The organism is Prevotella amnii DSM 23384 = JCM 14753 (genome assembly GCF_000378745.1).
Lineage (GTDB): Bacteria > Bacteroidota > Bacteroidia > Bacteroidales > Bacteroidaceae > Prevotella > Prevotella amnii.
The window spans coordinates 1-57,671 of the sequence record NZ_KB905270.1 but is presented as its reverse complement, the minus strand read 5'-3'; the positions used below and the strand labels follow the sequence as shown (position 1 = coordinate 57,671).

Sequence of the window (57,671 nt, the reverse complement as noted above, 5' to 3'; positions counted from 1 at the left end):
TGTTTACCGTCATCTATTAAAGCCTTTACTTCTGCCTCTGAAAGGGTAAGAGAATTGCGCATCTTTCCACGAGTATGTGCATCATACTGGAAATTTTCTATCTCAGCACGCTTTGCCTCTAACTCCTCTGGAGTATCAAAAGCTATATACGCTTTACCATTAGAGAGCAATTCATCAACATATTTTTTATATATATCACGACGCTCGCTCTGACGATAAGGGCCTTTATCTCCTCCAAAACTAACGCCCTCATCAAACTGTATTCCAAGCCATTTAAACGACTCTATAATATATTCTTCTGCACCATTTACAAAACGATGTGAATCAGTATCTTCTATACGGAACACTAACTTTCCGCCATTTTGTTTTGCAAAAAGATAATTAAACAAAGCTGTACGCACACCACCAATGTGCAAAGCACCTGTTGGACTAGGTGCAAAACGTACTCTTACTTTTCTTTCAGACATTGTTTTTCTATTAATAGTTTGTGCAAAATTAGTGTTTTTTTTCGATGATACACTATTTTTTTCGTATTTTCGCATATTATTAGAATAACAGCAAACACAAAAATATATGATTCAATTCAACTATAAAAAGAATAACTATTGGCGTAACCTAATTGTAATGATACTACTAATCATAGTAGTTACTGCTATTATTTCTTTCTTTTTACCTAAAAATAAAGGCAAGTTCTTTCACTACGAAGAGGGAAAACCATGGCTTTATGGGCAATTAATAGCTAAATTCGACTTTCCTATCTTTAAAACAGAAGAAACTATAAAACAGGAACGCGACTCTATCTTAAACAATTTTCAGCCTTATTATCATAAACAAAAAAATGTAGAAACAAAAAATATAAAGGCTTTTGAAGATGCCTACAAAGCTGGTATTCCTGGTCTACCTACCTATTATAATAATATTATTATAAAACGTTTTCATAAGATTTACTCCGTAGGCATAATAGATCCGCAGCAATATAATAATATTGCAAAAGATACAAATGCACTTATCAGAATAGTAACAGATAAACAAGCTGTAAGCACACCTTTGAAAAATGTATACTCAACAGCTGCGGCTTATGAACAGATTTTCATGGATCCACAGCTATCTCCTTACAGGGCAACACTACAACAATGTAACCTAAATGACTATATAGAGCCAAATCTTATATACGATAAAGACAGAAGTGATGCAGAAGCAAATGATATGTTAAGCCTTTTACCACAAGCTTCGGGCATGGTTTTAGAGGGACAAAGCATAATAGACAGAGGTGATATTATAGATGCCAAAACTTATAGAATACTTAATTCCTTTGAACAAGCTATGGAAAAACGTAATGCTTCACAAAATGAAGTATTATCAACCATTATAGGACAAACACTTTATGTATTCATTTTAATGGTACTTTTCACTTTTTATCTAAACCTTTTTAGGAAAGATTACCTTAAAAAACCTCGTACTTTAGGACTGCTTTATGCTACTATTGCCCTTTTTTCTATCATTACCTCAATAATGATAGAGCATGCAATGCTTAGTATATATATAATACCTTTTGCTATGGCAGCAATATTTACGCGCGTTTTTACCGATTCACGTACAGCCTTTATCACCTACGTTACTATGATATTAATATCTGCTGCTGCCGTAAAATATCAATACGAATTTATTGCTCTACAGCTTACAGCTGGGTTAATAGCCATTTACTCTTTGCGCGAATTGGCTAAGAGAAGTCAGATTTTTGTTACTGCTATAGTCGTTACTCTCGGTTCTGGGGCTATGTATTTAGCACTACAACTTACACAAATAAGCAACTTCTCTCAACTCAATCATTCCATTTATCTTTACCTTATCATAAATGGTATTTTCCTTTTGTTTACATATCCATTAATGTTAATTATAGAAAAAACTTTCGGCTTCATATCCACCGTTACAATGTTTGAGCTTTCTAACACTAACAACCAGCTTCTTAGACAGCTTAGCGAGACAGCTCCGGGCACCTTTCAGCATTCTATTACTGTAGGAAACCTTGCAGTAGAAATAGCTAATAAAATAGGTGCTAAAGCACAGCTATTACGTACTGGTGCTTTATATCATGACATTGGAAAAATGATAAATCCTGTGTTCTTTACAGAAAATCAAGCAGGCGTTAATCCACACGACAAGCTAACAGACATTGAAAGTGCACGTATCATTATAAGTCATGTTACATATGGATTAAAACTTGCAGAACAAAACAGACTACCCTCTATGATAAAAGATTTTATATCTACACATCACGGAGCAGGAATAGTTAAATATTTCTATATTCATTATCAAAATGAACACCCTGATGAAGAGGTTGATGTTACACCTTTTCGCTATCCTGGACCTAACCCTTTTACACGTGAACAAGCTATTTTGATGATGAGCGATAGTGTAGAAGCTGCCTCTCATTCGCTAACAGAATACTCTGAAGAGTCTATAAGTAACCTTGTTAATAGGATTATAGATGAACAAGTAGAACAAGGAAGTTTTAACGACGCGCCTATAACCTTTCTTGATATTACTACAGCAAAAAGTGTTTTAATAGAGCGATTAAAAGCTATTTATCATACACGAATACAATATCCTAAACTTAAAAGTGAAATTTTACAAAGCAAGTAAATATAAAAAACGGTCTTTTTAATTATTTATAAATAAGTTGTTTATAAAGGTTTTAAGAGAAAAAGAAATAATATCTTAATAAAGAAAACGTTATAAAACAATAGAAAAGTTTGGATATTTAGGACAAACAGAATACCTTTGCACCTGTATTTTAGGTAACAACTTAATTAAAAAAGTTAAAAAAATTATGAAGACTAAAGTTTTTGCAACGATTGGTTTATTAGCAACAACGCTTACAGCTAATGCCGGTGGGCTTCTAACAAATACCAATCAAAGCATTCCTTACTTACGTTCTTTGGCAAGAACTGGTGCTATTGGTGTAGATGGAGTTTATTTTAATCCTGCTGGTGTAGCATTTTTATCCGATGGATTTCATCTTAGTTTAGGTGTTCAGAATATATACCAAACTCGTACAGTACTATCAGGTATAAATATAAAAGGCTTAGAAAACACTCCTTTTTATCAGCCTTTCAAACTTAATGGTGGAGATAAAAATGGTGCAAAAGAATATATTGCCAAGGCTTCTGTACCTATTTTCCCAACTATTCAGGCTGCTTATAATAAAGGAAAATGGAGCTTCCAAATGGGCTTTGGCTTAACCGGTGGAGGCGGAAAAGCTACATTTAATAATGGCTTAGGTAGCTTTGAGCGCACTATATCATTGCTACCAATATATCTTAAAAGTAAGGGGTTAGGCTCAAAGACCCCAAGATATAATGCCGATTTGTTTATGCAAGGGCAGCAATATGTCTTTGGTTTACAATTAGGAACATCTTATAAGATAAACAATAAGTTAGCTGTTTACGGTGGTACACGTTTTAATTATATCTACAATGAGTACCAAGGTCACATCAAAAATATCACAGCTAACATCAATGGCACTGATGAAAATCTTCATAATTATTTTAAAGCACAAGCAGATGAATATAGCAACAAAGCTGCACAGCTTAACGGTTTATCTGCTACAGCTACAGAGCCTGCTAAAAAGAAGACATATACCGAAATGGCAAAAAAGGCAGAAATAGCATCTGCTACTTTCAGAAAAGGTCAGGAAATGGTATCTGATAAACAACTTGACTGCACTCAGCGTGGATGGGGTATAACTCCTATTATTGGCATTGACTTCAAATCTGGGAAATGGAATCTTGCTGCACGCTATGAGCTTCCTACCAAAATAAATTTAGAAAACGAAACAAAAGTAGACGATACAGGAAAGTTTAAAAATGGAGTAAACACACCTAACGATCTTCCTGGTTTGCTTTCTGCAGGAGCACAATTTGAAGCAACAAAGAAAGTTCGTTTATTAGGAAGTGTAAATTACTACTTTGATAAGGACGCTAAAATGGATAAGGACAAGCAGAAACTACTTGCAGGTAATACCTTTGAGCTTCTTGGTGGTACTGAATGGGATATAACAAAGGCTGTTACAGTTAGTGCTGGAGCACAATTTACCCACTACTCTCTTGGCAATGGTGAGTATCTACAAGATATGAGTTTTGTAACAAGTAGTGTAAGCTTTGGGTTTGGTGCTAAGATAAAAGTAGCTAAAAATGCCAGTTTAAACATAGCTTACTTCCTAACAAAATACAGTCATTTTAAAAAGAACTCAGAAGAAACTATCAATGTAGGCGAACAAAAAGTACAGGTGAATAATACTGACGACTTTACTCGTTCTAATAAAGTATTCGGTTTAGGGTTAGATATTAACTTTTAATCAAACAAATAATTAATAAAAATATTTATACATTTCTTATAAACAAGTATGCGACTTACACTGCTGTGAAGCAGATAAAGTCGCTTTCTTTTTGTTTTATATATCTTTAATCTATATCTCTACTATTACAAATAAAGCCTAATAATATTATTTCCATTTACTTTTTACTGAGGATCTACATCATAATATATTATCAAAGCACCATAACGTTTATCATGTAACATAGAAGTTTGCACTTCCCTAAGTGCTTGCTTCACTCTAATAAAGTCTATTCTATTTTCAAGTTTAAGCACTATTTTACGAATACTAAGCGTTTTTATGCGTGATACTGTTGGTTTATCCGGACCTAAAACACGATCTCCAAAAATTTCTCGTAAGCGTGCTCCAAGCTCATATCCTGCTGTTTCTACAATACTTTCTTCACGATGCTTTAAGTAAACATAAATTAAACGATAAAAAGGAGGGTAATGGAAAGCTCTTCTCTCTTCTAAGACATCACGATAAAAACTTTTATAATCGTTATGCACCACTTGCTGAATAACACTTAAATCTTCACTTCCTGTTTGTAAAATAACCAATCCTTGCTTACCTTTTCGCCCCGCGCGTCCACTTACTTGACACATCATCGTAAAAGCTTCTTCATAGGCTCTGAAGTCAGGATAGTTTAACATAGAGTCGGCGTCTAATATCCCTACAACGGAAACATTGTCAAAGTCGAGTCCTTTTGTCACCATCTGCGTACCAATAAGCAAATTAGTCTTACCTAAAGAGAAATCGGTAATAATACGATCATATGCATTATGTGTTCGCGTAGTATCTAAATCCATTCGTGCTATCTTAGCTTTAGGTAATATTTTACTAATTTCATCTTCTACTTTCTCTGTACCATACCCACGACTACGAATATCTTTTGCATGACAACATGGACACTCTACTGGAATTTTATTAGCATATCCACAATAATGGCAAGTAAGTATATTCATTTTCTTATGTAGTGTTAGCGATACATCGCAATTTGGACACTTTGGTATCCAACCACACTCCCTACACTCTAACATAGGTGCAAATCCACGACGATTCTGAAAAAGAATAACCTGCTCGCCTCTTTCTAATGAGTCTTGCACTACTCTAAGTAATCGAGGAGAGAAAGGTCCACATAACATTTTACGTCTGCGCAAATCTTTTATATTAACTATTTCCACTTGAGGAAGCTGTATATCCTTATATCTTCGTGACAATTCTACAAAACCAAACTTCCCTTTTTGCGCATTATAATAAGTTTCTATTGATGGAGTAGCTGTCCCTAAAAGTACTTTTGCCTTATGTATACTGGCTAAAATAATAGCTGCTGAACGTGCATGATAACGAGGAGAAGGGTCTTGCTGCTTAAAGCTTTGCTCATGCTCTTCATCTACAATTACTAATCCTAATTGCTGAAATGGTAAAAATATAGCACTCCTCACTCCTAATATCACGCTATATGGACTATTAGAAAGCTGCTTTTTCCATATTTCTACACGCTCTGCATCACTGTATTTGCTATGATAAATACCTAATCTATTTCCAAAAACAGTCTGCAGTCTGCTCGTCATTTGCACCGTCAAAGCTATCTCTGGTACTAAATAGAGTACCTGCTTATGTTCCTCTATAGCTTTCTGAATAAGGTGTATATATATTTCTGTCTTTCCAGAAGAGGTAACTCCATGTAATAAAGTTACCCTATGCGTCATCATCTGAAGTAAAATATTATTATACGCATTACTTTGTGCTTCATTTAATGTTTTTATCTTTTCATAGTGTGTAGCAAGACCGCTCTGCAAACGCCCCACCTCTTTTTCATATGTACATAACACCTTTCGCTCTACAAGAGCATGAATAATAGATATATTACAATGGCTTTCATTAAGAAGCTCTTCACGCGTAACCTCTTTTAATAATGTATTCGCAGATAGATGCTTTACCTTATCTACTTCGGCTAACTGCAAATATTTTAACAATACTACCTCTTGCTTCTTTGCTCTTCCAAAATTATGTAGCAATTCGCTTAAAGCATTATTATCTTTATAATAATCAGTAAGAGTTATATAAAGCTCTACTCGTGGTTTATACTTATCTTCCGTTTTTAAGCCTAAAGGGAAAGCTGCCTTATATACATCACCTATTGGAGCCATATAATAACTGCCTATCCATTGCCATAACTCAAGTTGGGTAGGCAAAACAACTGGAGTTGGTTCAAATATAGATAATATTTCTTTAAAAGATATTTTATCACCCTTCTTGTCAGTAATTTCATTAGGAGCAGGGGCAGGAAACAAACTTACAATTCCTATGTATGTCTTTGTTTTACCAAAGGGTACCAATACACGCATTCCTACTGCAATCTTTTCAGAAAGAGATTCTGGAACAATATAAGAAAACTGTGTCTCTAAAGGCACTGGAAGAATAATATTAGCATATAGCATTAGATACTTTCCTTTTTTTATGCTTGTGTTATTATGACCTATTAAAAAATAAAACTATACCTATCTGCCACGAGTTATTATTTTTCTTTGCCTTGATTATATTGTTAGTTATATTTTCAAAAGTAACATCTCTCGACTTACCACAAGCTATATTGTAACTGCCTCTTATCTGAAAATTACTAAAGACATTTATTCCTAAACCTACATTTATACTAAAAGTACTATTATTAAGTAAATAACTTTTAATTTTATTCCACTCAAACTCATTACTTATTATATTAATATTCCACTGTGGACCTGCAAAAAAAGATATACTTGCTATATCACCTAAACCCACTGAATAGTTTAAATTTATAGGAATAGCTATCTGTTGATACTTTATTGTCATATTTTCGCCAATAGTGTTTTTTATATTTACAGAATGGCAGTCATACAATGTAGAAATATCAACACCAAGACCTGTTGGCAGTAAAGAGAACTTCGCTGTAGGACCTACAAACCAGCCCTTATAGCTTTTCTCTTCTATAATATTGCTACTAAAGCTAATCTCACTAACATCTAAACCTGCTCTCACTCCAAATTGTACCTTTTGAGCATTTATATTATCTGAATATAATATAGATAAAACGGTGAAAACTAAATATAACAACTTTCTCATAAAAGTAAATTATTGAAAAAGGTTGCTCGCATGAAATGCAAACAACCCCTAATATTATTTTAAATTTTACTTTATCTTATAGAATTAATACTCATCTTCATTCCATAAGAAATCATCTTTTGATGGGTAATCTGGCCAAATGTCTTCTATACTATCATAGACATCGCCTTCATCTTCTATTTCCTGTAAATTTTCTAGTACCTCTAAAGGGGCTCCAGAACGCATAGCATAGTCTATCAACTCATCTTTGGTAGCAGGCCATGGTGCATCTTCTAATTTAGAGGCTAACTCTAATGTCCAATACATAATATTATAAGTTAAATAATTATTTTATAGCTGCAAAAGTAATATTTTTATTTCTATTTACAAGTTATTTGCCACTTTTTTTATATACTTTTTCTATTATTTATATAACTATCTTTCTTACAGAAAAAGTAATTATTACTAACTTTAGAATTTCAGATAAAATCAAGGTTTTTACTTTCACAAATAATCTTATATCTTCTTTTTAACTTTACGATTAAAAGTTGATAATATAATTTTGCTTATACATTTTTGTATTCAGAAAAAGCACACCACAGTAATAAAGATCGAACGATACTCCTATCCTACTGTCTGCTATAATCTGTTCCCAGTAATGTGTAGTATATTTATCTTTATGAATATGCTCAAGTATAATTACAGAAGTTGCTGATAAACTGGATAAAATATTATTTATAAACTCTTCATAATAACCCTCTAAAGTAATACGCACAAGAACTGTTTTGGCTGTTAGCTCTTTTATAAATAAGTGGAGCTGCTCCTTACTTGTTCGGTTACTTACTAATAAATAAGGTTTTTTATGAGAACTTGCCATAAAATAAGCCTTATAAGCTGTACTATCTGGATAAAAATCTATTATATGGTTTGGGTTAATAAACCTTGCCATTCTATAATAAAATCTACACAACTTGCGTTTACGCTTATCTAAACCAAATACTTGTTGCTTCAATGTGTCATATTTGTTGTAGTGTGTATGATTATTGATTACCTCACGAACAAACTTATATGCCCATGGAGATTGCACCCCAAAGCCACGTGAGTAACGCATACGGCGTAACCAAACAAAACATCGCTTTAATATATAAAACATAATAAATATAGATTATAAGAATGCAAATATACTATTTTTTGATATTATACATACATTTTATATCTATTTTTTTATGTTTGCTTTGTTTTTAAATATAATTTCTATTATCATTATACCTTTATTCTTATGTTATATCTTTCACATAACATTAACCTGCTACAAATTTTTATTTTAACCTCACCATAAATACACCTTCATTTTAGCTATGTTGTTACAGTCTTTAAAGATCTTATCCTATACTTTTAAATATTAAAACACTTGTACTAAAAGCACCTAAAAAAAAAACACCAAAGCTCTCTATCGAGTTTTGGCGTTTTGCGTATGTTTAATACTTTAAAAGTTCTTTTTTAAAAAGGGAGCCTCACGGTTGCCTTTGTTATTCCTGAACAATCTATTAAACATTTACCTAAATAAAATAACTAAAAACCTAAATTTATTATTACTAACCTAAACAATCTATTAACCTTTTGATGATGCAAAGGTATGCAGAACTTTATAGTACAACAAAGAAATTACAAAGTTTTTTATCAAAAAGCCATACTTTCTTGACACAAGTCAAACACCTTTGTGTGCGAAAACACTAAACAGTTACACTCTCATACCCCAACTCTATATTATATTAAACATATAATATTAATAAGCTAATTCCATTTTCTATAAAATTCTTTTTATACTATAACTCTTAAAATAAAATACCAACAACCTTTATCTATAAAAAAGAAATTGCATAGAAACAATTATCTCTATGCAATTACTTTATTTCTGTTATGTTTTTACTAAATACAACACACTTAGTTCCTTTTCTTTATAAATCTACTCATATTACCACCAGTTGTTTACACGATAAATCACCTTAGGCTGATTCTTTGCCCATGCCGTACCAATAGCTCTTATAGCAGAGATACGATACTTTTCTAATGCATATTCATTACGCTGTTCTTGCAAGGTATATTTCCATTCTCTTGCGTCAATGGCAGCTATCCTTTTCTTTATAGAAGCAAAAAGTATTTTAGCTTTTTCATACGCAGCCGATTGAGGATTAATTTGAGAAAGTAGTTCTCCAGCTTGCATAGCAGCTTCTTTGTCTTGAGAAGCATTCCATATTGCAGTTGCTTTTGCCAACATTCTTTCACCTTCTTGATTCAGCATCTTTTTATATATACTCTGCATAAGATTATTAGCTTGCGTATATAAATCTTCACATACTGAAGGAATAGTTTCTAATTCGCATATTGCAGCTTCAAATTCTTGTCTATCAGCCAGCATTTTAGCATGTTGCAATATAGACGCACCATTTAATTGATAGTACAATAAAATCTTAGCTTTAGCTTTCTCAACAAAATCTTTCAGCTCTGCATTGCGACCATTTAGCATACTAAAAGCCTGCATAAAAGCTTTACTTTTTGATACTCCAACACCTTTAACCTCTACATTTTTAGATGAAAAAAGTGTGCCAGCAACTCCATCACCAATACACAAATTGATATTTAAAGTATAAGCAAACATCACTGGAGCCGTATCAGTTATATCCTCTGTTACTACACTTACTTTTGGAACAAGTACAAAACGCTGGTTGAATGCATTTGCAAAGCCGCAGGACGTAATTATACTTCCCAACCTACTATACACTACACTTTCAACAGAGTTTGGTATACCACTTGCTTCATCTATATATGGAGATATACTTATCTGCTGCGTATTCTGTGCATGACTTGTTAAAGTAAATACGCCAAGTATCATTAACCCAACACCTTTTATTATATTCATGACTTCCCTCCTAAAATGATATTTATCTCACCTAATCCTACTACGTCAATTTTACACTTTACACCAGTAATTCCTTCTATGTATTTTTTTAACTCCGTACCAAACCAATCTGCAGTAGAACCTCTTGTTTGACCTGTATTAGTAGTATAAATCATTGGTATACGAACCTCATCAAAGAAGACTTCGTTCTCGGTTTTATTATCTATATTGTAATTTCCTTTCATGGCATGCGCTGCAACCCAATCTTCTATCAGTTTGCTAAGTTCCTTATCTTGATATTCCTTCTCATAATTAATATCGCAATTGTTGGCTAATGTCAAACGCACAACAATATGCCTACCAGACTCAAACAATCTTTGATAATAGCTATCCATATCAGCAATAAACTTGTCTTTAAAGCTCAATACAGCTTCTTCTAACTGATTAACAAGCTCTGTGCTATTAGCAGAAGTACCTCTACCTATATTACCTTGCGATATAGGTTCACCACTATAAGCATCTGTGGCACCTACATTAAACTCTACATATTTATATGGACCATCTTTCTTAATAGTATAATATAGCTCTACATTGATATCAGCTTTTGCTGTTTTATTGAGCAAATCAAGAGCTGACTGTTGCAAGCCACCACCAGCAGTAGTCATGTTGTCGCGTGCTGATCGAGACTTTATCTTTGCTAATATAGTCTTTAAATCCGCAACCTTATAATTCTCTTTAATCATAAAGTCTTGCATAGCACTGATCACCATACTAATGTCAGGATTCTCATCAAATGCCTTTTGAAAGTCTGGCTCTGTTATTTGCTGTCCTTCAAAATTAGTGTAAGTCTTCATAAATTTATTCTGAGTACACCATGATCTTGAAGGTATAATCATTAGTTTAGGCTTTTTAGCTTGACCATAGCTTATTATAGAAACAAAGCACATTAAAAATAAAACATAATACTTTTTCATTATTACTTAATAATTATTTTATTAACACCTATATTTATATATAAAAAGAAAAAGCAACCTACCGCAACTTTCGTATGCGATAGATTGCTTTATATGAAAGAATATTAATAAGAGAATCCTGAAGAGCCTTGCTTTAAAATGCCATCTCTTTTCATTTTTTCTCTTAGATTATCGTACATTACTTGCACATACAGCCCTACCTTATATCCTTTTTTTACTTCTCTACGATCTTGCCCTGAAGGAACACCATCTGTAGTAATATTGATAAAAGACAAATACTCTTTCGCATCCTCAAAGAAATTGTAGAAATACTCAAAGTTATCTATCGCTACCTGTCCGTTACCTTGGTTTGAGAATATTGCAGGAGTAGCCCGAGCATTAGCTGAACCGGGTATTCCTCTGAACAAACAAGCATGCACCGCATTCTTCTTGGCTTGCTCTATTGCCTTGTCGACATTCTTGCCAAATCCCCACACCTTGAGGTGCTTGGTGCCATTCTGTCCCACTGCAACAGTAGAAACCTCATAGTTTGCCCATTCTACAAGATATTTTTTCTTATCTATTTTTTTACATCTCCCTTCTATAGGTATAAATAGTAATGCTACAAGAGAGAGTAATAATATTTTTTTTACTTTACTCATCTACGTTTATAAATTAACCTTAACACCTGCACCTATAGACAATTTTCCAAATCGGTTAGGCGTGTCAATATACCATTCACCTTGGCTAAACTTGTATGAATAGTCAGCACGCACGAACAACTGTACAGGATAGAACACCTGCAAGCCTACTTTCACGCCACCATGTGCGAAATATGCTATACGCTTACTATAAGAATTGTCATTGTCTGACTTTGTGTCGCCCAACAATCTGCAATAATCGCCACCTATACCAACATTAGGCATAATCTCAAGAATACGAATTGGGTGAATAGCCACAGCACCATTCAATGAGAACGGAATGTAATGAGGACGCAACAACTCATCAGCTGTTTTAGAACCTGTTTCTACAATCTTTTTTCCCATATGGTAACCTATAGATATACCTGTAAAATACATCATGCCAAGTGTATTCTTAGTTTTTAAAAGATAGTCTATATCCACTTGAGCATAGTTATATCCTCCAAGCACACCTGACACGCTGACAGAGAGTTTCAAGTCTTTCTTCTCTTTCAAGAACATACCCTCTTTCATCGTCTTGCCAGATATCTTATAAAACTTACTGCAATCGGTCTCGCCCATAGCGTCGGTTCTGTTATCAAAGACTTCAGTAGCACGTACGAAACCTACCTTCTTATATTCTAAGTTACCATTCTCGTCCTCAACTACCTTAAACACACGGTAACGGTCAGAGTTGCGCAAACCTTCCTTATATCCTATTTTTGCCGCAACAGGATTAACCTCAAATATAGTACTGGTTACCTGCCACTTGTCTATCTTACGCTCCAAAGCATCTAATGCACTGTTCAATGTAGCCACTGGGTCTATGTCATCAGGAGAAACTTCCTTGTTTCCTTTAGAGAACAAACCTTTAAGCTTAGTGGCTTTATTGTCATTCTTTGATTCGTATGCGTTGTTTACAGCATACACAAACTCTAAATCCACCTTTAGGTTATCATAAAAGCTCTTATTTGCGGCAGAAGCATCTTTATCGAGCCAGTTATTCCATACCTCTGTTAAAACAGTGTCATTAAGAACAGCCTTAAACACATATGTATCTACACTTTTACCATCAGCATTATCACTCAAAACGACAACATAAGAGTTGCCTATCAGTTTTTTGTCTGCTGCATTTAAGGTATTTACCTTATCTACGTTAGCATTCAACACATCAGCGTCTGTTTTGTTGTAACGTGTACGCTTTGCGAGCAAAGATGAATTGAACACGTTGCCATCGTATTGCAACCAATAATCCAACACTTGCTTACCCACATTCTTTGCCAACAGCTCTTTACGTATCTCTTCTGCTTTTTCTTTAAGCACCTGCTTCTTCTTGCCAACAATCTCATTACCTACCACGCCGATTTGCGTACATGGTATTTTGTTAATGTCGAATTTGCCCGACATAAACTCACAGCTGTCAATACCTTGTGTAAAAGCTCCACCACCCATAGAGATTACAGAGATGGCACAACGGTTATAGTCAAATGTTTCCTGTGTAGGCACCTTTGACACTTCTTGTGCATAAGAAACAACACTTCCAAAAAGAAGTGCTACAAAAAGTAACTTTTTTCTCATTTTTACAGAAATTTGATTAATACTATTATATTTAAAATATTTGATTTTCTTTAAGATATTTAGCTAATGCAACTCTATCTACCATAACATTCATAATAACCCCGCGTCGCGCTTGTGGCTTAAACTTGTCTTTTTCTAACCGTAGTTCGTGTACAAATTTCAGATAATCGCCACCAGTAGAGAAAAAAGCATCAAAAAAGTCAGAATACTGCTGCTCTATCAATGGATTAGAAATAATGGGGTGTATCATTTTATGTTCACCATAAGAGCTGCTGACGTTCTTGAAAATGACGTCGTACACAGCCTTGCGTACAGCATCAACCTTAGCTTGATGATATGTTTGCCCAACACCTTGCACACGTAAAACATACTTTCCCATTCCCTTATTAGCTATCGCAGTAGTGGAAAACGTACTATAATAAATATTTTTGGGTGTACAGGCATTAAAAAATACTACAAAAAGTATCAAAAATAAAATATCCTTTACTCTCATTACTCTATGGTTTTATTAAGTAATATTTAAATAAATTTGTTTCTTTTGCAAATTTAAAACAACCAATATAAAGAAAACATTTTTATAGTATTGTTTTTTTTTTTTAACCATATTCGTTGTTTTGAAAACAGTTATTAACGTTTTTAAAAGCTTTTTGCCCTATGCTGCCTCTTTTTTATGATTATTATCTTTAAACATTGTAAGCACTACCTCCTCTATTCTTTCTAAAAATTAAGATAAACAGCCTAACAAAAATGTCTTTTTTTACATTAAACACATATAATAACTTTGTTAGGTTCGCTCTTTTTATGTAAGTTTGCACCTAATTATAATAACATATTAACAGGCAATAGCTACATCAATTAAAACTATATAGCATTATGCGCATTCTTATTGTAAACACAAGCGAACAAACAGGTGGTGCCGCTGTAGCATCTAACCGCCTTCTCAAAGCCTTAAACAAGATGGGTGTGGAAGCAAAAATGCTTGTAAGAGAAAAAGAAACCGATAATGCAAACGTGATAAAACTTCACAAACACTACCTACAAAAAATCTACTTTCTTTTTGAACGACTTTGTATTTTCTTTAACCTACATTTTAGAAAAAAACATCTTTTCGAAATAGATATAGCCAATTCAGGTAATGATATTACTTCCCTTTCTGTATTTAAAAAATCCGATGTAATACACTTAGCTTGGATAAATCAGGGAATGTTATCGCTAAATAGCATAAAAAAAATCATAACTTCGGATAAAGCTGTCGTATGGACAATGCACGACCTCTGGCCTGCTACCTCTATTTGCCACTACCCTAAGAGGTGTAAACGCTACGAAAGTAGCTGCCAACATTGCCCTATACTGCCAGCTAACGGGTCGGAAAAGGATCTTTCTGCAAAGATTTGGGCAAAAAAAAACAAAGTGTACAATTCAGGGCACATATACTTTGTAACCTGTAGCAAGTGGCTATGTAAAGAGGCTAAGCATAGCAGTCTGCTAAAAGAACATACTATACAAAGCATACCTAACCCCATTGACACCCATTTTTTCAAACCATTAGATAAGCATGAAGCTCGAAAGAAACTAAACCTGCCTAACGACAAAAATATTATTCTATTTGTATCACAACGTGTTACTGATAACAGAAAAGGCATGGATCTTTTTATAGAAGCTATAAACCACATAGCTAAAGAGTATCCGGAAATTAAAAAAAACAGCTGCATAGCTATACTCGGTGGACACGCTGAAGAGATAGCCAACCAACTTAGCTTGCCAACATATCCGCTTGGGTATGTATCAGACAAAGAAAATATTAGAGACGTTTACAATGCTGCAAATGTCTTTGTGCTACCTACACGGGAAGACAACCTGCCTAACACTATCATGGAAGCTATGGCGTGTGGTGTGCCATGTGTAAGCTTTAAAGTGGGTGGAATACCTGAAATGATAGACCATTTACATAATGGTTATGTAGCAAAGGAACACAACCCTCAAGATCTTGCACAAGGCATTAAGTGGGTGCTTAACAATGCTAATTACACACAGCTCTCTACTGCTGCAATAGAAAAGGTTATACATACCTATTCGGAACGTAATGTAGCAGAACAGTATATCAACCTATATTATGAAGCTTTAGCTTATAAAAACTATAAATTATGATAACATTCTCTGTTGTAACCATAACATATAATGCTGAGAAAGTTTTGCAACCTACTTTAGACAGTATTCTTATGCAAAACTATTCACACATAGAACATATCATCATAGATGGTGCTTCTAAGGACAACACCTTACAAATAGCACTCAACTATCAGAAGCTCTCTAACAAAGCCGACAATGGACACACCATAATCATACAGAGCGAACCAGATAAAGGACTTTATGATGCTATGAATAAAGGACTGCAAAAAGCTACAGGCGATTATATCATATTCCTAAACGCTGGCGATAGATTTCCTAAAGTGGAGACACTTAAAAAAGTGGCTATAATTGCTGAGCCGGGAGATGGTGAAGAGATGCCTGCAGTATTATATGGCAATACGGACATCATTGATAAAGATGGCATCTTTCTGTATCATCGTCAGAAAGAACCACCTGAAGACCTTACATGGAAATCGTTTAAAGAAGGTATGCTTGTTTGTCATCAAGCCTTTTATGCACGAACAGATATTGCCAAAGCCCTGCCTTATAATACTAAATATCATTATTCTGCAGATATTGATTGGTGTATTAATGTTATGAAAGAAGGAGAGCGCCGCGGCTTATTGATAAAAAACGTACATACTGTGGTAGCTAATTATCTAAAAGAAGGACAAACAACATTACACCATAGAGCATCATTAATAGAACGATATAAAATAATGTGCAAACACTATGGCACTTTTAAAACATCATTACACCATCTTAGATTCTTAATACATCATTTTATAAAATAAAGAAAAACAAATAGATACACATAAATATAAAAAATATACACAATAAAATAATAAAAAAAACATGAACATATTAAAGACTTCTTTCATCATGGCTCTAACTACCATAAGTATGTATACTTATGCACAAAGCCAAAACAATAGTACTAAAAGCAATGCCACACAAATAGCAAAAAACAATAACAGTACTACAAAATCTGCAAAAAAAGTAACAAATACAGCAACTACTACATACAAAACAGTATGCACAAAAAGATTATCTACACCAAAGCCGGCAAAAACTGATAAGTATAAAGATATTAATACAGGAAAGCAACAAATAAAACGCGGACTAAAAGAGTTTGGAAAAGGTATAGGTAAAATAGCTAAAAGCGAGTGGAAAGATGCCAGCAAAGCTGGGAAAGAAATAAAAAAAGGAGGGAAAATGTTCTTTAAAAAATTAGGAAAAAGCATTTCCGACTCCTTTAAGGAAGATAGTATCAAAACTAAATAAAATATTTTACTATCACTATCAACTAAAATTAAAATAGAGAAAACACCTTGTGGGATAGCCTTTAAAACAGGTTATCCCACATTTTTTTTATTATAAATGACACCAAACTTAACGAAAACAATACAATTGTTAGTAACCTATTTACACAAATAAGAATAATCTTCTATACTATAAAAAGCACACTACACTATATAAAAACATAATATTTTAGGTGAAAATATATAGTGCAAACATACTAAAAATAACTTATTTTTGATACAAAAATAGATTAAAAAAGGACTAAAAATAAATTATTTTTAGTCCTTATGTCTTATCTTTTACTAAACAAAATACCTTCTTCTAACAATAAAAAGCTATACTTTTAAATTCTTACCAACTACTATTACAGGCTATATTAAAAAAGTATCACTAAATGAAGAGTGGGTAAATAGTATAACAAAAAGCTTTACACACTATATCTCTTATATAAATAAGGCTTCTTATTTACTAATCTTTAGCAACTCACCTACAGCGATATGAGTAAACTTTTTCAAACCATTAGCACGACGAATCTGCTCTACTGAAACTCCATGTAGCTCAGCTATAGAAGCTAAAGTTTCTCCCTCTGCTACCTTGTGATAAAACAAGCGCTCACTTGCGTTGCTATAAGTAGCTTGCGGGGTTCTGCTGGCATAATCTGTATTATACTCCTCTGCTTTCGTTTTGGCATAAGCCTTTGGACGAGTGCGGTAATTGCCATTGCCTTGAATGTTCTGTCTGCTATAAGGTAAGCTGGAATTAGTACCACGTAAAGCAGTGGCACGAGCAGACTCACTTGACATGTTGCCACGACGGAACACATAATAATCTCCCGTTACATCTTGATTTGCAAAATCGAAAAACAAAGCAGGATTTAAAGCTACACCACAAAGACGTGTTTCAAAGTGTAAATGAGAACCTGTGGAACGCCCCGTATTCCCTCCTAATCCAATAGGCTGACCAGCTTGCACATACTGATTTTCACGTACCAACTGGCGTGAAAGATGCCCATAAATAGTTTCTAAACCATTATTATGACGAATAACTACATACTTACCATAACCATTAGCATCATATTTTACCATACGAATACGCCCTGAAAAAGCAGAACGGATAGTATCGCCAATATATACCTTTATATCTAAACCTCTATGATTACGACCCCATCGACGACCAAAGTTACTTGTAATAACACGGCTTGGAGTAGGCATTACAAAACCTCTAAGATCTATCTTATATACTTCAGGCAGAGTAGTAGGACGATGTGCATAGGTATTATCCCAACTATCATAAAGTTCAGAAGCTGGTGCTTCAAATTCTTCTGTTTCCTTTAAACGGTTTATAACAAGTGTGTCAAGTGGGTTTACACGACGATCTATAGGTGCTTGCATTGCTAATTTATCTTGTGCCTTTATCGATTGGCTCGAAAAAACCAATAAAAAGCACAAGGATGTGGACTTGATAATATTCTTTATCTTCATAAAAATTGCTTCGTTAAAATACTATTTTTATTTATCAAAGGGTACTGATCATTCAGTAAAGTTATAAGGTTAATATAAAAAACACACCTATATAAGACATTACCTTGTAAAAGTCAGCTTTGCAAAGATAAAAAAAAATGAGTGGATTCTCTTACAGCTTAACAGTTTTTATGATGCTTTTAACACACTACCAACACATTATAAACATCTTAAAAACATATACAAACATAGGTATTAAAAGCATTTCACAAGAAAAGAACCTATATTTACTAAGATATTGCAGCCCAGTTGATATTATTTTTCCTTAACATTTTTAATCTATCCCACAACATCTTATACTCTTCTTTAGAGCATTCAGGGTCTGATTCTATTATTTTCTGCGCCTCATCACGTGCCAGCTGCACAAGCTGTCCATCACGAGCAATGTCAGCTATTTTGAGATCAAAGGCAATGCCACTTTGCTGAGTACCTTCCAAATCGCCAGGACCTCTGAGCTTCAAGTCGGCTTCAGATATAGCAAACCCATCATTAGTATCGCAAATAACATTAATGCGCTTCTTGGTTTCCTTGGTCAGCTTACGATTAGTAACAAGAACACAATAGCTTTGATCGGCACCACGCCCTACTCTTCCACGCAACTGATGTAACTGTGAAAGCCCAAAACGCTGCGCATCAAGGATTATCATAACACTTGCATTAGGCACATTTACGCCCACTTCTATCACGGTAGTTGCTACAAGAATCTGAGTTTGCCCAAGAATAAACTTCTGCATTTCCTCCTCCTTCTCTTTATCTTTCATCTTGCCATGTATCTTGCTTAGGTGGTAATCAGGAAACACTTCAAGCAAAGTATTAAAGCCTTCTTCTAAGTTTTTAAGATCGCTCTTCTCACTTTCCTTAATAAGAGGAAACACTATATACACCTGCCTGCCTTTACTAACCTGCTGCCTTATGCCATGATAAAGACTTGTCATTTGGTCATCATATCTATGAATAGTTTCTATAGGTTTACGTCCAGGGGGTAATTCGTCAATAACACTAACATCTAAATCTCCATAAATAGTCATAGCCAATGTACGTGGTATAGGTGTAGCTGTCATCACTAATATATGAGGAGGCTGTTTGCTCTTTGCCCAAAGCTGCGCACGCTGTGCCACTCCAAAGCGGTGCTGCTCATCAATAACAGCTATTCCTAATTTCTGAAAATGTACATTATCCTCAAAGATAGCATGCGTTCCTACAAGTATATTTATAGTTCCGTTTACTAACCCCTCTAAGACCGACTTACGCCTCTTACCCTTTACAATACCTGTGAGCAGCTCCACATTAAGATTCATATCATGTAAAAACTCACGTATAGTCTGTAAATGTTGCTCTGCTAATATCTCTGTAGGAGCCACAAAACAAGCCTGAAAACCATTATCTATACCTATAAGCATTGACATAAAAGCTACAAGCGTTTTACCAGAGCCAACATCTCCCTGTAGAAGACGATTCATCTGCCTACCACTTCCCATATCGGCACGAATCTCTTTAATAACTCTTTTTTGTGCATTGGTTAATGCAAAGGGTAAGTTATTATGATAAAACCAATTAAACTGCTCACCTATTCGCCTAAATTCATATCCTCTATATTTACGACGATGCTCACTGGCATAACGCATAATATTAAGCTGTACATAAAACAACTCTTCAAACTTAAGACGCATTCTTGCACGTTGCGTATCGTTTACTGTCTTTGGATAATGTATTTTTCTAAAAGCCTCATCACGAGATATAAGGTTAAGATGGCTTATAATAAAAGGAGGTAAGGTTTCTTCTAACGGAGAAACAAGCTTAGAAATAAGTGTTTTGGTTAGTTTTTCTATAGCTCGCGAACTAAGCGAAGCATTCTTCATTTTCTCTGTTGTAACATAAAAAGGCTGCATACCCATATAGTTTAACTGCAATTGTGATGCATCATCAATATCAGGATGTGTAAACTGAAAACGACCATTATAAAACCCTGGCTTACCAAAAACTACATACTCTTTGCCTATTTTATAATTTTTATATATATACTGTATGCCATTAAACCATACCAAATCGCACACACCATGACCATCAGAAAAGTGTGCTACTATGCGTTTCTTTCGTTTTCCCATATCATACTCTTCAAAACTAAGAATCTTACCTCTGAGCTGCACAAAAGGCATATCTAACGACAACTCCGAAGTAAGATATACCTTTGTTCGGTCAATATACTTATATGGATAATATTCTAACAAATCACGATAAGTATTTATACCAAGTTCTTTACTTAGTATATCCTTTCGCCGAGGCCCTACACCGGGCAAATACATAATGTCTTGATCGAGTATGTCTAACAAAATATTTATACTACTTTTATATATTTATTATTTATCGTAGCAAAGCTTTTCAGCTATCTTAAGATCGAAAGGTGTAGTTAGCTTAATATTCTCCCTATTTCCTTCTACCATTTTAACCCTTTGCCCAATACTTTCCACTACGCTTGCATCGTCAGTAAACCTGCTATCTTCGTCCTGACAATAGGCCTTCTTAACAACAGATATATCAAACACCTGTGGTGTCTGCACCAAACAATAGCTACTTCTTGGCACTGTTTCCGAACTACCATCTACCGAAACATATCGTAAAGTATCTGTAACTTTCAACACAGGAATAACTGCTTTATAAGTAAGGGCTGCTTTAAAACATCTCAAAATAGTTTCTTTAGAAACAAAAGGACGCACCCCATCATGAATAGCTACATAGCCTTTAGCAGCATCAGGGATAAGATCTAAACCATTCTTAGACGACTGAAAACGAGTAGATCCACCTGTAGCTAATTCGTAATAATCTGAAAAATTATATTTCAAACATAAGTCATGCCAATATTCTTGCTGCTCTTTGGGCAAGACAAGGATTACCTTTATTTGTGGATCATATTCGCGAAAACACCGTATAGTACGCATTAAAACAGGTAAACCTGCCACGGGCAGAAATTGCTTTGGCACTTCCATACCCATGCGCAGACCTTTCCCACCTGCTACTATAATAGCATATTTTTCCATAAAAGCTATTTTGTGCCAGCTAACACTCTGTCATATAACATAGCTTTCTTAACCTTTTCCACCTCTTCTTTTGGTAAAAGATGGCTCAATAGCTCATAAGTATAAGGTAAAACAGCTACAGGACCAGCCCCTGTTATAACATTTCCATCTACCTGAACCAATGTTCTCGTTGGCTCTGCACCATTAATAAGACTATCTTCCATACCTGGGAAGATTGTTGCCTTCTTACCTTTTAATATGCCAATAGAAGCAAATACTAAAGGAGCTGCACATACTGCACCTAAAAATCTTCCACTTTCAAACTGCTTAAGCAAGATTTTACGTACCTCCTTATGCTCTTTTAAGTTGTTAGCACCTAAAACACCACCAGGCAAAAGCAACATGTCAGCATCATCAAAGCTCGCTATTTCCTCTAACAAAACATCTGCCTCTATACCTACACCACGTGCAGATTTTACCACCTTACTACCTGTAACACTTACCATAGATATCTCAACACCACTACGACGAAAAACATCTACAGGCACAATAGCTTCCATTTCTTCGAAGCCTGTTGCTAAAAACTCATAAACTTTTGCCATAATATTTATTTTTTAATATTAAACTTTCAATAAAAAATTATACTTTTGTACATAATATCTCTTGCAAATATACTAAATATTCATGATTTAGGGGTATTAGCAAGTCTAAAGATTTATAAAATAACAGCTTTTTATGACAGATAAAAAACTTACTTTCGCTATATTCGGCAGCAAGTCTGGAGCTTCTAATCCTACAAGGATAAATCAGTTGATAGAGAAGCTCATTTCCTATAATGCTATCATATACATTGAAAAGCAATACCTTAACTTCATTGATTACAGCTTAAATACAAAAATAAAGAATAAGGTTCTACCTTTCGACTTAATTAACTTTAAAGCTGATTTTATAATATCTTTAGGTGGTGACGGAACCTTCTTAAAAGCTGCTGGACGCGTAGGAAACCTTCAAATACCTATAATTGGAGTAAATATGGGACGCTTAGGGTTTCTTGCTAACATATCACAAGAAAAGCTAAACAGCACTATTGACAGTATTTACGCTAACAACTTTATAATAGAAGAACGGTCTGTAATAAGACTAAAATGCAATGAAAAAGACGTCATCTTTAATCCTTTTGCATTAAACGACATAGCTATATTAAAACGCGATATAGCTTCTATGATATCTATTCATGTAGAAATAAATGGAGAATTTCTTACATCTTACCTCGCTGATGGATTAGTAATTAGCACCCCTACAGGATCTACAGCTTACTCACTATCTATAGGTGGACCTATCATGGTACCACAAACTAACACGCTAAGCATAACTCCCGTAGCACCACATAGCTTAAATATGCGTCCTATAGTAGTTAGTGATGAATCGAAAATAAGATTAGATGTAGAAAGCAGAAGTCATAACTTTTTGGTAGCTATTGATGGACGATCTGTTAAAATGAAAGAAGGAACAACGCTAACCATACAAAAAGCTAACCATAAAGTAAAAATAATTAAGACCGAAAACAATACTTTCTTTAATACTTTACGTGAAAAACTAATGTGGGGAGCTGATACAAGACAATTATACAGTAAATCTTTAAAAGAAAAAAATATTAATGATTGAACTACGTTTCATTAACTAAAATAGTATCGCACATATTCCTCCAAGATGAAAGAAAAGCTAAAAAGTTTGTTTAAAATACCAAAAACAAAATATTCTACCAAAGATATTTACGCATGGTTGTGGGTTGCTTGGAAAGGAAACCGCAAGCAAGCTATTATAAATGCAGCAATAGGATTATCAGAAGTTATAATATCACTATCTATAGTTTGGGCTATGCAACACGCTATAGACGTATCTTCGCATGTAAAAAAAGGTAGCATAGCTTTAGCTGTTATTACCTTAGGACTACTCTTTTTATCTAATTTCGGATTAAACATAGCATCACTTTGGGTAAGAAACCTATTAGGTATAAAAGCACAAAACAAAATGCAGCAACAGTTATTAGATAGAATGTTGCGATCAGAATGGAAAGGAAAAGACTGTCATCATAGTGGAGATGTGCTAAATAGGTTAGAATTTGATGTAACTAACGTCGTTACATTTCTTACTGAAACTATACCTAATTCTTTATCAACACTAACTCTTTTTATCGGAGCTTTTATATATTTAGCACTTATGGACTGGCGTTTAGCAAGCACTATAGTGTTTATGATACCATTATTTGTTTTACTTAGTAGGATATATGTAAGACAGATGCGACTCTTAGTGAGCGATGTTAGAATATCCGATTCTAAGGTTCAAAGCGTTTTACAAGAAAGTGTTCAAAATCGAATATTGATAAAAACATTAGAAGGAGATGATTTTATTATCAATCGCTTAGAAACTACACAAAGCGAATTACGCAATAAAGTTATAAAAAAAACAAAGTTTTCAATATTCTCTAGCACAATTCTACAATTTGGTTTTGTATTAGGTTATCTCTTTGCTTTTGCATGTGCAGCCTTACGTTTGTATGAAGGTACACTCACTTTTGGTGGCATGACAGCATTCTTACAGTTAGTAAACAAAATACAATCTCCTGCAAGACAACTTATGCGCCTTATACCTTCTTTTGTTTCTGTGCTAACTGCTGCTGAACGTTTAATAGAGTTAGAAGAAGTACCTCTTGAAAAACAAGGTAATAGTATTGAGCTAAAAGCCCCTTGCGGTATAAGACTTAACAATATCTCATATCAATTCTTCGATGCTGATACACCTGTTATAAAAGAACTTTCTTTCGATTTTAAACCATGTTCTTGTACTGCCATATTAGGAGAAACAGGAGCAGGAAAGACTACACTCACAAGAATGCTTTTAGCTCTACTAACCCCTACCGAAGGCTCAATAGAACTATATAATAAAAAAGAATGCTTACAACTTAGCCCATTAATGCGCACTAATTTTGTATATGTGCCTCAAGGCAACACACTTATGAGCGGAACAATTCGTGAAAACCTTAAATTGGGCAAAGAAAATGCAACAGAAGAAGAAATTATATATGCATTAAAAACAAGTTGCGCAGACTTTGTTTTCGATCTACCTAAAGGTATTGACACCGTATGCTCCGAACATGGTGGTGGATTAAGTGAAGGACAAGCACAACGAATAGCTATAGCAAGGTCATTATTAAGGAACAAAAGCATTATGATTTTTGATGAAGCAACATCAGCTCTTGACCCAGAAACCGAACAACAGCTACTTAAAAACATTCTAACTAATCACAATAAAACGATAATTTTTATTACTCACCGACTTGCAGTAGTAGATTATTGTGATCAAACACTTACTATTGAGAAAATATAAAGACGCCTCTTGTTTTATTGGGAATAAGATAGTATATTTGCAAACAATATGATTTTCAAATTATTATATACATATTATAAAACGAAAACAAAAATTTAACAATATGAAACAAAGTTTATTAGCCATAGTAAGTATTCTTATATTATGTTTTGGGAGAACAAATGCACAAACCAATACTAATATACAACATACAAAAACTGATGCTATTTATACAAAAGACCTACTTAAAGTAGGCACAATGGCTCCAAATTTTAGCTTAAAAACATACGATAATCGCACTATAAGATTAAGCGACTTTAGAGGAAGATACCTTGTTATAGACTTTTGGGCTAGCTGGTGTTCTGACTGTAGGAAAGATATACCTGCTATAAAAGAGCTTTACAATAAATATTCCACGCAAGGAGTAGACTTTCTTGGAATATCTTTTGATACTGATAAAGAGCAGTGGGCAAAGACATATTGGAACACTTACCAGATGCCATGGACACAAGTAAGCGAACTAAAGAAATGGAAAAAGAATACACATATTGATAAACTTTATAATGTAAAGTGGATCCCGACAATGTACCTAATTGACCCTCATGGGAAAATTGTTTTCGCTACTACTGATATAAACCATCTAAAAGAAGCATTAGAAAGTATCAATCCCTCTAAAAGACTTAACACTAATACACCAAAAGCACAATTTAAAGGTGGGCAAAAAGCCTTTGAAGATTTTATAAAGAAAAACCTTATAGGCGTGCATAGCAATAAAAATGCAAATGTAAGGGCTGATGTTGTAGTGCAATTTACAGTGATGTTTGACGGTCAAGTAATAGGTGCGCATGTTATAGAAGTAAATAATATTAAAGCAAACGGTCCAAAATACGACAAAATGTCTATAACTAAACAGCAGGAATTTATACAAAAAAAGATAGCTAAATATAAGGCTGAAGCTGTTAGATTTATGAGTACAAAATCACAATTATATATCAATATAGAGCAAAAACCACTTTCTCAAATGCCTAATTGGGAACCAGCGACTATAGGAGGAAGACCTATTCAAACAAGTCAAACTGTTACATTAAGTTTTGGTTGCATATAAAACTTAAACCACTTAATATAAATAAAAACATAATAAGGTTGTCTTTTGATATTATAAAGACAACCTTCATTATATGAAAAAGAAGTTCTTTTTTTACTAAAGACATATTATTCTTAGGGATAAATACTGATAACTGCTTATATAAAGAATAACTTCTTAAATATTCTTACAGCTTTACTTCTCTATTAAGCACACAGCATAAGCAGCAATACCTTCTTCTCTTCCTACAAAACCCATCTTTTCTGAAGTAGTAGCTTTAATGGATATAACATCAATATCGCAACCTATTACAGAAGCCATACATTCTTTCATTGCAGGAATATACGGATTAATCTTAGGTCGCTCAGCACAAATAGTAGCATCTATATTACCCAAACGGTATCCATGTTGATGAAGTAAACTAATGGTTTTATTAAGGATAATCTTTGAATCCATGTCAAGAGTTGCATCAGATGTATCTGGAAAATGATACCCTATATCACGTAAATTGGCTGCACCGAGCAAAGCATCACAGATAGCATGTATTAAAACATCAGCATCGCTATGACCTAATAAACCTAAGCTATGATCTATTTGTATTCCTCCTAAGAAAAGTTTGCGTCCCTCTACTAAACGATGGACATCATATCCCATTCCTACCCTTATCATATACTGTAATATTATAATATTTTTTATGAGTTATAAATACCAAAAAAGATTGTTTATTTACAATTAAAATCTAATACCTTACTATCTTCTATATACCCTTCTAAATGGTCATTGATAATAGCTACTCTTCCTATTGACGGACTACCTGTGAAGAGAATATCTCCCGTTTTAAGTGTAAAATACCTACTAATATAGCTTATTAATGCATCTATTTTATATAACATTTCATTAGTACTTCCTTCATAAATAGTTTTACCATTAACATCTAAATGGAAATGAAGTCGTTGAACATCAAGAAACTTATCCTTTGGTATCCATTCACCTATTACTGTAGCACCATCAAAACTCTTAGAAAGTTCCCATGGTAATCCTTTGCTCTTTAATTTTTCGTGCAGTTCTCTGGCTGTAAAATCAACACCAAGAGTTACCGCATCATAATAGCGAGGTGAAAAACGTTCAGGTATAGTCTTACCTAACTTATTTATTCGTACAACCAATTCAGCCTCATATTCTATGCTTCCAAGATTATCTGGGATAAAAAAAGGCTTATTATCCTTTAATAAAGACGAGTCGGCTTTAAAAAAAATAACAGGACTATCTACCTTTATTATATCATCATGCGATATATTATTATTATGTAAATAATTATCTTCGACTGCAAAAATCTTCATACTTTAAAGTAATAATAAACAAAAAAGGAGCTATAGGAACTTACGATAACGTCCTATAACTCCGTATGTTTTAATCTCAACAGAGATTCTGTTACGTTATTTATGCTATACTAAAAATTAATCAGCAGCAAGAGAGAAACGTTTATAACCTAAGATCTTCAAGCCCTTAGCTTGTGCTTCAAGCCAATTGCCTACGCTGATCTTATCACCTTCAGCAAACTGAAACTCCTGATCTACCAAACAGTTTTCTTTAAAGAACTTAGCTAAACGCCCCTTAGCAATGTTTTCTATCATCGTAGCATTAAGGTTAGCTGCTTTTTCTGCTCCTACTGTCTTACGAATTTCTATTGCCTTGTCAGCCTCTTCACGTGTTAACCAGCCTTTATTTATATTTGACTCAATGTGATCATCACTATCTACCAAGTTAGCATTAATACCTGCTTTCTTAATAGCAGCTACTACAGCTTTTTCTACCTGCTCTTCCTTAGTTTTCTCTACAGCAATACGATATTCCTCGTCTTTTTGTGCCTGCGAAACAGAAGCCTCATCAAGTGCTACTGGTTTCATTGCAGCTACCTGCATAGCAACCTTGTGCCCAGCCTCTTCATTAGCGTCATTTAGCTGTACCATAGTGGCAAGAGTATGCTTGTTCATATGGTCATAAATAGACACATTAGCACCTTCCATATAGTTATAACCATCAAGCTCCATCTTCTCTCCTGTTACACCAGAACGCTGCTGAACAGCAGTTGCTGCATCTTCGCCATTAGCAAGTTTTAGAGCTTTCACTTCATCAAGGCTCTTAGCTTTTGCAGCTACTGCAGCATCAAGTATTTCTTGTACAAGTGCTACAAAGTCGGCTCCATTAGCAACAAAATCGGTTTCACACTTAACAGCTACCATTGCTGCGAAATCGCCATCTTGCTTAACAAGCACACAACCGTTAGATGTTTCGCGGTCAGAACGCTTAGCTGCTATAGCTAAACCACGCTCACGAAGTAACTCCTTAGCCTTATCAAAATCGCCTTCTGCCTCTGTTAATGCTTTTTTTACATCAGCAAGACCAGCTCCTGTCATTGCACGGAGCTTCTTAATATCATCAATAGATACTGCCATTTTGTATTTTCTCCTTTTTTATATTTTACAAAAATGGGCATTGGTGAATGATAATACAGCTATAATACTTACTGTAAAGCACTCACCAGTACCCATATATATATTATTATTATTCTGCAGCTGGTGCTTCTTCTTCTTTTGTCTTACGAGCAGCACGTTTTGGCTTTGCCTCTGCAGCAAGCTCAGCTTGCTCTGCAGCAGCTTTCTCATCAGCCTTCTCAGCCTTACGCTCTTCAAGCCCTTCTGCTATAGCGCTACAGCAAGCTGTTAAGATAACGTCTACAGAATCTTTAGCGTCATCATTAGCAGGGATAACATAATCGATGTTCTTAGGATCAGAATTTGTGTCTACAATAGCAAACACAGGGATACCAAGACGATTAGCTTCCTTAACAGCAATGTGCTCTTTCATTACATCAATAACGAATAATGCAGCAGGTAAACGAGTTAAATCTGATATAGAACCTAAGTTCTTTTCAAGCTTAGCACGCTGACGTGAAATTTGCAAAAGCTCGCGTTTTGACAAATTAGAGAAGGTACCATCGTTCATCAACTTGTCGATATTCGTCATTTTCTTTACGGCCTTACGAATAGTAGGGAAATTAGTTAGCATACCGCCAGCCCAACGCTCATTAACGTATGGCATATTAACAGATGCTGCTTTATCTGCTACTACCTCTTTAGATTGTTTTTTAGTAGCGACGAATAAAATCTTCTTACCGCTCTTAGCAATACCTTTTAGAGCTTCTGCAGCTTCATCTATTTTAGCTACAGTCTTATGAAGATCTATAATATGAATACCGTTACGCTCCATAAATATATAAGGAGCCATAGCTGGATTCCACTTACGACGAAGGTGCCCGAAATGACAACCTGCCTGCAATAGTTGGTCAAAATTTGTTCTTGACATGTTTATTTTTATTTCTTTGTTTACATTCTGTTTAATTCTTTCGTGGTAAATAAGCTTTACCAAGCTTTGTTAGAATCAATCGATGGGTAGTCGCTTAAAAAAGGAATCGCATCGATTTAGATACTAAACCTAAACGTTTTTATTAACAGACTAAAAGCCTGTAAAATATTAACGCTTGCTGAACTGGAAGTGAGCACGAGCCTTTGGCTGACCTGGCTTCTTACGTTCTACCTCACGGCTATCACGAGTTAGGAAGCCCTGATCTTTCAATGCCTTCTTATCCTCTGCATTTACCTTTACTAAAGCACGAGCAATAGCAAGGCGAAGAGCTTGACTCTGACCTGTAAAGCCACCACCGTTAAGGTTTACTTTAATATCATACTGCCCCTCAACACCAAGCAATGCCAATGGCTGCTTTACTACATACTGCAAAATAGCTGATGGGAAGAACTCTGTTATATCTTTCTTATTAATTGTGATCTTACCGGTACCTTCTGAAAGGTAAACTCGAGCTACTGCACTCTTACGGCGACCAATTGCGTTTATTACGTCCATCTTTCTCCTATATTATTTATACTGGTTAATATCGATAGCCTTAGGCTTCTGAGCCTCTAAACCGTTTAATTCAGTACCCTTGATAACATAAAGATTGTTAAGCAAGTGGCGACCTAAAATACCCTTAGGAAGCATACCCTTCACTGCATGACGGAGAATCTTATCAATACCGTTATCACGCTTACGAAGCTGCTCAGGAGTATTAAAACGCTGACCACCTGGATAACCAGTGTAACGTGTGTAAACCTTGTCGGTTTCTTTCTTACCAGTGAAAACCACCTTCTCTGCATTAATGATAATAACATTGTCTCCACAATCTACATGAGGAGTAAAAGTGGGCTTGTACTTACCGCGAAGCAATTTAGCTACCTTAGAGCAAAGGCGACCTACTACCTGATCGGTAGCATCTACTACAACCCACTCTTTCTTAGCTGTTTCCTTATTCACGGAAATAGTCTTGTAACTTAAAGTGTTCATTTTTTTAATTAAATTTACTACTAAAAAACGTTTTTATTAATTCACGCACATGCTTTACCTAACCACACAGCTCGGCCAAAAACCATGCTATTAACATGTTACGTACGGGATTCTAAGAAAATCCCCATAATAATCGGACTACAAAGGTACTAATTTAAATGATGTGAAAACACAACTACAGCACCAATCCCTCCATTTTTTATAATTAATTAACTATTAACATTAAAACTCTACAACGCTTAATACACAAAGAACAACTGTTTTCTTACCTTCCTACCGCCACAAACACTATTGCCACAGATAAATAAATATATAAAATTAAGAAAACTGTTACAAGACTAAACACTGCTTGTTTAATAGCAAAAAACGACATCTAACACAGTATAACATAACAATTTATACATTTATACATAAGTTCCTGTTTTGAAAAATAGATTATTTTTATTTTATTTTTAATCTATTTTTGCTATAAAAATAGATTATTTTTTAAACCATTCTGTTACTTATTTATATATAAACAATAACCCACTCCTACTATAAAGCATATCTTTACTTAAAAAAAAAGATAACCCAGCTATAAGCCATGTTCCTCTCTATAGCGGATATTACGCGGATGATGATTAAGTATTTCTTGTCGTAAGGAAGTAGTATCAAGGTGAGTATAAAGCTCTGTAGTTACAATACTTTCATGACCTAACATGGCTTGAATAGAACGAAGGTCTGCCCCTCCTTCCAGTAATGCAGTAGCGAAAGAATGACGAAGAGTGTGAGGAGATATTGTTTTTTTTATGCCAGCAGCATAAGCATAACGCTTTAACATTATAAGAATCATTGTGCGTGTAAGGTGGCTACCGCGCCTATTTAGAAAAACATAATCATCTTCTCCTTCCTTTATTTTCATCTGACTTCGATCTAAAAACCAATAATTAAGTTCTTCTATTGCGCGAGGAGATATTGGAACCAACCGCTCTTTAGATCCCTTTCCCATTATCCTGACATACTGCTCTTGAAAATATAAATTAGAGATTTTTAAAGATGTTAGTTCCGATACACGCAATCCGCACGAAAACAACACTTCTATAATAGCTTTATTACGCTGCCCTTCCCACTTAGTTAAATCTATACTGTTAAGAATAATATCTACTTCCGCCGTAGAAAGCACCTCTGGAAGATGTTTTGGCTGTTTGGGAGACTCAAGCAATTCTGTAGGATCTATCTCTAAATATCCATCTAAAATAAGGAAACGATAGAAGTGGCGTATTCCACTAAGCACACGTGATAACGACCTTGCCCCTATACCTAACTCAGACATACAGGCTGTAAAACGCTCCAAGTCTTCTAATCTTACATCTAATACATCTATTTTTTCTGCTTCAAGGAAAGAAGATAGCTTCTCAATATCTCGCATATAAGCATCTATAGTATGTTCAGAATATCCCTTTTCCAATTTTAAATAGCGACGAAACTTGCTGGCAATATTGCTTATCTTTTTTTTGTTGATATCCATTTTAATTACTATTTTTGCAAAAGATGCTAATTATTAGTACATACAAAGATACTATTAAAATGCCAAAAACTACTTTAAATAAAGGTTTCTTCTATTTCTTAACACAACTTATATCTGTCCTTTCTCAATAATATCTACTAAAGAGATAACTCATATATATATGTATAAGAAGAAAAAATACTTTTATAAAACTATTATCAATAAGAAAGATTTACATAAAACAATATGCGCATACTTATAATAAATGGTCCCAACTTAAATTTGATAGGCAAACGAGAGCCAGAAATATATGGCAAAGAGTCGATGGAAGATTTCCTTCCTAAGTTACAAAAAAGGTATCCGCAAATAAAATTACACTATTACCAAAGCAATATAGAGGGCAAACTTATTGACAAATTACAAGAAGTAGGCTTTTCTTTTGACGGAATAATACTTAATGCCGGAGCTTATACACATACAAGTATAGCTCTATCCGACTGTATTAAAGCCATTACCACTCCTGTAATAGAAGTGCATATAAGTAATATAAACAGCCGAGAAGAGTATCGCAGATTATCTATGATAGCACCATCGTGTAAAGGCACTATACAAGGATTTGGCTTAGATAGTTACCGGTTAGCCATAGAAGCATTATTAAAATAAAGATGATAGACGCTTTAGACAAATACATTAATAGGCATATAGACGCTGAGGGCGATTACCTACATCGTCTTTACCGTGCTACAAACATACACACACTGCATGGACGTATGGCAAGCGGGCATCTGCAAGGAAGACTATTAAAGCTACTTGTACGCATGATTCGCCCTAAGAGAATCATAGAAGTGGGAACTTTCAGCGGCTACTCTGCCCTCTGCATGGCAGAAGGTTTAGAAGAAGGAAGCAAGATTATAACATTTGAAATAAACGACGAAATGGAGGATTTTACGCGTCCATGGATAGAAAATTCTGCCTATGCTGATAAAATAGACTTCAGAATAGGAAATGCAATAGCAGAAGCTCCTCTATTAGGCGTAATGTTTGATATGGCTTTTATTGATGGAGATAAACGCACTTATATAGAAACATATCGTGCACTATTCCCTATAATAAATAGTGGTGGATATATCATTGCTGATAATACTCTATGGAATGGACATGTCATTGACCATGCCTACGATCACGATAAGCAAACTATAGGTATACGAGAATTTAACGATATGATAGCAAAAGATGAACGTATAGAAAAGGTTATCCTACCAATAAGAGATGGATTAACAGTGATAAGAAAGAAATAATTTCTAAAATAAATAATAATTAAGTAACTTTGCAATAATGAGTTCCACACTAATATAAATAATAGAAAAGGAACATCTTTATTATAAACAACCTTTAAAAAAATGCAAGAAACAAGACAAAACCGCATATCACGCTTGCTCCAAAAGGAGTTGGCAAGCATATTCCAGTCGCAAACACGCCTTTTGCATGGCGTTTTGGTTAGTGTTACACGTGTAAGAATAAGTCCAGACCTTAGTATATGTACTGCTTATTTAAGTATTTTCCCATCTGAGAAAACAGAAGAACTAATTAAAAATATCAATACAAATGAGAAAACAATTCGATATGAATTAGGTAAACGTACACATAACCAGCTACGTATCATTCCAGAATTGAGATTCTTTGTAGATGATTCTTTAGATTATCTTGAACACATTGAGCATCTATTGAAAGATAAAAAATGAATTTTTCCTTTTACATAGCACGCCGTTATATATTCTCTAAAAAGAGTACTCATGCCATTAACGTCATCAGCCTTATCTCTGTAATTGGTGTAGCAGTGGCAACAATGGCTTTGGTAGTAGTCATGAGTGGCTTTAATGGTTTTGCAGACTTAGTAGCTTCTTTCTTTACAGGGTTTGATCCTCAAATAAAAATAGAGGCAGCCACAGGTAAAGCCATGCCTGCAGACGATCCTTTGCTAAAGAAAGTAAAGCATCTTAAAGAAGTTGCTGTATCCACAGAATGTGTAGAAGATCAGGCTTTAGCTGTTTATCACGGTAATCAAAAAATGATAATGATAAAAGGAATGGAAGCTAACCTCGACTCGCTAACACACATTAGCAATATATGCTATGGTGATGGCGACCTAAACTTAGAAACAGCCAATCTGCAATATGGGCTTTTGGGTGTTCGTGTAGCTCAAGACTTAGGTACTGGAGTGTTTTGGCGCGACTACCTATATATATATGCCCCACAACGTGAAGGACAATACGATCCTACTGACCCCACACAAAGTTTTGTAAAAGACTCCCTAATATCACCAGGATTAGTTTTCCAAGTAAAACAAAATAAATATGATGGTGGATACATTATAACCTCACTTAACTTTGCTAGACGATTGTTCAATAGACAAGGGCAAATAACATCACTAGAGCTTAGAATGAAAGAGGGGGTAGACATCAATAAAATACAAGAAAAAATTAAATCTATTGTTGGGTCAAAATACACAGTAAAAAACAGATATGAACAACAAGCTGATACCTTTAATATCATGAAGATAGAAAAGCTATTTGCATATATTTTCTTAAGTTTCATATTAATGGTAGCTTGCTTTAACATCATCGGTTCACTGTCTATGTTAATGATAGATAAGAAAAATGATGTGCAAACACTTCGATGTCTGGGAGCTTCTGAAAAGCTTATAGTTCGTATTTTCCTTTTTGAAGGACGCATGATTTCACTCTTTGGAGCTATAATAGGTATATCTATAGGGCTATTACTATGCTGGCTACAGCAAGTTTATGGAATAGTAAAGTTAGGTGATGCAAATAGCAACTTCGTTGTTAATGCTTACCCTGTCAGTGTACACCCCACTGATATAGTTATCATTTTCTTTACTGTTATTATAGTTGGGTGGGTAGCAGTATGGTATCCTGTAAGACACATGAGCAAGAAACTTATCAAAGAATAGTTAATCTTAATTTGTTATACAGACATAACTAAAATTTAATCTCGTAAATATTAAATTTTATTTTATCATAAAAGTAAGCCCCTTCCTTTATACATAAAAGCATAAAGAAAGGGGCTTTCTTATGTAAATAATTCTTCTTATTTCAGTTTATAGATATTATCCTATCCATTTAACATACGCAAAGTCTTGACGATGTGGTAATTTACTATTCTTAGGATACATACGAACACCATACTTATAAGACCCTGCAACGTTAGGATTATATTCCACTTCAAAGGTATAACAATTCCCTTCTGACTTCACCATCTTAAATGGTACTACCTCGAATACATTAACATCATCAACAGGAGTGTTATATAATATAACTAACTCTAACCCAACAGCGTCCTTTAAGCCTTGCTCATCAATAGTAAAGCTTAACTTTGCCTTCTTTCCTGTAGTAACATCATGTAGAGCATCAACATTCTTAGCTACAACATTTATTGCGTCCCACTTCTCAGCTACCTGCTCTTTCCATGCAGCAAGCTCCTTTGCAAGTTTATTATCCTTAGAGCATAACTCTGCAAAACGTTTAGCCTGACGGTTATAAAACTTATCAAAGTAATCGTCTAATTGACGCTTCATAGTATAATGAGGAGCTATTGTTGCTATAGAATTCTTTACTACTTGTATCCACTCCTTTGAATAACCTGTCTTAGCGTCCTTATTAAAGAAAAGTGGAGCTATCTCGTTTTCAAGCAAACTATATATTGTAGCAGCATCAAGCTGATCCTGATAATTCTGATCTTTATAGGTGCGCTTCTCTGGTAAAGCCCAACCTGCACCTTTACGATAACCCTCTACATACCAGCCATCAAGCACAGAAAGATTAACAACACCATTCAGCTCTGCCTTTTCACCTGATGTTCCACTTGCCTCAAGTGGACGTGTAGGAGTATTCATCCATATATCTACACCCGAAACCAAACGACGAGCCAACTGCATATCGTAATCTTCCAAGAAGATTATCTTACCCAAGAATTGTGGCATTCTTGATATTTCAAAAATCTTCTTAATAAGTCCTTGACCAGCACCATCAGCTGGATGAGCTTTACCTGAGAAGAAAAATAACACAGGACGTTCAGGGTTATTAACTATCTTATCAAGACGCTCTAAGTCTGTAAATAATAAATGAGCACGCTTATAAGTAGCAAAACGGCGACAGAAACCTATCATCAAAGCATTAGGATTAATCTTTTCTAATACCTGTACCACCTTTGCAGGATCGCCTTGGTTACGCAACCATTGTTGAGTAAACTTATCTTTTATATACTTTATAAGCTTTACTTTCAAAGCCATACGTGTTTCCCAAATCTCTGCATCTGGCACATTATATATAGCATGCCAAATGTCTTCGTTACTTTGGTCGCTCATAAAGCTCTTATCATAATACTTATCATATAGCTTACGCCACTCTGTAGCCGTCCATGTAGGAAGATGTACACCATTAGTAACATAACCTACACTGTTCTCTTCAGCAAAATAACCCTTCCAAAGTGGGGCAAACATTTTCTGACTTACCCAGCCATGCAGTTTAGATACACCATTTATTTCCTGACAAGTATTACATGCAAAAGTACTCATACAAAAACGTTCTGAGTGATCATCAGGATTAGTACGTCCCATTCCTATAAACTCGTCCCATGATATACCTAACTTATTAGCATATGAACCCATATACTTTCCAAAAAGTTCTTCATCGAAATAGTCGTGACCTGCTGGTACTGGAGTGTGAACTGTGTATAAACCTGATGCACGTACAAGCTCCATTGCTTCATTAAAGCTCAAACCTTCTTCACGATAATCACATAAACGTTGCAAATTACAAAGTGCGGCATGACCTTCATTACAATGGTAAACATCTTTCTTTATACCTAATTTCTTCAATGTAAGCATACCACCTATACCAAGAAGAATCTCCTGTTTTAGACGATTTTCCCAATCACCACCATATAATGCATGAGTTATAGGACGATCATACTCCGAATTATAATCATTATCTGTATCTAAAAGATAAAGCTTTATACGACCTACATTAACACGCCAAACAAGAGCTTTTACTATATAATCACGATAAGGAACCTCTACTACAAGCTGATTTCCATCCTTATCGTACTCTCGCTCTATAGGTAAAGAATTGAACTGCTGAGCATCATACTTAGCTATCTGCTGACCATCCATAGATAAGCTCTGACGGAAATATCCATAACGATAAAGAAAACCTACAGCGCAGAGGTCTACATTAGAATCAGATGCTTCCTTTAAGTAATCACCTGCTAACATTCCAAGACCACCAGAATAAATTTTCAACACCTGATTAAGCCCATATTCCATAGAGAAATAAGCCACTGAAGCACGCTTAGCATTAGGCTTAACATCCATATATGCACGAAACATCTTATACACTTCATCTACGTGTTTCATCAATGTCTTATCCTTAACAATAGCTTCCAAACGCTCAAGACTTAAACGTTCAAGGAGCAAAACAGGATTATGTCCAACCTGCTCATACAAGTCCTCATCAAGACTCTTAAATAAATTACGTGCCTGATATGTCCATGCCCACCACATATTATGAGCAATTTCATTAAGGCATACTAACTCTTTGGGAAGAGTTGATTTAACGTCTAACTCAGTCCACTGAGGTTCGTTAGTGTAATCTGACTTAATCTTCATTTTAGTTTTTGTTTATTATTTTATTATTCTATTATTTCTAATGCTGCCAAACGATCGTGTCCCTTACGCAAAGCATAATCATAAGCTACATCGTAATGCTTTATAAATTTGCTCCAAAGAGCTTTTTTCGACAATTTATAAGCTGCATTCCTGCATTTATTAGCCTCTTTACTATCCATTGCAGCATATTTAACTATCGCTGATTTAATCTCCTCTATAACTTCATTATAGTTATAATCAGTACGATACACTACCTCTACACCGTCTTCTATCGTACTTTTACCATTATTCTCCTTATTTGCCCATAAGCCAAAACCTGCGAGATTAGTGGTTATACAAGGCACTTTAAAAGCAACAGACTCTAACGGTGTATATCCCCACGGCTCATAATAAGATGGATATACACAAAGATCATTACCTATAATAAGGTCGTAATAATCCATATTAAACACACCATCATTACCTGTTAGATAACACGGTATAAAGATAATCTTCACCTTACTATCTCCTCCATTAGATATATTCAGAGAACGAAACTTGTTTAATATACTATCTTCTTCTCCATTATTCAGCCAATGGGTAATATAAGGAGCATCTAAAGGATTGGTATATTTGTCTCCACTTTGCAACCTTTCTATTAGATCTTGTCGAGGACTATTAACCCAAGCAGGCACTTCTATAAATGCCACAACTTCTCTATCGAAATAAGAATCTTTACTAAGACTGTTGAGAGCATCTATAAAAACATCTATTCCTTTATTACGAAACTCATACCTACCCGATGTAGATATTATAAGCGTATCATTCCCAAGACGAGTTCCTAAAAGAGCATTTGCAACTTCCAATAACCTCTTCCGTGCTAAAGAACGATGCTTTAAAAAAGCACTTCCCTTTGGTACAAACCCATCTTCAAACCCATTTGGTAGTACTACATCTACAGGTTTATCAAGCAACTCTGCACATTCTTTTGCCGTAATATCGCTCACTGTTGTAAAACAATCTACATTATGAGCTGTACATTTTTCAATGGAATGCTTACTTTCCATATTCAATTCACGAGCCATTTGGTCGCCATTATAAGCCCAAAGATAATCATAAAGAGGCTTATTATTACCTGCAATACTACGCCCAATACAAGTAGCATGAGTTGTAAAGATGGTCGCTACTTCGGGTAGAGACTGCTGAAGTAATAGAGCAGCAAAACCCGTTTGCCACTCATTAGCATGAAAAACCACCTTATTTTCTTTAGATAAATAAAAACGATAGAAGCTTTCTACTACCTGAGATACTGCCAAAGAAAACAGTGCCGATTCGTCATAATCGCCATAAGCATGCAGACTATCTACCTGATATGTATTCCATAACTGGGTAAAAAAATCGTTTTTTATACTATTTAAATGATCATAAGCTACCAAAAAAGCAACTGGACGACCTGGAATATCCCAACGTCCAACCTTTACTTTAAGCCCTTCTTCCTTAGCTTTCTTCTGCCAAGAAACATAAAGAGTATCATCTTCTTTAAAATATAATGAATTATCTCCTCCACTAAAATCAGGACCTATAAATATCAAATTATCTTTTAATCTTTCTTGCAACGTCTTAGAACGTGTTGAAAGAACAGTATAAATACCGCCTACTTTATTACATACTTCCCAACTAGTTTCAAAGATAAAATCCGGAAATAACATTTTTATAACCTATATTATTACTAAATACTTTGGGGTACAAAGATACCATAAATAAAAAGAAAGCGCAATTTTAAACCTTTTATTTTGTGAAACCTTATATAATTACTTGATTTAAAATAGTATCTTTGCAAAAAATAAGCGAAAAAGTTATGAAAAAAGCAAAAATAATATCTATAATAACACTCATCTCTTTATCATTAACGATAAAAGCACAAACGGTAGATAATAAACAAAACACCCAATCATCAACACTTAATACTGAAGTAAATCCTTTTAAAGCTCATTTGGTAAACGATGAATTTCAGGTATGGCTGGATATTGATTTTATAAAAAACAGCATCAAAATACCTGGTCAAGAGATATTAGGAAACCTACCTGGATATTTTGGTGCAAAGCGTGATACACGCAAATGGATAATTTCAGAAGCCACAATAAAGGGAAATACAGCCAAACTTATCATCATAAACGATTATGGTTCAGAAGATTTAACAGCCGAATTACGTATTAACAAGAATGGCACATACTCTTTAAAGCAGCTTTCTGGCAGTACTATAAAGATAGTAGTAAACAATAAATGGCTAAAAATACCTAAAGAAATAGTATTCATTAGAAAGTAAGCTATACTATTATAACTATAATATAATAATATGCTTACTTACATTAAGACTATCATATAAACATAGCTTTAATAATGATCTTTTAATAAAGCTCTTATCGTTTCTATATTTTCAGCTTACTGCTTCCTGTTGCTTTCAGGCTCATGTCTAAGCCCTTTACGCTATGCGTTAATGCTCCAAAGGAAATGAAATCAACTCCAGCCTTAGCATATGGTATCATATTTTCATAAGTTATACCTCCACTCGACTCTGTTTCACATCTTCCATTTACTATCTTTACCGCTTTTGCAGTTTCTTCTGGTGTGAAATTGTCAAACATTATCCTATCACACCCTTCCAATAGAGCCTCTTCTAATTCTTTAAAATCGCGAACTTCACACTCTATCTTTAAGTCTTTCCCTTTATCTTTGCAATATTTCTTTGCCTTTGATATAGCGTTATGTACACCTCCACAGAAGTCTATATGATTATCTTTTAGTAGTATCATATCAAATAAGCCTATTCGGTGATTCATTCCTCCACCTATTTTTACAGCTTCCTTTTCTAACATTCTCATGCCCGGTGTAGTCTTCCTTGTATCCAGAACTCGTGTCTTTGTTCCTGCATCTATCAAAGCTTGTTGATACTTATGCGTCATTGTTGCAATACCACTCATTCTTTGAAGAACATTTAAAAGAAGTCTTTCCGTTTGCAATATACTTTGAACTTTACCTTTTACAGATAGTACAATATCGCCAGGCTTAACTTTTTCGCCATCGTTAATAAAGACTACTACCTCAAGCTCTGGATCAAACATGTGAAATATTTCTTTTGCAATGTTTATACCTGCAAATATTCCTTCTTCTTTTATTAACAACTTGCTTTCACCTATAGCATCTTTGTCTATACAACAAAGGGTGGTATGATCTCCATCACCTATATCCTCGTTAAAAGAAAGTTCTAATAATCTCCTATTACATTCTTTTTTTGAAAACATATATTATACTCCTATATTCTTATAATCTTAATCTTTTTGATATTTCTAACATCTTATTTATAGGTCTTATAGCTTTTTCGGCTATATCTTTATCTACCTCTATATTAGGCCACTCATACTTCAAGCAATTATATAACTTTTCTATAGTTATCAATTTCATAAAATTACACTCATTACATGCACAAGTACTATCATCTGGCGGGGCTGGTATAAATGTTTTTTGCGGTGCCGATTTCTGCATTTCATGTAATATTCCACTTTCTGTTGCAACAATAAATTCTTTAGCACTATCAGTAATACTAAACTTCAATAATGCTGCTGTACTACCAACTTTATCAGCTAATCTTAATATAGGACCTTTACATTCCGGGTGTGCCAGTATCTTAGCCTTTGGAAAATCCTTTTTTAATTCTAATATTCTCTCTACAGAAAATTTTTCATGTACATGACATGCTCCGTTCCAAAGTAACATATTTCTACCTGTTAGCTTGTTAATATAACTACCCAAGTTTTCATCAGGCCCAAAGATTATAGGTGTATCTTTAGGAAACGACTCTACTATTTGCCTTGCATTACTACTTGTTACAACAACATCAGTAACAGCTTTAGTTGCTGCAGTAGTATTAACATAACTAATAACAACATGATGAGGATGGGCTTTTACAAACTTTTTAAATTCATCAGCTGGGCAGCTTTCTGCCAAAGAGCAAGATGCATTCAAATCTGGAACAAGAACTACTTTGTCCGGACAAAGTATTTTATTTGTTTCTCCCATAAAATGCACACCACACATAACTATTATTTTAGCGTCAGTAGCTGCTGCTTTTTGAGCCAAAGCAAGACTATCTCCTACAAAATCAGCTACTTCTTGTATTATACTCTCCGTATAATAATGAGCCATGATGATAGCATCTTTTTCTTTACACAGCTTGCGTATTTCGCTTTTAATGTTTGCTTTATCAGGTATAGGCTCATCGATAAAACCTTTATCTATCCATTCCTGTTTTATCATAACTTTTTTTTTATTCTTACGGCGTTATTTTATTTTAATCATGCCTCGGATAATCTATTGTATAATGAAGCCCTCTACTCTCTTTACGCTCTATAGCCTGACGTGCTATAAGATAACCAACATTTATCATATTTCTTAATTCACAAATGTCTTTTGTTGGTTTTACACGCTTAAACAATTCTTCCGTTTCTTCATATAACAAATCAAGACGTTTTAAAGCTCTTTGCAAACGAAGGTTGCTACGCACTATACCTACATAGTTCGACATTATTTGCCCCACCTCTCGCTCATCTTGAGCTATCAAAACTTTCTCCTCATTAGTCATAGTACCATCATCATTCCAAAGAGGAACAGAATCGTTTATACTATAACCGTCTATTACTTTCATAACATGGTTAAAGGCTGACTTAGCATATACTACAGCCTCTATTAAAGAGTTGCTCGCCAATCTGTTACCGCCATGTAACCCTGTGCAAGAACATTCTCCAATGGCATATAATCTCTTTATAGAGCTTTCCCCGTTTAAATCTACCTTAATTCCTCCGCACATATAATGTGCACTTGGACAAACAGGAATATATTGTTTTGTAATATCAATACCTATTGATAAACATTTTTCATATATATTAGGGAAATGCTTACGTGTTTCATTTGCATCTTTATGCGTTACATCTAAACATACATGATTAAGCCCATGTATTTTCATCTCTCTATCAATGGCTCTTGCAACGATATCTCTTGGTGCTAACGATAAACGTGGGTCGTATTTATGCATAAACTCCTCTCCCGTAGGTAAACGTAAAATAGCCCCATAGCCTCTCATTGCTTCTGTAATAAGATATGCGGGGTGAGTTTCTGCTGGATTAAATAATACTGTTGGGTGAAATTGCACAAACTCCATATCTTTAACTGTGCCTTTAGCTCTATAAACCATAGCTATACCATCACCTGTAGCTATATTAGGATTAGATGTTGTAGCATATATAGCACCTACTCCTCCTGTAGCCATAACAGTTACTTTACTAAGGAATGTGTCCACCTTATTTGTTTCAGGATTTAGCACATACGCTCCAAAACATTCTATGTCTGGTGTCTTACGAGTTACTTTTACTCCTAAATGGTGTTGAGTAATTATTTCTACAGCATAATAGTGTTCAAAAACTGTTATATTCTTATTTTGCTTTACTGCTTCCAATAGTTTTTTCTGAATTTCGTTACCTGTATCATCAGCATGATGAAGAATACGAAACTCGCTATGACCACCTTCTTTATGCAAATCATAGTTTCCTTGAGGAGTTTTGTCGAAATTTACTCCCCACTCTACTAAATCTTTTATAGCTTCAGGAGCATTACGAACAACGTTCTCTACGGCCTTTCTGTCTGAAATAAAGTCGCCAGCTATCATGGTATCTTCTATATGCTTTTCAAAGTCGTCCACCTTAAAATTTGTTACAGAAGCTATACCTCCTTGCGCTTTAGACGTGTTAGATTCTTCAAGTGATGTCTTACATATTAAGGCAACTTTCCCTTTACCACTGTTTGCAGCTTTAAGTGCAAAACTCATTCCTGCTATTCCACTACCGATAACAAGAAAATCAAAATTATGTTTCATTTTAATACATAAGTTATTTTGTATACCGTAATAAATTAATTTTCAGCAGAATAAGTGCCTGAACAACTGTATAATTGCTCATAATCTTAACAAGTCGTGAATTTTACTTAGCGTAGTATCTAAAAAAAATAACAGCAAACTCAACAACTCGTATGGCAAAAATACAAATAATTTCCGACAAACTATTTGTTTTTAAAGATATTTTCTCCATCAAAAAAAACAAATTATAATCATATACCTTATAATAATGATATTTAAACAAGGAAGAAAACACGGTTTCAACTTACTAAAACTAAGCTATTACACAATAATAAGTAATATTTAATGTAAAAACAAGATATATTTGAAAAACAAAAATAGGTTATTTTTAATGGAAAAATAAATTAAAAACGCTCAAAAAATAACTTATTTTTCATTCTTATACATTGTCTTTTATCTCTACAAACACCATTTTTTTTGTCTACAAAACTATTCCTTAAGCACTAATAAACTTATTATACATCAACAGTTTAGTTAATATTATATTATTTTTCATGAAAGTAAAAGTTATAAAATAAAGACAGAATAAAAAATAAGAATTTTAATATTTACAATTCACTTATAAAAAGTTATTTTTCAAAAATAGCAAAATACCTATTTTTTGGTATTGTTACATTATAAATCCATTATTATCTTTGCATTGAATTAATTATCCATGCTGATGATAAAAAGTAAACATTACATATCACTGGAAAATAGAATCTCTTTAAACCAGGCGCACCGTTCAAAAAAACGGTGCGCTTTTTTTATGAACATAACGAAACATTGTTCATTATTAACAAACAATTACTTTCCTAATACTTACTCATAACTTTTATTATTGATTATGCAGATATTAAAAAACGACATAAAGCAACGCATTTTAAACATTGCTCGAGAGGAGTTTCTTGCACACGGCGTAAGAGATACTTCCATTCGCACAGTGGCACGAAAGGCAGGTATTGCCGTTGGCAACATATATAATTACTTTCGTAGTAAAGACAAATTGTTTTGTGAAGTGCTTTCTCCTCTTATAAAAGTACTTAACAAACACATACTATCACATAATGATGAAAAATTCCTCTCAATAGATGTTTTCAGTATGAGGCAACGACAAATAGATTATATCTTAAACATGTTATCCATTATAGAGGATTTTCGTCCAGAGCTACGCCTACTTCTATTCAAATCGGAAGGAACATCATTACAAGGGTATAAAGACAAAATGATAGATAGACAAATGCAAGAGGGTATAGAATACATACGCTTAATGAAGGAACGCTATCCACATCTTAACAGCAACATATCACCGCTGCTAATTCACTTCACTTGTTCTACGTGGATAACAGTTTTCTGCGAGATAGTAGAACACGAAGATTACAGCGACGAGGATATCAAAGTTGCCATGGAGCAGTACATGGACTTTAGCATGGCAGGGTGGAAAGCATTACTGAAACCATAAAACTATTTTTTTTTAACAAGTATATATGATAACAACACTAAAACGTTTAGGAGCTTACATGGGAGGGCGCAAATACTTGCTGCCATGCTCCGTAGGGCTATCGGCAATAAACGGACTGCTATCCCTAATTCCATTTATCCTGTTATGGATAATAGTACGCACACTACTAACAGCTAAAGGCAACCTCTCAAGCACACCACTTATAGACTATGCCTTATGGGCTTTCCTCATATCGGTGGCTAACGTGTTGCTATATTTCATTGCCCTGATGTTCTCACACTTAGCTGCCTTTCGTGTGGAAACCAACATGAGACGTAAGGGTATGAAACAGCTTTTAAAAGCTCCTATAGGCTTCTTCGATACTCAAAACACGGGGCGTATGCGCAAAATCATAGATGAAGATTCTGCACAGACGCACCAGTTTGTAGCACACATATTGCCAGACGTAGCAAGCTCCATAGTAGCCCCCATTGGAGTAATAATACTTCTTCTCGTAATAGACTGGCAACTTGGATTAGCGTCAATGGTGCCCATAGTATGCGCATTTGGCATAATGGGATTTATGATGGGCGGCAAAAACTACCAATTCCAGCGACAATATCTCGACGCACAAGAAAAGATGAGTGCAGAGGCTGTGGAATATGTAAGAGGTATTCCTGTAGTAAAAGTATTTCAACAAACAGTATTCTCTTTCAAAAAATTCTACAACAGCATTATTAGCTACCGCGACCTTAGCACTAAATTTGTTCTTATGTGGCGCACACCAATGTCTGCTTACACCACCATTATAAACGCTTTGGCATTCTTTCTTATACCCGTTGGAATCATACTCATAGGGCATGGAAAACAAGCAGGGATAGTAATATCGGATATTATATTATATGTCCTCATATCACCTGTCATAGCATTAAACATAATGCGAGCAATGTACCTCGGACAACATCTCTTTATGGCAAAAGAAGCATTAAGCAGACTGGAAGGGCTTGTATGTATAAAACCACTTTCAGAAAGCACAAAAGCACAAACATCTAAAAAGTTTGACATTAGTCTGCACGATGTATCTTTCCGTTATGAAGGAGCTAACAAAGACGCAGTGAGTCATATCAACCTTACCATTCCCGAAGGAAAGACCGTTGCGCTTGTAGGAGCGTCGGGTAGCGGAAAGACCACCATAGCAAGATTGATACCCCGCTTTTGGGACGTATGTCATGGCAGCGTTACCATAGGAGGCATAGATGTAAGAAATATGAGCAAGGACGAGCTTATGCGCAACGTGTCGTTCGTATTCCAAAACATACGACTATTCAAAACATCTATATTAGAAAACATACGATACGGTAATCCAAATGCTACAACAGATGATATTAACCGAGCCATTGACTTATCACAGAGCCGCGAAATTATTAACAATCTGCCACAAGGCATAAACACTATAATAGGTAGCGAGGGTACTTATCTCTCAGGAGGAGAACAACAGCGCATAACACTTGCCCGAGCCATACTTAAAGACGCACCTATCATAGTGCTCGATGAGGCTACTGCCTTTGCCGACCCTGAAAACGAACATCTCATTCGTAAAGCACTATCACATCTTACACATGGCAAAACAGTATTAATGATAGCACATAGACTAACCACCGTGCAAGAAGCCGACAACATTGTCGTAATAGATAACGGAAAAATAGCCGAGCAAGGTACACACAGCGACCTTATAGCTAAAAAAACGCTATATTACAACATGTGGAATGAATACAAAAAGTCAGTTACTTGGAAATTATAACCCATCACTAAAAAAAACATATATCACTATGATAAAATATCTTCAACAACGCTTTGCTCTTACCAATAAAGGAGCAAAAGACATGATACGAGGCATAATATTTTCTACATTGCTCAACTTTGCTTTAATGCTGCCACCATGCTACTTGTTTTTCTTCCTAACAGAACGCATCGACAATAATTCGCTATCACAACATCACCAACTGGTATTCTACCTGATATTAGCTGTTGTCTTAGCTGTAATAATGTTTATTATTACACGATGGCAATACGATAGTACCTACACCACCATTTATGCTGAAAGCGCACGAAGACGCATAAGCATGGCTGAAAAGCTACGCCGCCTACCTTTGGCATTCTTTGGAGAACGTAACTTGTCAGATCTAACCTCTACGGTAATGGAAGACTGCACCATGCTGGAACAAATCTTTTCACACTCCATTCCACAGATATTTGCTTCTATGACAAGCATAACACTCATAGCTATAGGCTTGTTCTGTTACGACTGGCGATTAGCCATTACCCTATTCTATGTAGTTCCGTTAAGTATTGTAACATTATTTTTTGCACGCCAAAGATTAGAGAAAGCCTATGACAAATTATATCATATTAAAAGAGGTGTAACAGAACAAATACAAGAGGGCTTAGAATGTGTACAAGAAATAAAATCATACAATGGAGAGGAAGCATATAACAATAGTTTTGATAAAAGACTGAAAGAATATGAGAAAAATTTAATTAAACATGAGTCGATAGCAGGTGTTATAGTAAACTTTTCTTTTGTACTAATAAAGTTAGGTATGCCATCAGTTATCCTTGTGGGAGCATGGCTTTTACAACGTGGAGAAGTATCTATATTCCACTACTTTGCTTTCCTCATCGCCTCGGCTATGGTGTACAACCCCATAATGGAGGTATGTACCAATATTGTTACACTCAACTTTTTAGATGTTCGCATCAAACGCATGAAAGAAATAAATGCTATGCCCACACAAGAGGGAAAGAAAGATGTAAGCATTACCAATTATGACATTGAGTTTCACAATGTATGTTTTGCATACGAAAGTAACAAACAAGTATTACAAAACGTTTCGTTCACAGTACGACAAGGAGAAATAACAGCACTTGTAGGATCATCTGGAGGAGGAAAAAGCACTGCTGCCAAGCTCGCTGCACGCTTTTGGGACACAAATAGTGGTAAGATAACACTGGGCGGACACGACATCTCTGACATAGAACCAGAGACATTACTCGAAAACTATGCCGTAGTGTTCCAAGACGTTATGCTATTTAATGCCTCCGTTGCCGACAACATACGCATAGGAAAACGCAACGCCACCGATGAAGAAATAAAGCACGCCGCTCAGTTAGCACAGTGCGATGAATTTATAAGTCGTATGCCACAAGGTTATAACACCATAATAGGCGAAAACGGAGAAACGCTCTCTGGAGGTGAACGACAACGCATATCAATAGCACGGGCCTTACTGAAAAACGCTCCTATAATACTTTTAGACGAAGCAACTGCAAGTTTAGATGCCGAAAACGAAACAAAAATACAAGCAGGAATATCCGAACTTGTACGTAACAAGACCGTCATCATCATTGCCCACCGTATGCGCACCGTCAGAAATGCCGATCATGTAGTAGTGCTATCTGGCGGAAAAGTAGTAGAACAGGGCACACCCGACGAACTAATGGCACAAAGTGGAGTATTCTGCAAAATGGTAAAAATGCAACAAGATACTACTTCTACAAACATCTAATAATAAACAAAAGTAGAAACAACGTAAAAGGAATAAATCATGAAAATAGAAAAAATAAACAACCTTTTCAGGCTGTTGGCCAGCTTGATTTTGCGCCATCGGCTTGTTGTGGGTGCGCTGTTTGTAGTAGTCATCGCCTTTTCGCTCGTTGGAGCGAAGCGCATCGTTATGAAAACCTCGTTCGACGACTATTTCCTAAGCGACGACCCCATGCTGCTAAAGACCAACGAATTCAAGTCTATTTTTGGTAACGATTACTATGTAGCAGTGCTTGTAAAGAACAAGGATATCTTCTCCAAACACAGTCTAACGCTCATTCGTGAGCTGAGCAACGAACTGAAAGATAGCTTATCGTATGCCGACAAGGTAACATCGCTCACCGATATTGAGTTTGCCTCTGGTACAGAAGAAGGTATGACCATAGAGCAGATTGTACCAGAGCAGATTCCATCGGATGCAGCTGGACTGAAAAAAATCAAGCAAAAGGCTTACAGCAAACCCTATCTGGCGAAGAAAATGGTATCGACAGATGGAACAATGACATGGATAATGGTAAAGCTGCGTCCCTTTCCAGCAGACAGTGTTTGGAAAAAGACAAGCGACATGGCTCCCGACATGATTACTGGCAGGGAAACTGGACATATCATAAGCAAGGAAAAATATGCAGAACTATCGCCTGCTGCCGCAGGAATGCCTTATCTGAGCTATGAAAAGGTGGTCTATCTCAAGGGCGAAATGGGACGATTGTTCCTCTTCGCATTTATCATCTCTATTGTGGTAATGCTCATCGTAACTCGTTCGCTACGCGGAGTAATAGCACCATTGCTAACATCTATCTTAGGACTGCTCATCAGCTTTGGCATCATCGGCTGGACAGGCATCTACATAGACATGACAACCATGATGATAGCCGTCATTCTCACCTTTGCTTGCTCCATTGCATACAACATACACCTATACAACTTCTTCAAGACTCGCTTCGTAGAAACAGGTAAGCGCAGGCTATCCATCATCGATGCTATGGGAGAGACTGGTTGGGGCGTATCGCTCTCGGCACTCACCACCGTAGCTGCCATGATGACTTTCCTTTCTATGAACATCGTACCCATGCAGGCTATTGGCCTCAATACATCAATCTGTCTGCTCGCTGTATTAATTACCTGCCTCTTCATCACTCCCATTCTGCTATCGTTTGGCAAGGATAGAAGACCAGCCGCCAACATGTCGAAAAGTTTTGAGGGCTATATTGGCAATCGGTTTGAGCGATTCGGGAGCTTTGTCATACGCAATCATCGAGGCATTGTCGCTTTGTCGGTGGTGCTGACTATTTTCTGTGGTATCGGGCTATTCTTCATAGAACCAGCGTTCGACATTGAGAAGACAATGGGTAGAAAAGTGCCTTACGTCAACAAATTCCTCAATCTTTGCGAAACGGAACTCGGCTCCATGTATGCCTACGATTTGATGATTACGCTGCCGCACGACAACGATGCCAAGAAACCAGAAAATTTACAGAAGCTCGACCTATTATCAAAAATTGCTGATGGCTACAAGCTAACTAAACGCCACAACTCCATCACTGACATTGTGAAAGACATGAATTGCACTCTAAACGGAAACAAGCAACAATTTTACACCATTCCCAACAATGCCGATATGGTAGCGCAACTGCTGTTACTATACGAAAACGCTGGAGGAACGGAGTCGGAATACTGGATGGACTACAACTATAAACGGCTAAGGCTACAAATAGAACTTAAAGACTACAACTCCAACGAAGCGGAAAAGGAAATGAACAACCTTCAGACAGAGGCAAGCCGTCTCTTCCCCGATGCACACGTTTCAGTAGTGGGAAATGTTCCACAATTCACCGTCATGCAACAGTATGTGGAGCGAGGGCAAATGTGGTCTATGATACTATCGGTACTGGTTATTGGCATTATCCTCGTTCTGATTTTTGGAAACTGGAAAGTGGGACTCGTAGGTATGATACCCAACATAGCCCCTGCCATTATCGTAGGTGGAATGATGGGCTGGCTCGGCTACCCACTCGACATGATGACCGCTTCGCTAATCCCGATGATATTGGGTATCGCTGTCGATGACACCATTCATTTCATTAACCACAGTCATGTGGCATACGACAAATATGGCAACTACAAAACAGCCATCAACCGCACCTTCCGCACCGAAGGACTTGCCATTGTAATGTCCACTGTCGTCATCTCGGCTACATTCATGGGATTCGTCTTCTCCGATGCCACACAAATGTGCAATTGGGGCATACTGGCAGTGGCTGGAATGGTATCGGCTTTATTGGCTGACCTCTTCCTTACCCCTATCCTCATAGACTATCTCCACATATTCAAGCAAGAGAAAGCAAACATAAACAACACTCAAAATAACAATTAAAACAAAAAATATGAAAACAAGAAATTTTATATTGCTGCTCATCGCCCTATTGGCAATTGGCAGCGCACAGGCAGCAGGACTGTCTGGTAGGGATATTATGCAAAAAGTAAAAAACAGACCTGATGGCGACACACGCTACGCTAACGTAGAGATGACACTCATTCAGCGAAGTGGACACAAGCGCATCAGAAAACTCGAATCATGGGCAATGGACATAGGCAAGGACACTAAGAAAATTATGTTTTTCACTTATCCCGGAGATGTGAAGGGAACAGGATTCCTCACATGGGAGTACGACAATCCTCGTAAGGTGGACGACAAGTGGCTCTATCTGCCTGCCATGAAAAAGACAAGACGCATCAGCGGTAAGTCGTCGAAGACCGACTACTTCATGGGTAGCGACTTTACCTACAACGACATGAGTATGCGCAGTGTAGACGAGGAACGACACCAGCTCCTGCGAGAAGAAAACTTAGGAGGACACAGATGCTGGGTGGTGCAGTCGATTCCTAACGACAAGGACGAAATCTATGCACGTCGGGTAACGTGGATAAGACAGGACTGTTTGATGGCTGTCAAGGCAGAATATTACGACAAACTAAACAAGCTACACCGCCGACTCTCTATCTCCAATATCGACAAAGTACAGGGATTCTGGACGATGCACCTCATGCTAATGGAAAATGTGCAGACGGGGCACAAGACCATCATTCGCATGGATAACCAGCGATTCAACATCAAGGTGGCACCCAACCTCTTCACCGTTTCCAAATTGGAGAAAGGACTCTGATATGAAAACACTCTGGTTATGTATGCTATTGCTTGTGCCTATGTTCTCGGCACAAGCATCAGCCCAAATAGACACACTGCAAACAGAGAACGACACTATTGTTTGTAAAGATAGCATTAACAATTTAGAAAACACTGTCTATAGTTTGGAAAGAGTTTCGCAAGAAGCGGCCGAAACTACCAATGATAACAATTTACAGTTACAGCTGAAAGGTTTTCTTGATACCTATCACGCCATAAGGACAGAGGGAACAGCCGAGTGGATGGCATCGAGGACTCGAGTACGAGGAGAGCTGAAACTTGAAAAAGGGGCAGCTTCACTCTTTGTGTCACTGAACGCTATCTACAACGGTATACTCAAAGCACACACACAACTGGAGCTGCGCGAGGCTTATCTTACATACGAAAAGGGTAATCTTGACCTGCGTGTAGGAAGGCAGATTGTAGTATGGGGGGTAGCAGATGCACTGCGACTTACCGACTGTGTATCGCCGTTCGACTATACCGAATTTCTCGCACAGGACTATGACGACATTCGTATGCCTGTCAATTCCCTACGTGCTAAGTATACAATAAAAATGGTTACTATTGAGGCTGTATGCAATCCTGTAACCGATTTCTTCATACTGCCCACCGATAAGCGCAATCCATGGGCTATACGCCTGTCGTCCTCACAATTGCCCTATACAATAGATTTAGAAAGCGGAAAACCCAAAAAACAACTAAAGAATATGGAGTTTGGCGGACGCATAAGCGTAAACCTAAGTGGAATAGATTTCTCTGTGAGTGGCTTGCGGACGTGGAACAAGCAGCCTGCCTTTTGCTCTAAACTGAAGGCTGACGGAAAATCACTTCTCATAACCGGTCAGTACCACCGTATGACTATGCTCGGTGCCGACTGCTCTATGCCCATAGGTAAGTGTGTTGTCCGTGCCGAAATAGCCGACTATATAGGCGAGGCGCAGAGTGTAATCTTGGGGCAAAATGCTGTGCAACGCAACTCTCTCAACGCCCTTGCAGGACTTGATTTGTATCTGAGCAACAACTGGAACATAAGCCTTCAGTACTGCCACAAATACACTTCGGGCAACCTTGACGGACTTTCTGCCTATCACAATGCAGGACTTGCCACCGCACGGCTTGCAAAAGAACTGCTACACAACACGCTGAAAATATCTACCTTTGCCTACATTGATGTAACAGACGGTGGTATCTTCAATCGTTGCTCGGCTTCCTATTCACTTAACGACCAAATAGAGCTTACCGCTGGCTACGACTATTTCCATGCCGACAAAGGTAAGTTCGCTATGTACAATAAAAACTCTGAAACATGGGTAAAAGTTAAATACAGTTTCTAAAAATATATTAGTCAGAGCCGATTTCACAAAAAAGATATTGTCTGATACTACCACCGAAGATAAAACAGAGACGGCAGAAACGACAATTCGTATTCTTTCGCCAGTCTTACAGCAAGGACATGGAAAAGTTTGGAAAGGAAACTATTCAGGAAAGACAATTGATTTCAAAGTCTTAGACAAGGAGTTCTTGGAATAAGTTTATAATAATGAAATTAAATTTGGGACAAATACAGTGATAACTTGTACTCTTATTACTATTACAAAAAAGAAAGTAGAGAATGGAGAACACACAAACTTAAAACCTGAATATGCTGTGAAAGATATTCTCCAGTGGGAATATGACAATACCTTTAAGAATAGTACCAAACGATATAAGAAAATTAAGGCTAACGAGCAACAGTTAGATTTATTTAATCAAGATCAAATCCAATATAAATAAGAGTTTTACTAAAAACATATAAAGAAAGATTATAAACTGAGCTTACTGAAATTTGATTCCATGCTAATACTCTTGAAATTGTCTTATAAGACAATTTTTGCTATCTAATAGCTATTGATAATTAGATCGCTACTGAGATGGCTTTTTGAGTAAGAAAAACCATAATCGGGTAGGAGGTAAATGTTATTCATAAAAGGCATTTACCTCCTACTTTCACATTTACCGACCTCCCACACCACCGTACGTGCCGTTCGGCATACGGCGGTTTTTCATACTTTTACACCTCACGGTATGTGGCAAGTTATTTTCAGCTATCCATTTGAGTAACGTCACTTCCATTCTATTGTCGGATTCCGTTCTATTGCCTTGAATAGAGAACTCCTTTCGGATATCTGACGAAGAGATTCGTAGAGTAACATTCATTTACTATTACACTGAACGTGTAGGCACACGTACCTTGGGGACTATGACCTCTGCTAACCTCTAACGGCAACCTTTACTCCGCTTCTTTCGTAAAAACAACTATTAAAAACGTCCGTGAGACCTCCTCGGATAAGAACATTATCTTTCCATCTTATGCCTACTTCATTTAGACCAGCCGTTCCGAATAGCTATAGGGCTTTGGTTTGTTTTGCAATCTTATCCACGGTTATATGCCTTGTATGAAATTCCTGTTCGTTAGGTCAGATGTTTGCCGCCAGCTTCCTTTAGATTTCACCTCACAATGAACACCCTTGCTCTTGGCTATGTAATTCCCGCTATTAGGGCTAACTCGGACTTCCACCCGAGATAGATAATGCTCATGCCGAGCGTACAACAGAAACCTGCATCAATAATGATGCGGGGTTTCTTTTTCTCTTCTCTTGAAAAATCTTTGTTGCTTTTCATCAAAAATATTAGTTTCCTCCAGAATATCTCAGAAAATTTATATCTTTGCAGTCGAGCGTATTATATGCTCATATTTTTTGGTAAAAAAGAGGCGTTATGTCTTCTTCTTGTATGTGAAAAGCGTCGGAAACTATTCACTTATATAGACAAGAGATGGCTTAATGGTCTCCACGCATATAGCGTGGGGCTGTTATTCTCACATCTGTCTATAGAGGTATTCCGACCACCTTCACATTAAGATGTGGATATACAGTTCCACGCTTCTTGCATGAATACTCTAATACCCCAATAGGAACTGTAAGGGAATAACAGTTGCGCCCGACACGAATTAGGGAAGATAAAATGATAGCAGATGTAATTCTAAAAAATGGATGGTATCAATCATTAAATGAGTCTGGCAAAAGGATTCAAGAGAAGTCCCAGAGTTCAATGGGTGAGCTTCAGGGCTTTACAGACAGATTTATGGTTTTTTACGAGAATGGCTGGTTTAAAACAGTTGATGAAACATTCCAAAAGATAGCAGAAAAATCCGAAAGCAGTGTTGGAATGTTCAAAAATGCGACAGGGACATATATGGTTTTTGTCAAAAACGGTTGGGCCGTTACCTACGACATGAAATTCAAGAAAATTAGTGAAAGACACGTTTAAACAATATTAACCAGCAGAGTGGCATGTGCGAGCTTTACTGGTTCTACCTAATTTACAATGGAATCATTAACTAATATTTCTGCAATGCTCTCGGGCAAGAGCATTGCAGTGCCTAACTATCAACGTGCTTACTCATGGGACACAGATAGTGCAAACAAAAGTGCGAAGCAAGTCAATATATTCTTATCAGATTTACAGGATTATATACATAGTCATACTTCTACGCCATACTATTTCGGACATTTCCTTTTTGAAGAAAAAGGAGAGAACGAGTATGCTATCATAGACGGACAGCAGCGATTGACAACTACTGTTATCTTTCTATCTACTCTCTATAAACGATTGAAAGAAATTAGAAATATAGACAAGGTGGAAGATTTCGATGATGACTTGTATATATCCTATTGCAACACAATTAAACAGCGAAGTCAATATCGTTTTTCTACTGTGGATTACGACAATCAGATGTTCCGAGACTATGTTATAGAACAAACATCCAATAATCATAGCGATATAGATACGCTTTCAAAGGCGAGAATTGTGGCTGCATTCGATTATTTTACAGCACAGCTTGCAGATATTGAAGAAAAAGATCTTCTAGCTCTTCTCAACGCCATTACCCATGCTTCATGCACTACACACGTAGTTAAAGATGCCGCAGAGGCTGTACAGATGTTTATTTTCCAAAACAACCGTGGGAAAAAACCCACCAAATTGGAAATCATTAAGGCTCAGTTTATGTATCATATACATTTACATGCGCCATCAGAGGAGACAGAGCCTATATTATCAGAAATAACAGAAAGATTTGAGCATATCTATAAATCAATTTCACAAATAGAGAGCTATCTCGATGAAGATAATATCCTGAATTATACCGTCAAGATTTTCAGAAACAATTTGGAAGATATCAGCTCCACAGACTTTGTAAATGAACATTTAGGTAAAGGAGTCAATAGCATTGCTTTTATACGTGACTTTACACGCTTATTGGCCTCATGCTTTGCCCAAGCTGCCAAATTTCTCCAGCAAGAAAAAAGAAATATGGCTTATCATGCCTTGTTGGTTTCGGCAGACAAAGGTATCATGTTCCCCTTTATCATCAAAGCCATGCGTAATGGTATGGAACAGGATGGACTAAACCTATTGGCAAAATCTTTAGAACAAATATTCTTACGCAATCGTGTTATCGGCACTCGTGCTAATTTGCTGTGGCGCCTCAATAAATGCTATCAAGAAATGAAATCTGATGCAATGACAGTTGTCAATCATATTGAATGGATGAAAAATCGAAATGATTGGTGGGGATTTTGGAATAACGGAGAGCTTGCTCGTTGTCTCAATATGGGGATGAATCATCAAACAGCAAAAATTCTCTTATGGAAATACGAAAACCATCTGATAGTAAGTGGAAAATCAGGTTATAACCCTGTTAGATATGACAGCATTGAGACTCCGCACCTTGAACACATCGCACCACAGACCGAAAACACAGAAGCAGATAATGGTTATTGCTCTTATGATGAAGATTTCTATAACCGATATTTGGAAAATTTGGGCAACTATTTGCTGCTGTCTGGCAGTCATAATATGTCATTGAGCAATGGCAGATTCCAGATAAAGCGTGATAGCTATACACACTTACAGCAACAGTTAGAAGTTCAGAGAATGACGGAGAATGACCTACTTTGGGACAAAGAGAAAATTCATCAGCGTCACTTAAAGATAGTCAACTTTTTGATACAAGCACTTTAAAAATAATAGCATGAGTAATAAATTAGAAAAGGCGATAGAGTGGTGTGTCTTTCAAAGTAGATGGCTTCAAGTTCCTGTATATCTTGGCATGTGCGTCGTGATGGGAATGTATTCTTACGTTTTTTGTAAAGAAGTCATACATAGCCTGATAAACATAGAGACTTTCACAGAAGAAACGATGCTTATGCTGGCCATAGGTATTGTGGATGTTTCAATGGTTTTGAATTTAATCATTGTGTGCGTAATTGGAGGATACTGGTCGTTTGTCAGCAGACTGGAGATTATTGAGAAAGACAAGGATAGTTGTCAGTTCGGTTATCTTGGTAAGATAAATCCAAATGCATTAAAGCACAAATTGATGATTTCGCTAATTAGTATTTCTGCCGTTCATTTATTGGAAACATTTGTAGCTGAGAATATTGACACACAACACACAATTATGCAAATTAGTATTCATATTGTGTTCGTTTTGTCCGCTTTGGGCATTACATACATGGATAAAATCGGGCATACACAACATTAAAACAGAATAGAGAATAAATGTTCGAGTGAAGGAAACGTCTATACAGTATTTCCTTCACTCGTTTTTTATCTCACATTTTCTCCATCAGCCTGTCCATATCTCTTGACCCAAGTTTAACACCCACTTTCGCCTAATTGTTACTGTTACCGTACTTTCCTCGTTTTTCTTATGAGTTCTGTGTCCTACAAATTTTATTCTTTTTGAATGGTGAGTGTTTTAATTTCAACTTATCGTATATCTGTTTTGCTTGCTTCGAAGGACTACTGCATTGGCGCATCTCAATAGTTTCACCTAACGGGTTCTTCCCTTTTGTGGTAACGAGTTTTTGGGTGTTCATACGTCGTACAATCTCGGTCCAGTAACAGGATTCTCCTTCT

General features: G+C 35.9%; 50 protein-coding genes and 1 pseudogene (1 of these 51 running past the window's edge). 24 read left to right on the top strand and 27 right to left on the bottom strand.

Annotation, left to right across the window (positions count from 1 at the left end):
* A protein-coding gene (gene gltX / locus F596_RS0103260; RefSeq protein ID WP_019035849.1) for a glutamate--tRNA ligase crosses the window boundary here: on the bottom strand, positions 1–467 show its start. It extends 1,051 nt beyond the left edge of the window; only the first 467 of its 1,518 coding nucleotides appear in the window; its start codon is at positions 465–467; its stop codon lies beyond the left edge, outside the window.
* A gap of 106 nt (positions 468–573) precedes the next feature.
* On the opposite strand from gltX, the gene F596_RS0103255 reads away from it, so the two are divergent.
* Both F596_RS0103255 and F596_RS0103250 read left to right on the top strand, forming a co-directional pair.
* The gene (locus F596_RS0103255) at positions 574–2,643 is read left to right on the top strand and encodes an HD family phosphohydrolase (protein ID WP_019035848.1); all 2,070 of its coding nucleotides are present in this window, start codon (positions 574–576) and stop codon (positions 2,641–2,643) included.
* Between the two features lie 187 nt (positions 2,644–2,830).
* Positions 2,831–4,357 carry a hypothetical protein gene (locus F596_RS0103250; RefSeq protein ID WP_019035847.1) on the top strand — a complete coding sequence of 509 codons (1,527 nt, stop codon included), beginning with the start codon at positions 2,831–2,833 and terminating at the stop codon, positions 4,355–4,357.
* A 164-nt stretch (positions 4,358–4,521) separates the two neighbouring features.
* Here the strand turns inward: F596_RS0103250 and priA are convergent, their stop codons facing one another.
* From priA to F596_RS0103205, 9 genes are all read right to left on the bottom strand, one after another.
* Positions 4,522–6,819, bottom strand: a complete 2,298-nt coding sequence (gene priA / locus F596_RS0103245) for a replication restart helicase PriA (protein WP_019035846.1) — start codon at positions 6,817–6,819, stop codon at positions 4,522–4,524.
* A gap of 31 nt (positions 6,820–6,850) precedes the next feature.
* Positions 6,851–7,477, bottom strand: coding sequence for an outer membrane beta-barrel protein (locus F596_RS0103240; RefSeq protein ID WP_019035845.1), 627 nt, complete (start codon positions 7,475–7,477; stop codon positions 6,851–6,853).
* An 84-nt stretch (positions 7,478–7,561) separates the two neighbouring features.
* Positions 7,562–7,783 (bottom strand): DUF2795 domain-containing protein, encoded by a 222-nt coding sequence (locus F596_RS0103235; RefSeq protein ID WP_004337463.1) that lies wholly within the window; start codon positions 7,781–7,783, stop codon positions 7,562–7,564.
* Positions 7,784–7,997: 214 nt separating this feature from the next.
* Entirely contained in the window at positions 7,998–8,609 is a 612-nt protein-coding gene (locus tag F596_RS0103230) for a hypothetical protein (protein ID WP_008448019.1), read from the bottom strand.
* An 822-nt stretch (positions 8,610–9,431) separates the two neighbouring features.
* Positions 9,432–10,376, bottom strand: a complete 945-nt coding sequence (locus F596_RS0103225; protein ID WP_019035844.1) for a hypothetical protein — start codon at positions 10,374–10,376, stop codon at positions 9,432–9,434.
* Complete coding sequence (locus tag F596_RS0103220; protein WP_024992613.1) at positions 10,373–11,329, bottom strand: DUF6175 family protein; 957 nt, start codon at positions 11,327–11,329, stop codon at positions 10,373–10,375. Before F596_RS0103220 ends, F596_RS0103225 begins: the two co-directional genes overlap by 4 nt.
* A 104-nt stretch (positions 11,330–11,433) precedes the next feature.
* Positions 11,434–11,970, bottom strand: coding sequence for a hypothetical protein (locus F596_RS0103215; RefSeq protein ID WP_019035842.1), 537 nt, complete (start codon positions 11,968–11,970; stop codon positions 11,434–11,436).
* A 6-nt stretch (positions 11,971–11,976) separates the two neighbouring features.
* Positions 11,977–13,566, bottom strand: coding sequence for a hypothetical protein (locus tag F596_RS0103210; RefSeq protein ID WP_019035841.1), 1,590 nt, complete (start codon positions 13,564–13,566; stop codon positions 11,977–11,979).
* 31 nt (positions 13,567–13,597) lie between these two features.
* Positions 13,598–14,059: a hypothetical protein gene (locus F596_RS0103205; protein WP_019035840.1), complete on the bottom strand. Its 462-nt coding sequence runs from the start codon at positions 14,057–14,059 to the stop codon at positions 13,598–13,600.
* 380 nt (positions 14,060–14,439) lie between these two features.
* Between F596_RS0103205 and F596_RS0103200 the strand changes: the two genes are divergently transcribed.
* The 3 genes from F596_RS0103200 to F596_RS0103190 all read left to right on the top strand — a co-directional run bounded on the left by F596_RS0103200 (position 14,440) and on the right by F596_RS0103190 (position 16,980).
* Positions 14,440–15,714: a glycosyltransferase family 4 protein gene (locus F596_RS0103200; protein WP_008447940.1), complete on the top strand. Its 1,275-nt coding sequence runs from the start codon at positions 14,440–14,442 to the stop codon at positions 15,712–15,714.
* On the top strand, positions 15,711–16,490 hold the full coding sequence (locus tag F596_RS0103195) for a glycosyltransferase family 2 protein (RefSeq protein ID WP_019035839.1): 780 nt from the start codon (positions 15,711–15,713) through the stop codon (positions 16,488–16,490). The genes F596_RS0103200 and F596_RS0103195 overlap by 4 nt, the downstream gene beginning before the upstream one ends.
* Positions 16,491–16,551: 61 nt before the next feature.
* Entirely contained in the window at positions 16,552–16,980 is a 429-nt protein-coding gene (locus F596_RS0103190) for a hypothetical protein (RefSeq protein WP_026302358.1), read from the top strand.
* A 479-nt stretch (positions 16,981–17,459) separates the two neighbouring features.
* On the opposite strand, the gene F596_RS0103185 is transcribed toward F596_RS0103190, so the two are convergent.
* The 4 genes from F596_RS0103185 to F596_RS0103170 form a co-directional block, all read right to left on the bottom strand.
* Entirely contained in the window at positions 17,460–18,479 is a 1,020-nt protein-coding gene (locus F596_RS0103185; RefSeq protein WP_019035837.1) for a M23 family metallopeptidase, read from the bottom strand.
* 269 nt (positions 18,480–18,748) lie between these two features.
* Positions 18,749–20,848 carry an ATP-dependent DNA helicase RecG gene (recG, locus tag F596_RS0103180; protein WP_081618423.1) on the bottom strand — a complete coding sequence of 700 codons (2,100 nt, stop codon included), beginning with the start codon at positions 20,846–20,848 and terminating at the stop codon, positions 18,749–18,751.
* A 27-nt stretch (positions 20,849–20,875) separates the two neighbouring features.
* Positions 20,876–21,553 carry a 2-C-methyl-D-erythritol 4-phosphate cytidylyltransferase gene (locus F596_RS0103175; RefSeq protein WP_008447925.1) on the bottom strand — a complete coding sequence of 226 codons (678 nt, stop codon included), beginning with the start codon at positions 21,551–21,553 and terminating at the stop codon, positions 20,876–20,878.
* Between the two features lie 5 nt (positions 21,554–21,558).
* Positions 21,559–22,134 (bottom strand): DJ-1 family glyoxalase III, encoded by a 576-nt coding sequence (locus tag F596_RS0103170; protein ID WP_019035835.1) that lies wholly within the window; start codon positions 22,132–22,134, stop codon positions 21,559–21,561.
* A gap of 133 nt (positions 22,135–22,267) precedes the next feature.
* Here F596_RS0103170 and F596_RS0103165 point away from each other — a divergent pair, with 133 nt between their 5' ends.
* The 3 genes from F596_RS0103165 to F596_RS0103155 all read left to right on the top strand — a co-directional run bounded on the left by F596_RS0103165 (position 22,268) and on the right by F596_RS0103155 (position 26,003).
* A complete protein-coding gene (locus F596_RS0103165) occupies positions 22,268–23,197 on the top strand; it encodes an NAD kinase (protein WP_019035834.1) in 930 nt (309 codons plus the stop codon).
* Between the two features lie 45 nt (positions 23,198–23,242).
* Complete coding sequence (locus tag F596_RS0103160; protein ID WP_019035833.1) at positions 23,243–24,919, top strand: ABC transporter ATP-binding protein; 1,677 nt, start codon at positions 23,243–23,245, stop codon at positions 24,917–24,919.
* 103 nt (positions 24,920–25,022) lie between these two features.
* On the top strand, positions 25,023–26,003 hold the full coding sequence (locus F596_RS0103155; protein WP_019035832.1) for a peroxiredoxin family protein: 981 nt from the start codon (positions 25,023–25,025) through the stop codon (positions 26,001–26,003).
* Between the two features lie 174 nt (positions 26,004–26,177).
* Here F596_RS0103155 and ispF read toward each other — a convergent pair whose 3' ends face one another.
* The 7 genes from ispF to xerA all read right to left on the bottom strand — a co-directional run bounded on the left by ispF (position 26,178) and on the right by xerA (position 31,887).
* Positions 26,178–26,651, bottom strand: coding sequence for a 2-C-methyl-D-erythritol 2,4-cyclodiphosphate synthase (ispF, locus tag F596_RS0103150; protein ID WP_008448038.1), 474 nt, complete (start codon positions 26,649–26,651; stop codon positions 26,178–26,180).
* Positions 26,652–26,704: 53 nt separating this feature from the next.
* Positions 26,705–27,322: a fumarylacetoacetate hydrolase family protein gene (locus F596_RS0103145; protein WP_019035831.1), complete on the bottom strand. Its 618-nt coding sequence runs from the start codon at positions 27,320–27,322 to the stop codon at positions 26,705–26,707.
* Between the two features lie 117 nt (positions 27,323–27,439).
* On the bottom strand, positions 27,440–28,438 hold the full coding sequence (tsf, locus tag F596_RS0103140) for a translation elongation factor Ts (protein WP_008447944.1): 999 nt from the start codon (positions 28,436–28,438) through the stop codon (positions 27,440–27,442).
* A gap of 109 nt (positions 28,439–28,547) precedes the next feature.
* Positions 28,548–29,348, bottom strand: coding sequence for a 30S ribosomal protein S2 (gene rpsB, locus F596_RS0103135; protein WP_008447997.1), 801 nt, complete (start codon positions 29,346–29,348; stop codon positions 28,548–28,550).
* 168 nt (positions 29,349–29,516) lie between these two features.
* On the bottom strand, positions 29,517–29,903 hold the full coding sequence (gene rpsI / locus F596_RS0103130) for a 30S ribosomal protein S9 (protein ID WP_008447953.1): 387 nt from the start codon (positions 29,901–29,903) through the stop codon (positions 29,517–29,519).
* Between the two features lie 12 nt (positions 29,904–29,915).
* Entirely contained in the window at positions 29,916–30,380 is a 465-nt protein-coding gene (gene rplM / locus F596_RS0103125; RefSeq protein ID WP_008447915.1) for a 50S ribosomal protein L13, read from the bottom strand.
* A 574-nt stretch (positions 30,381–30,954) separates the two neighbouring features.
* On the bottom strand, positions 30,955–31,887 hold the full coding sequence (gene xerA, locus F596_RS0103120; RefSeq protein WP_008448014.1) for a site-specific tyrosine recombinase/integron integrase: 933 nt from the start codon (positions 31,885–31,887) through the stop codon (positions 30,955–30,957).
* A gap of 225 nt (positions 31,888–32,112) precedes the next feature.
* Between xerA and aroQ the strand changes: the two genes are divergently transcribed.
* From aroQ to F596_RS0103100, 4 genes are all read left to right on the top strand, one after another.
* A complete protein-coding gene (aroQ, locus tag F596_RS0103115) occupies positions 32,113–32,529 on the top strand; it encodes a type II 3-dehydroquinate dehydratase (protein ID WP_019035829.1) in 417 nt (138 codons plus the stop codon).
* 2 nt (positions 32,530–32,531) lie between these two features.
* Positions 32,532–33,164: an O-methyltransferase gene (locus F596_RS0103110; RefSeq protein ID WP_019035828.1), complete on the top strand. Its 633-nt coding sequence runs from the start codon at positions 32,532–32,534 to the stop codon at positions 33,162–33,164.
* A 102-nt stretch (positions 33,165–33,266) separates the two neighbouring features.
* A complete protein-coding gene (gene rbfA, locus F596_RS0103105) occupies positions 33,267–33,608 on the top strand; it encodes a 30S ribosome-binding factor RbfA (RefSeq protein ID WP_008447930.1) in 342 nt (113 codons plus the stop codon).
* A complete protein-coding gene (locus tag F596_RS0103100; RefSeq protein ID WP_008448033.1) occupies positions 33,605–34,837 on the top strand; it encodes an FtsX-like permease family protein in 1,233 nt (410 codons plus the stop codon). The genes rbfA and F596_RS0103100 overlap by 4 nt, the downstream gene beginning before the upstream one ends.
* A gap of 156 nt (positions 34,838–34,993) precedes the next feature.
* Here F596_RS0103100 and glgP read toward each other — a convergent pair whose 3' ends face one another.
* Together glgP and F596_RS0103090 are read right to left on the bottom strand one after the other, a co-directional pair.
* Positions 34,994–37,552: an alpha-glucan family phosphorylase gene (gene glgP / locus F596_RS0103095; RefSeq protein ID WP_019035827.1), complete on the bottom strand. Its 2,559-nt coding sequence runs from the start codon at positions 37,550–37,552 to the stop codon at positions 34,994–34,996.
* Between the two features lie 23 nt (positions 37,553–37,575).
* Positions 37,576–39,240 (bottom strand): glycogen/starch synthase, encoded by a 1,665-nt coding sequence (locus F596_RS0103090; protein ID WP_019035826.1) that lies wholly within the window; start codon positions 39,238–39,240, stop codon positions 37,576–37,578.
* A gap of 149 nt (positions 39,241–39,389) precedes the next feature.
* On the opposite strand from F596_RS0103090, the gene F596_RS0103085 reads away from it, so the two are divergent.
* Entirely contained in the window at positions 39,390–39,857 is a 468-nt protein-coding gene (locus tag F596_RS0103085; RefSeq protein WP_019035825.1) for a hypothetical protein, read from the top strand.
* Between the two features lie 103 nt (positions 39,858–39,960).
* Here the strand turns inward: F596_RS0103085 and nadC are convergent, their stop codons facing one another.
* From nadC to nadB, 3 genes are read right to left on the bottom strand one after another with little or no spacing between them, the layout of a single operon-like run.
* Positions 39,961–40,833 carry a carboxylating nicotinate-nucleotide diphosphorylase gene (gene nadC / locus F596_RS0103080; RefSeq protein ID WP_019035824.1) on the bottom strand — a complete coding sequence of 291 codons (873 nt, stop codon included), beginning with the start codon at positions 40,831–40,833 and terminating at the stop codon, positions 39,961–39,963.
* Positions 40,834–40,852: 19 nt separating this feature from the next.
* Positions 40,853–41,845, bottom strand: coding sequence for a quinolinate synthase NadA (gene nadA, locus F596_RS0103075; RefSeq protein WP_008447992.1), 993 nt, complete (start codon positions 41,843–41,845; stop codon positions 40,853–40,855).
* 34 nt (positions 41,846–41,879) lie between these two features.
* Positions 41,880–43,457, bottom strand: coding sequence for an L-aspartate oxidase (gene nadB / locus F596_RS0103070; protein ID WP_008448044.1), 1,578 nt, complete (start codon positions 43,455–43,457; stop codon positions 41,880–41,882).
* A gap of 865 nt (positions 43,458–44,322) precedes the next feature.
* Between nadB and F596_RS0103065 the strand changes: the two genes are divergently transcribed.
* The 11 genes from F596_RS0103065 (at position 44,323) to F596_RS0103010 (ending at position 57,294) form a co-directional block, all read left to right on the top strand.
* Positions 44,323–44,937 (top strand): TetR/AcrR family transcriptional regulator, encoded by a 615-nt coding sequence (locus tag F596_RS0103065; RefSeq protein WP_019035823.1) that lies wholly within the window; start codon positions 44,323–44,325, stop codon positions 44,935–44,937.
* Positions 44,938–44,962: 25 nt separating this feature from the next.
* On the top strand, positions 44,963–46,717 hold the full coding sequence (locus tag F596_RS0103060) for an ABC transporter ATP-binding protein (protein ID WP_019035822.1): 1,755 nt from the start codon (positions 44,963–44,965) through the stop codon (positions 46,715–46,717).
* 28 nt (positions 46,718–46,745) lie between these two features.
* Complete coding sequence (locus F596_RS0103055; RefSeq protein ID WP_024992615.1) at positions 46,746–48,482, top strand: ABC transporter ATP-binding protein; 1,737 nt, start codon at positions 46,746–46,748, stop codon at positions 48,480–48,482.
* A 39-nt stretch (positions 48,483–48,521) separates the two neighbouring features.
* On the top strand, positions 48,522–50,894 hold the full coding sequence (locus F596_RS0103050) for an efflux RND transporter permease subunit (protein ID WP_019035820.1): 2,373 nt from the start codon (positions 48,522–48,524) through the stop codon (positions 50,892–50,894).
* Positions 50,895–50,904: 10 nt separating this feature from the next.
* A complete protein-coding gene (locus tag F596_RS0103045) occupies positions 50,905–51,684 on the top strand; it encodes an outer membrane lipoprotein-sorting protein (protein ID WP_019035819.1) in 780 nt (259 codons plus the stop codon).
* A 1-nt stretch (position 51,685) separates the two neighbouring features.
* Positions 51,686–53,041, top strand: coding sequence for a DUF1302 family protein (locus F596_RS0103040; RefSeq protein ID WP_019035818.1), 1,356 nt, complete (start codon positions 51,686–51,688; stop codon positions 53,039–53,041).
* A 37-nt stretch (positions 53,042–53,078) separates the two neighbouring features.
* On the top strand, positions 53,079–53,237 hold the full coding sequence (locus F596_RS11760) for a hypothetical protein (protein WP_019035817.1): 159 nt from the start codon (positions 53,079–53,081) through the stop codon (positions 53,235–53,237).
* Between the two features lie 36 nt (positions 53,238–53,273).
* Entirely contained in the window at positions 53,274–53,480 is a 207-nt protein-coding gene (locus F596_RS0103030; protein WP_019035816.1) for a hypothetical protein, read from the top strand.
* A 1,230-nt stretch (positions 53,481–54,710) separates the two neighbouring features.
* Positions 54,711–55,016, top strand: a complete 306-nt coding sequence (locus tag F596_RS0103020) for a hypothetical protein (protein ID WP_019035815.1) — start codon at positions 54,711–54,713, stop codon at positions 55,014–55,016.
* Between the two features lie 57 nt (positions 55,017–55,073).
* Positions 55,074–56,771, top strand: coding sequence for a DUF262 domain-containing protein (locus F596_RS0103015; protein ID WP_024992616.1), 1,698 nt, complete (start codon positions 55,074–55,076; stop codon positions 56,769–56,771).
* A 10-nt stretch (positions 56,772–56,781) separates the two neighbouring features.
* Complete coding sequence (locus tag F596_RS0103010; protein ID WP_008448034.1) at positions 56,782–57,294, top strand: TIGR00645 family protein; 513 nt, start codon at positions 56,782–56,784, stop codon at positions 57,292–57,294.
* A 166-nt stretch (positions 57,295–57,460) separates the two neighbouring features.
* Here the strand turns inward: F596_RS0103010 and F596_RS11985 are convergent.
* Positions 57,461–57,671: pseudogene (locus F596_RS11985) on the bottom strand (IS1634 family transposase); the annotation flags it as partial.

Coding starts and splice junctions, on each gene's coding strand:
- F596_RS0103255 (WP_019035848.1), top strand. CDS start 574: ATGATTCAATTCAACTATAAAAAGAATAACTATTGGCGTAACCTAATT.
- F596_RS0103250 (WP_019035847.1), top strand. CDS start 2,831: ATGAAGACTAAAGTTTTTGCAACGATTGGTTTATTAGCAACAACGCTT.
- priA (WP_019035846.1), bottom strand. CDS start 6,819: ATGCTATATGCTAATATTATTCTTCCAGTGCCTTTAGAGACACAGTTT.
- F596_RS0103240 (WP_019035845.1), bottom strand. CDS start 7,477: ATGAGAAAGTTGTTATATTTAGTTTTCACCGTTTTATCTATATTATAT.
- F596_RS0103235 (WP_004337463.1), bottom strand. CDS start 7,783: ATGTATTGGACATTAGAGTTAGCCTCTAAATTAGAAGATGCACCATGG.
- F596_RS0103230 (WP_008448019.1), bottom strand. CDS start 8,609: ATGTTTTATATATTAAAGCGATGTTTTGTTTGGTTACGCCGTATGCGT.
- F596_RS0103225 (WP_019035844.1), bottom strand. CDS start 10,376: ATGAATATAATAAAAGGTGTTGGGTTAATGATACTTGGCGTATTTACT.
- F596_RS0103220 (WP_024992613.1), bottom strand. CDS start 11,329: ATGAAAAAGTATTATGTTTTATTTTTAATGTGCTTTGTTTCTATAATA.
- F596_RS0103215 (WP_019035842.1), bottom strand. CDS start 11,970: ATGAGTAAAGTAAAAAAAATATTATTACTCTCTCTTGTAGCATTACTA.
- F596_RS0103210 (WP_019035841.1), bottom strand. CDS start 13,566: ATGAGAAAAAAGTTACTTTTTGTAGCACTTCTTTTTGGAAGTGTTGTT.
- F596_RS0103205 (WP_019035840.1), bottom strand. CDS start 14,059: ATGAGAGTAAAGGATATTTTATTTTTGATACTTTTTGTAGTATTTTTT.
- F596_RS0103200 (WP_008447940.1), top strand. CDS start 14,440: ATGCGCATTCTTATTGTAAACACAAGCGAACAAACAGGTGGTGCCGCT.
- F596_RS0103195 (WP_019035839.1), top strand. CDS start 15,711: ATGATAACATTCTCTGTTGTAACCATAACATATAATGCTGAGAAAGTT.
- F596_RS0103190 (WP_026302358.1), top strand. CDS start 16,552: ATGAACATATTAAAGACTTCTTTCATCATGGCTCTAACTACCATAAGT.
- F596_RS0103185 (WP_019035837.1), bottom strand. CDS start 18,479: ATGAAGATAAAGAATATTATCAAGTCCACATCCTTGTGCTTTTTATTG.
- F596_RS0103175 (WP_008447925.1), bottom strand. CDS start 21,553: ATGGAAAAATATGCTATTATAGTAGCAGGTGGGAAAGGTCTGCGCATG.
- F596_RS0103170 (WP_019035835.1), bottom strand. CDS start 22,134: ATGGCAAAAGTTTATGAGTTTTTAGCAACAGGCTTCGAAGAAATGGAA.
- F596_RS0103165 (WP_019035834.1), top strand. CDS start 22,268: ATGACAGATAAAAAACTTACTTTCGCTATATTCGGCAGCAAGTCTGGA.
- F596_RS0103160 (WP_019035833.1), top strand. CDS start 23,243: ATGAAAGAAAAGCTAAAAAGTTTGTTTAAAATACCAAAAACAAAATAT.
- F596_RS0103155 (WP_019035832.1), top strand. CDS start 25,023: ATGAAACAAAGTTTATTAGCCATAGTAAGTATTCTTATATTATGTTTT.
- ispF (WP_008448038.1), bottom strand. CDS start 26,651: ATGATAAGGGTAGGAATGGGATATGATGTCCATCGTTTAGTAGAGGGA.
- F596_RS0103145 (WP_019035831.1), bottom strand. CDS start 27,322: ATGAAGATTTTTGCAGTCGAAGATAATTATTTACATAATAATAATATA.
- tsf (WP_008447944.1), bottom strand. CDS start 28,438: ATGGCAGTATCTATTGATGATATTAAGAAGCTCCGTGCAATGACAGGA.
- rpsB (WP_008447997.1), bottom strand. CDS start 29,348: ATGTCAAGAACAAATTTTGACCAACTATTGCAGGCAGGTTGTCATTTC.
- rpsI (WP_008447953.1), bottom strand. CDS start 29,903: ATGGACGTAATAAACGCAATTGGTCGCCGTAAGAGTGCAGTAGCTCGA.
- rplM (WP_008447915.1), bottom strand. CDS start 30,380: ATGAACACTTTAAGTTACAAGACTATTTCCGTGAATAAGGAAACAGCT.
- xerA (WP_008448014.1), bottom strand. CDS start 31,887: ATGGATATCAACAAAAAAAAGATAAGCAATATTGCCAGCAAGTTTCGT.
- aroQ (WP_019035829.1), top strand. CDS start 32,113: ATGCGCATACTTATAATAAATGGTCCCAACTTAAATTTGATAGGCAAA.
- F596_RS0103110 (WP_019035828.1), top strand. CDS start 32,532: ATGATAGACGCTTTAGACAAATACATTAATAGGCATATAGACGCTGAG.
- rbfA (WP_008447930.1), top strand. CDS start 33,267: ATGCAAGAAACAAGACAAAACCGCATATCACGCTTGCTCCAAAAGGAG.
- F596_RS0103100 (WP_008448033.1), top strand. CDS start 33,605: ATGAATTTTTCCTTTTACATAGCACGCCGTTATATATTCTCTAAAAAG.
- glgP (WP_019035827.1), bottom strand. CDS start 37,552: ATGAAGATTAAGTCAGATTACACTAACGAACCTCAGTGGACTGAGTTA.
- F596_RS0103090 (WP_019035826.1), bottom strand. CDS start 39,240: ATGTTATTTCCGGATTTTATCTTTGAAACTAGTTGGGAAGTATGTAAT.
- F596_RS0103085 (WP_019035825.1), top strand. CDS start 39,390: ATGAAAAAAGCAAAAATAATATCTATAATAACACTCATCTCTTTATCA.
- nadC (WP_019035824.1), bottom strand. CDS start 40,833: ATGTTTTCAAAAAAAGAATGTAATAGGAGATTATTAGAACTTTCTTTT.
- nadA (WP_008447992.1), bottom strand. CDS start 41,845: ATGATAAAACAGGAATGGATAGATAAAGGTTTTATCGATGAGCCTATA.
- nadB (WP_008448044.1), bottom strand. CDS start 43,457: ATGAAACATAATTTTGATTTTCTTGTTATCGGTAGTGGAATAGCAGGA.
- F596_RS0103065 (WP_019035823.1), top strand. CDS start 44,323: ATGCAGATATTAAAAAACGACATAAAGCAACGCATTTTAAACATTGCT.
- F596_RS0103060 (WP_019035822.1), top strand. CDS start 44,963: ATGATAACAACACTAAAACGTTTAGGAGCTTACATGGGAGGGCGCAAA.
- F596_RS0103055 (WP_024992615.1), top strand. CDS start 46,746: ATGATAAAATATCTTCAACAACGCTTTGCTCTTACCAATAAAGGAGCA.
- F596_RS0103050 (WP_019035820.1), top strand. CDS start 48,522: ATGAAAATAGAAAAAATAAACAACCTTTTCAGGCTGTTGGCCAGCTTG.
- F596_RS0103045 (WP_019035819.1), top strand. CDS start 50,905: ATGAAAACAAGAAATTTTATATTGCTGCTCATCGCCCTATTGGCAATT.
- F596_RS0103040 (WP_019035818.1), top strand. CDS start 51,686: ATGAAAACACTCTGGTTATGTATGCTATTGCTTGTGCCTATGTTCTCG.
- F596_RS0103020 (WP_019035815.1), top strand. CDS start 54,711: ATGATAGCAGATGTAATTCTAAAAAATGGATGGTATCAATCATTAAAT.
- F596_RS0103015 (WP_024992616.1), top strand. CDS start 55,074: ATGGAATCATTAACTAATATTTCTGCAATGCTCTCGGGCAAGAGCATT.
- F596_RS0103010 (WP_008448034.1), top strand. CDS start 56,782: ATGAGTAATAAATTAGAAAAGGCGATAGAGTGGTGTGTCTTTCAAAGT.